Raw genomic sequence first — 56,526 nt, 5'->3', positions numbered from 1 at the left:
GTGGTTGGCGGCGGCGTTGCCCGACCGCAGCTTGATCCACAGCGGCTCCCCGTCGCAGGTCGAGCACACCATCGGATGAAACCCGAAGCCGCCCTTGTAATGGGGAGCGGCGCCTTGCTTGTTCTCCGAGTGGACCTCCACCAGCGTCGAGTCGATGTCGACCACCAGCGGGCCGCTGCGATCCGCGTTGGCCCACAACCGCTCGCGCACCTGCGCTGCTGCGTCCAGCAACGCCGCAGCGCCGCCTGCTCCCAGCCCGACCAGCGTGCGATACAGCGTCGAGTCCGACGCCACGTCGCCGAACAGCTCCGGCTGCGCTCTCAGATGCTCGATGTCGCTGCACGCCTCACCGCCCCCAGCCGTCATCAACAGCCCATGGACCAGCACCACGCCGCGGTCATGCACCGGGACGCGTTCACCCTTTGGGGGCACCACGGCCGACAGCGCCTCGGTCAGCCCGACACCGTCCGCGAAACCGCCCAAAGCGAACAAACCCGCGCCCCACGCCAACCGGTCCCCGCCGCCTGCCAGACACGCATTCGCGACACTGACAGCTTTCACCTCGCAGATGCCCCCCTGAACTCGCTGATGCGGTTGTACAACACACGCATCATCGCAGGCCAGAGGGGCATCTCCGCGAACCCGAACAACCTCAGCCCACAGACTCGTGAACAATCAGGGCTAGTGGTGCGTCGGCAATTTGCGCAGGGCCTGCCGAAGCCTGTTTCCGCAGGTCAGCGGGCCGCGACCTGCCCGCAAGAAAACCGCGACACACCACTAGGGGGAGGCATCCAGTTCGCTGCAGGAGTACCCCAACTTGCCTCAGCCGCGATTCTCTGCCTCACACTGTCGACAATCTCGCTCCAGTTATTCTTGAGCGGTACTGCACCGCGTTCATGTGCGAATAGCAGGACATCCTCTACGAAGATGCGACCGGAGGGAATGTGCATTCCTCCTTGGCCTCTTCCGGAACCCGCAAGTCGCGGGTGGATGTGGGGATACCAGATGTTTGAAGTTTCGTCAGGGTGCCAATGAAACTCCGCAACCCTCTCACCGTCGAGACTTACAGAATGGATGTAGCCGAGAGTGGCAACGCGCCAGTCATTGACGCCTTGCGTACCTCGGTTCTCGATGCGGTAGCCGATCGCGCACTCGATCTCAATCATGCGCCGGTCGCTATTGAGCGTGAGCCTGCCCTTCCTGTCGGGCTGGTGTGTGGTGCCCGTGACGCGACTATGGGCAAAGCAAGCTATCGAGTCTTGCACCGACTGCCGGAACGCTTGAAATGCTCTAGTCGATGTTCGATGAGTCATAGGGTCTCAAGAACGCTACTTGCATGACCCCTGAATCATCATTGTCGAGATATTCTCCGCGCTCCCATCGACGCTCGAACTCTTCGCCGTCGATGGACAGCAGACGGCGAGCGGCTTCATCGAAGATCTGCCACTGCTGCTGATCGTCAATAAGCTCGTAAGTCACGCCGCTCATCGCCTTGCTCCTTCTCTGGTCTGAAGTATAGCCATCTTTGGTCGTTCTGCCGAGAGCGACCGGAGCAGCGGCACGTCGCATGCAGAGCCAACGGTCGCACGGACCGGCACCTCGCTACGGCAATCGCTTGCTCGTCGAGGGAAGCTTGAGCGAGGATCCGAGCGTGACCGAGCGCGGCAAAACCAAGCTGGTCGGCCTGCTCGCCGCTGGCGACCCCCGCGGCGAGGTCCGCGACGCATGGCACGCCAAGGAGACCCTGCGCGGCATCTACCGCATCGGCGACCGCGAACTCGCGCTCGAAGCGCTCGACGAGCTCTCACGCGAAACGTACTCCCCGGAGCTGAACAAGCTCGGCCGCACCCTGCGCACATGGCGGACCCAGATCGCCAACTGGCATCGGTCCCGCGTGACCAACGGCTCCACCGAGGCCGCCAGCGCTCATAATGGTTGGGCCTTGTCGGCGGGATGGGTCTGACCCTGCTGCCAACTGGCTCGGTGCCTTCAGGTTGATCTGTCGGCCCGTTCTTGTCGGCCGGGGGCGCACCGACCGGTCGGGCGGACGTGGCTTGACAGGAGCCTTGAAGCCAGCACCGTGAGTGTTCTGTCCGCCGTCGCGGCCGGTGGTGCCCCATTGTCGGATGACCACAAGGAGGCATCGTCATCATGTCACAGGACCGAGCCGAGGTCTTCGGCGGGGTCGACACTCACAAGCACACACATGTGGCCGTCGCGCTCGACGCTACGGGCACGCTGTTGGGAAGTGCAGCGTTCGCCGCCGACGCAGCCGGCTGCGGTGATCTGCTGGGGTGGCTGAGAACGCACGGCAGCATCACGCGCGTCGGCGTCGAGGGCACCGGCTCCTATGGAGCGGGCCTCGCTCGGCGATTCGCTGCTGAAGGCATCGACGTTGCCGAGGTCAACCGCCCGAACCGCCACACACGCCGACGGCGAGGCAAGACCGACACCGTCGACGCGGAGTCCGCGGCGCGAGCCGTGCTCAGTGGCGAAGCCACCGCACTCCCCAAGTCCGGCGACGGCTGCGCCGAGGCGATCAGAGTCCTGTCATTGACGCGGCGTTCAGCAGTCAAGGCCCGCACCGTCGCCGCGAATCAGCTCAGAGCGATCCTCCTCACCGCACCCGAGGACCTCAAAGACCGGTTCGGGACGCTCAGCGCCGCCGCCGCCGCTGAGGCCTGCTCCCGCCTGCGGCCCGACCGCAGCTGCGACACCGTCACCGCGTCGGTCAAGACTGCGCTGCGCGCGCTGGCGCGCCGCCACCAGGCGCTCACCGACGAGATCGCGCAGCTCGACGTCGAGCTGCGCACACTGTGCGAACAAGCCAACCCAGCGCTGCTCGGCGCCGTGGGAGTCGGCGTCGAGACCGCGTCGGCGCTGCTGGTCGCCGCCGGCGACAACCCCCAGCGGACGCGCAGCGAGGCATCGTTCGCCGCGCTGTGCGGCGCGAGCCCTGTCGAAGCGTCCTCAGGACCCCAGACCCGTCACCGACTCAACCGCGGAGGCAACCGCAACGCCAACAACGCCCTGTGGCGCATCGCGTTCACAAGAACGCGCGTCGATCAACGCACCATCGACTACGCCAAACGGCGCCAAGCCGAGGGCAAGACCCGACGAGAGACCATCCGCTGCCTCAAACGCCACATCGCACGAGAGGTCTACCGGCTGCTCACCGACCCACCCATCGTCCCCAACCGGCACGATCTGCGCCAACAGCGCACCCGAGCCGGCCTCACCATCAAGGCCACAGCCCGAGCCCTCAACACCTGGCCCACACGCATCTCTGAACTCGAAAACGGCCACCGACACGACCGCGACCTCGCCGAACGATACCAACAACACCTCACCCAACTCCCGACTTGACACACACAGGAGCATCAACCCCGCCAAGCTCATCAAACGAGTCTCGCTCGGGAACCGCCAACCTCGACCACCACAGAACCCGAGTCCTGCTCTACGCCGCCAAACCCGACTGGACCCTGCTCGACGACCTCACCCCACGCTAAAACGCGAAGAGCCACTAATCTGACGCTGCTGGCACGTCAGGTGTTGCAATTTGCTACAGTAATTGTCGGAGGTCGCACTATGCCTACCAGGCCTACCAGCAACCCGGTCCGTGTCGATGAAAGAGTCCACGCACGAGCTGAGGCGATGGCGCCGACGATGAGCCGCAGCACGGCTCAACAGATCAGCCATTGGGCCCGCATCGGCGCTGAGTGCGAGATGTCGGCCGATGTGTCTCATCGTGACATCACCCGAGTGCTTGGCTGCGACGGACACTACGACGACCTCAACAGCCACGAGCAGGCCATCGTCCGCGCCGAATGGGCCGAGTGCACCGAGCAGCGCAGACAGGCGCTCAACCTCACTGTCGTGTTCGCAGCAGAAGGCCGGCCGTACATCGACCTCGACAACGAAGGCAACGTCGTCCGCGTCGATCCCTGACCCCCGCTGGCCGGCCCGATGAGGCCAACGGCATGAGGAGTCTGCGATGCCCACGCCAACGCTGCGCGTCATCGCTGGCCCAAACGGCGCTGGCAAGAGCACCTTCCAGCAACTCATCCTCGCACCGTCCACCTTGGAGTTCGTCAACGCGGACCTCATCGCTGCGCGGGAATGGCCCGGAGAGGAAGCCAAGCACGCCTATGAGGCAGCGGCTCTGGCGGCAGCACGCCGGGACGAGCTGCTGGCTGCGCGGACCTCGTTCGTGACCGAGACCGTGTTCTCGCATGAGTCGAAACTCGAACTCGTGAGCACGGCTTCCCATCTCGGCTACGTCGTATCCCTGTACGTCATCATCATTCCTGAAGATCAAGCCGTTGCCCGAGTTGCGGTCCGCGCCGAACTCGGCGGTCACGACGTACCTGAGGGCAAGGTGCGCTCCCGCCATCAACGGCTGTGGAGCCATGTCGTTGAGGCCATCAATATCGCGGACAACGTGCGCGTCTATGACAATTCGCACGCAGAGACTCCGTTCGTGTCCGTCGCGACATTCCACGCAGGCATGCCTGTCGGCCGACCCGAATGGCCACCATGGGCACCAATCGAGTTGGTGAGGCTCTGAGCGGGCCAAATCGTCGGGCAGCAGCACGACTTCCAGCGGCGCAGGACGAGCCGCCAAGCCCAGCAACCCCACCCCACAAAAACGCGAAGACTCAAAAAAGCGATCAGTCCAATTCTCATGAAGCATCAGGGCTTGTGCTCCCGCTGAAGCCGAGATTCGCCGAGGCGATCCTGTCCGGCACCAAGACGGTCATCGAAGTGCGACGAGTCATGCCGCGGATCACCGTTCCCACGCTGGCGCTGCTGTACGCGTCGGGCCATGAGCGAGCGCTCGTCGGCACATGCGTGGTCCGCAGCGTCGCCCGATATCCAGCCGACGAACTGTGGCGCCTGCACGGCGCCGACACTGCCCTGTCGAGGCCCGACTTCGACGCCTATCTCGAAGGCCGAGACCGAGGCGTGGCGCTGCTGCTGGAACGCCCCGAGCCGCTGGCCGCCCCGATACCGCTGCACACGCTTCGACAGGCTCACGGCTGTCGACCGCCCCAGAGCTTCGCCTACGTCTGCCACGCCCAGCGCAAGCGCGTTCTGGCGGCGTAGTACGCCACGAGGGAGCTACTCGGCCAGAAGCTCAGCACTGCTTGTCGGTGGCAGCATCTCGGCCCGTGCGTGGAGAATCCGTTCTTCGTGTGGCCTGCCGGGGTGCGAGAATGGCGAGGCAGTATCTCGATCTCGCCGCTGTCACGACGACATTTGTAGTATAGGACCGCTGCTCATGACAATGAAAAGTGTCGAAATTAAATGAAGACTGCCACTGAAGCCTCTTCAGCTACGTTGCTCACCGCCGAGGACCTGCTGCGCCTCGACGCTCAGGGCGTGCGTGGCGAGTTGGTCAGGGGTGTGTTCTGCGAGATGACGCCAGCCGGAGATACGCACAGCAAGATCGCTTTCCGGCTCGGGCTGCAGGTCGGCAAGTTCGTCGAAGAGCACCGGCTTGGCACAGCATTCGCAGCCGACTACGGCATCCAGCTCGAACGCGACCCCGACACGGTGCGTGCTCCGGACTTTGCATTCACGTCGTACCAGCGGCGCCCGCCCGGCAGCGCCACTGAGAAGTACGGCCAGTGGGTGCCTGAACTGGTGGCGGAGGTGGTGTCACCGTCGGATCGCCGTCCGGATGTCGACGCCAAGGCTCGGATGTGGGTCAGCTACGGGGTGCAGCTGGTGTGGGTTGTATTCCCGAGGACCCGCACGGTGGAGGTGTATCGCGCCGCCGCGGAGGCCGTGGAGACGCTGACCGAGGCCGGCAGCCTCGACGGCGGTGACGTGCTGCCGGGGTTCGCCTACCCGCTCAGCAGGCTGTTCGCCGACTAAGCCGGACCGCAGCGCTCCAGCGCCCGATACGAAGGGACTGAACCGTCGATGGATTGTCGCGCTGAGCCGTTTGCTGCTCGTCGGGCAACAATGCGGCAGGCCACGATGTCTGCGGCCTTTCCTGTTGCGATTGCCGGAGGCACTCGACGCTCGCTGGAGAACACCAGCTCAGCATTGTGAAAGGCCGCGGCGCCGATGTGATCGGCCACGAACCAATTCAGGCCGTGCAATTCAGGCCGTGCTCGTTGGCGTAGGAAGCAGCGACGCTGTTGTAGAGCCGAGGATCCAGTACCTGGAGCATGTCGGGCGCCGGGGCATGCAGTCTCACTCGCTCATGCAGTCTCACTCGCTGTTGCCTGGTCAGCGGTGCAAGGAGCTTCTGGATCTGGCCACCATGCTCGGCTGTCGGCGACTGCGCTGAGGATTGCACGGACAGCGCTGCTCAGCCGGATTCGCCGAGAGCCCAGCGGATGGTACGACGCAGCAGCTCGTAGTACTGGGGCTTCGTCCACGAGCAGCGCTCGATGGTGGGGTAGTACGCCAGTACCGGCGCCATGTCCCAATGTCCCCGGCAGTGGCCAAGCGTGTTGTAGAGCACCGCGCCCTGCCCCAGCGGCCGCACGTACTGGATGAGGTGCGTGTCGTCGCCGTCGGTCCAGTCGGACTCGGCGAAACCGCGTGCGTTGCCCTGCCAGCGCGTCTGCAGCAGCGTCTGCAGTGCGTCGCGGTCGTGGTACTCCATCAGGTACAGCTCGTCGTCGGTGTCGAAGGGCTCGATGTCGGCCACCAGCCAGTGCGCTGGGTCGGCAATCTCGACCGGGTAAGGCTGTATCGGCGGGTGTGCGATGAACTGGCTGCCCAGCGTCTGCGCCCAGGTCGGGAACACCCGCGGCGATTCCACGCCGTGGGGCTTGCCGAGGTCGAGCGCAGCGTTCGTGCCGTGCAGCGCCACCCAGCGCCCGCCGCCGCGCACCCACTCGGTGATGGTCTCTTGCGCCTTGGCCGAAGGCCGCACATCGCAGGTGTAGCTGACCAGGAAAGCACCCTCGCAGATGGCATCCGCGGCCTCGTAGTCGGGCCAGACGGTAACCCGTACGTGAGGGTGCTCGGCGAGCAGCCCGAGCAGCTCACCTCGCGCAAAGTCGATGTCGTGGTACTTGCCGCCGGCCACGAGGTGCGCGTCGACGCGTGCAGGCGGATCGCTGCCCGCACCGTCACGCTGGTCGCCGTCGGGGTTCAATAGTTGACTCGCTTGGTGAAGCCGCCGTCGACGGTGAGGTTCGCGCCGTTGATGTGCTTCGCGGCATCCGAGGCCAGGAACACCACTGCGTTGGCGACATCCTGCGCCGTGCCCAGTTCGCCGCGCGGGTGCGACTTCTGCGTGGCGGTGAAGAAGTCGGCCATGTGGTCCTTGATCATGTTCCAGTCGCCGCCCTCGATGAAGATCGGGCCGGGCTGCACAACATTGCAGCGGATGCCCTGGGCGCCGAGCACCTGCGCCTGGCCCAAGGTCCAATTGGTGACGGCTGCCTTGAAGGCGGAATAGCTGCTCGACCCGGTGGCGAAGTGCTCGGCCACCGCCGTCGTGCCGATGCTGATGAGCGAACCGCCGCCGTCAGCCAGGGCCTCCTGCGCTGTGGCGACGCCGCCTACGAGCGCCTGGAGGTCGACGTTGAAGTTGTTGATCCAGCCCTCGAGCTTGCGCTGCGGCTTGGCCGACGTGTTGTGCACGTAGATGTCGATCCCGCCGAGTTCTTCCGCAGAGCTGTTCACCCACGCGGTGAGGCTGTCGAGATCTCCCGCGTCGACGGCGCTGCCGCAGACCGTCCCGCTGGAGGAGAGCTCCCCCAGCGCCGCGGCAACACCGTCGGCATCGCGCGCGCAGATCGCGACCGATGCGCCTTCGGCCAGCAGCGTTTCCACTACCGCCCTGCCGATGCCCTTGGTGGAGCCGGTCACCAGCGCCCTCTTGCCGTTCAACCCGAGATCCATGTCTGTCTCCTTGCTGTCTTGACAGTCTTGATCGTCTTGCTGTGTGAAGGAAGCGCCGATAGGTGCACCGTCTCGCTGCCGAACCTATTGCTTCCCGCTCTTGTTCGCTGCGCTCACGGGCCGCTCGGGCCACGGCTTCGCCTGCCGGCTCAGCCTCTGGCTCAGCGAGGCACATCCTTCCACGGGATGCCGCGGTCCACGCGTGGTTCTGAGGGCAAGCCCAGCACCCGCTCGCCGATGATGTTGCGCTGCACCTCGTCGGAACCGCCGGCGATGCGGTAGCCGGGCGCTCCCAACACGTGCTCGCCCCAGGCGTAGGCGCCCCACTCGCCCGTGTCGGCCACCAGCCGAGGTCCCAGGATCTGCGAGATCACGTCCGACATGAGCCGCATCCCTTCGGTCCACTTCAGCTTGCCGAGCGAGCCTTCGGGTCCGGGCGTGCCGCCCCTGGCCAAGTCGGCAGCTCGGCGGTTCAAGTGGCCTTCGGACTGCAGGTGCAGGTACAGGCGCATCATCGCGTCGCGTACCACTGGATGGTCGGTGACGCCCAGGACCTCGGCTGTCGAGCGCAGCTGGCGCCATGATCCGCCCGGCCGCCGCCCGCCGCCGCTGCCCCCGCTGGCGGAGTGGTCGCGCTCGAAGCCGAGCGTGGTGAGCGCCACCTTCCAGCCCTCGCCCTCGTCGCCCATCCGCAGCTCGTCGCCGAGCCGGACGTCGTCGAAGAACACCTCGTTGAACGACGTTCCGCCGCTCATCTGCTTGATGGGGCGCACCGTCACCCCGGCCAGGTCGAACGGCAGCATGAACGCCGTCATGCCCTTGTGCTTGGGCTGGTCGGGATCGGACCTGGCGATGAGCAGCCCGAAGTCGGCGAACTGCGCGCCCGAGCTCCACACCTTCTGCCCGTTGACGATCCACTCGTCACCGTCGCGCACGGCACGGCAGCCGAGCGATGCCAGGTCCGAGCCGGCGCCAGGCTCGGAGAAGAGCTGGCAGCAGTAGAGATCGGTCCGCAGCAGGTCGCCGATGAAGCGTTCCTTCTGTTCGGGTGTCCCGAAGGCGCGCACGGTGGGCGCCATCAGCCCCACCGTCACGCTGAACAGTTCGTGGCTGTCGGGCACCTCGAACTCACGCTCGAGTCGGCTGTACGCCCGTGCGTGCGCGGCGCTCAGTCCGAGCCCGCCCTGGGCGACGGGCCATCTCACGGCGTGGTAGCCCTGCGTGGCTTTGAGCTGGTTCCAGCTGCGCAGCCGCTCGAGCAGGTCGGACTCCTCGTCATGGCTCATGTCGTGGAACACCGACACGCTGAAGGGGCCCTCGCCCCAGGCGATCCGGTCGGCGTTGCCGTTCGCGGCGGTTGCTGCGGGCTTCGGGTCGGCGTGCAGGCGGAGCCAGTCGGCGGCCTGCGCCGTGAACTCCTCAACAGCGGGCTGGGTCATGCGGTCTGCTTCGGTGGTGGCGTCCGAGCCGTTCGAACGGGTCCGCTCTGTCTGGCAATGCTTCCAGGCAATGCTGTCAGGCAGCCCGGTCAGGCAGACAGGTCAGACAAGCCGGCCGGATCAGCCCATGCCGTTGGCGAGCACGGCGCGGCCGTTGGCGGTGGCCCCCAGCCGGATGCCCACCACGGCTTGGTATTCATCCGACTCGTATGCCGCCCGGGCGGCCTCCATGGTGGGGTACTCGATGACGACCGTCTGCGCCCCGGCGTCGCCTTCCTTGGTGACCGAGGCCGGGTCGAGCACGAGCAGCTTGCCGCCCCCCGCCATGATCGGCGCCGCTCCACGCTGGTACTCCTTGTACTTGTCCGGGTCGACAACGTCGTAGTTCGCAATCAGGTATGCAGGCATCCGCCCGGTCTAGCAGGCCGTGCGGGGTGTTGCCGCTGCTGGCTACCGTGAACCCATGAGCGAAGCGTCCCCCCCATCACCGAACGGCTACGAGCGGATCACCTACGAGATGCCGGCCGACGGTGTGGCTCGCATCATGCTGAACCGTCCCGAGGCGGCCAACGCGCAGGACAAGCTGATGCTGTACGAGCTGACCGACGCCTTCGGCGTCGCCGCTGCCGACGACGACGTGAAGGTCATCATTCTCGGGGCGAACGGCAAGCACTTCTCGTCCGGGCATGACCTGCGCGACCGGTCGTCGTTCGAGAGCTTCGACACCGTCGGACCGGTGGCGGGCTTCTCCAAGCCCGGGGCTGAGGGCTGGATGTCGACCGAGCAGGAGATCTACATGGGCTTCTGCGCCCGGTGGCGTGACATCCCCAAGCCCACGATCGTGCAGGTGCAGGGCAAGGTGATCGCCGGCGGGCTGATGCTGGTGTGGCCGTGCGATCTCGTCGTGGCCAGCGAGGACGCCACCTTCTCCGATCCCGTCGTGGCGTTCGGCGTGAACGGCGTCGAGTACTTCGCGCATGCATTCGAACTGGGCGCCCGCCGAGCCAAGGAGCTGTTGTTCACCGGCGAGTCCATGTCGGCTGCGGAGGCACGCGAGGTCGGCATGGTGAACCGCGTGGTGCCCCGCGACGAGCTGTCGCAGGCCACGCTCGACCTTGCGGTGCGCATTGCGTCGCGGCCCTCCATGGGGTTGAAGCTGGCCAAGATGTCGGTGAACCAGTCGGTCGATGCGATGGGCTTCCCGCAGGCGTTGCAGCAGGCATTCGGCCTGCAGCACGTCGGTCACGCGCACAATCAGTGGGTGCACGGGATGCTGGTGGATCCCACCGGCGCCGACGTCATCCGGGCCGACGCCAGCGCCGGCCGCTAGGAGGCTGAGCCGGCAGGCGAAGCCGTGGCTCGAGCGGCCCGTGAGCGAAGCGAACAAGAGCGGGAAACAATCGGTGCGACAACGAGAAGGCTCGTCGCGGGGCCTCAGACGTCGCTGTTGCCGCCCGAGACCCGCCCGGGCGGCATCACCACCTCGACGTTGCCGGAACGCCACATCGGGATGACCGTGCGCTCGCAGATGCGCCAGCCCTCCGCGGTGCGGATGTAGCGATCCTCGTACCGGCCGCCGATCTCGAACACGTCGCCGCCGTCGGGCATCTTGCGCATGTGCTGAGCCCGCAAGTAGCAGCGGCCCTTTGCCGTGTCGCCCTCGATCACGATCTGGTGGTTGCCCACGAAATGCTGGCTGTCGTCGAGCGGCGTGAGCGCCCCCGAGACGCGGGCGATGATCTCGTCGACGCCGTGCTGGCCGCCCAGCCCGAGGTCGGTCACTGCATCGGCGGTGAAGACCCGGCGCAGCACTTCCCAGTCGCGGGTGTCCAGCGCCCAGCAGTAGTCGACGGTGAGCTGGACGATGGCCGCCCGGTCGGCGCTCCCGAGATCCGCGGGCGGGAACGGATCGCTCACTGCAGGTCCGTCGCCGGGGCGTACGGCGCGGGGCAGCGTGCCGCTCATACGAGTGTCCATCCTCCGTCGACTGCAAGATTCTGGCCGGTGATGTAGCTGGACGCGGCGCTCGACAGGAAGAGCACGGCGTTGGCGATCTCTGCCACCTCGGCCGACCGTCCGAGCGGGATGTTGGACGACCGCTGGGTCATCAGCGGTCCCATGAGGCCGCTGGTCGAAGGGTCCTGCGGCCACAGCGGCGGCAGCTCGCCTGAGCGCATCTTGGCCAGCGTCGGCACCGGAACGTGTCCTGGGCTGACGGCGTTCACCCGGATGCCGTGCGGCGCCAGGTCGACAGCGAGGCTGCGGGCGAACTGGATCGCCGCAGCCTTCGCCGAGTCGTAGCCGGTGCCCAGGCACGGCAGCAGGCCGTCCACAGACGCAATGACGACAATGGTGCCCGGCCGCTGGCCTTCGACCATCGAGGCGGCCGCAGGCTTGGAGCAGTGAAACAGCCCTGCGAGGTTGACATCGATCGAGCGCTGCCAGCTCTCGGTGGGCTGGTCCAAGATGCTGCCCGCCTCGCGATAGGTGCCGGCGTTGTTCACCAGCAGGTCCAGCCCGTCGATGGCGCGCACCGTCTCGTCGGCTTGGGCAGGGTCGGTGACGTCGAGCCGCACCGCTTCTCCGCCGGTCTCGGACGCGACTCGCTCTGCGCCGGCCTCGTCGATGTCCCCGATGGTCACCGACGCCCCGGCGGCGCTCAGCGTGCGGGCGATGCCTTCGCCGATGCCGGTCGCCCCGCCGGTCACCAGCGCGACTCTGCTGTCCAGGCTCAGCAGCGAGCCGATGGATGCGTCCACGCCCACAGAGTAGGACTGGTGTGAGAGCGCTCGCCTGTCGGCTGGCGCCTACAATCCCCGGAGCCGAACGGGCGGGGGCTGATGGGCGAACTCACTGGATTGGTCGCATGCGTGACCGGCGGGACGCGCGGCATCGGGCGTGCAACGGCCGAGGCCTTCGTGCGCGAGGGTGCGAGCGTGGTCGTCAACGGCCGCAGCCCGGAAAAGGGCGCGCAAGCGGTGGCGGAGATGGACTCGGCGATGGACGCCGGCGACCGAGTCCACTTCATCGCCGGCGATGTGAAGCAGCGAGCCGACTGCGAGGCCGTCGTCGACGGCACCGTCGAACGGTTCGGCAAGATCGACATCCTGTTCGCCAACGCGGGCGGCGCCAGCGGGCATGCCCCCGTGGCGGACCTCACCGACGAGGCCATGGCCGACTCGCTCGAGTGGAACTTCTGGCACACCTTCTGGACGACGAGGGCGGCGCTGGCGCACATGATCCCCCAGGGCAGCGGCCGCATCATCGCGATGTCGTCAGTCGAGGGCAAGGTCGGCAAGCCCGGCATCTCCATCTACGTGGCCGCGAAGCACGCCATCAACGGATTGGTGAAGTCGTGCGCCCAAGAGGTGGGGCCGCTCGGCATCACCGTCAACGCTGTGTGCCCCGGCGCCATCGAGACTGACATCATGGCCGCCGAGGGGCCGCCGGCCGCTGAGGCCATGGGTCTCACCTACGAGCAGCTGCTCGATCAGTTCGCGCAGGAATCGGCGATCAAGCGGCTCAACGAGGTAGAGGACGTCGCCGAGGTGTGCGTGCTGCTGGCCTCCGAAGCAGGGGGCGGGATCAGCGGCTCGCTGATCTCCATCGACGGCGGCACGGCGCCGTACTAGGGGGCTAACCCATGGCAGCAGACGGTTCAACCAACGGGTCAGACAAGCTGGCGGGACGTGTGGCCTGCATCACCGGCGGCACTCGCAGCATCGGGCGCGGCATGGCCGAGGCGTTCCTGGCCAACGGTGCTCAGGTGGTCGTCAACGGGCGCGACACCGCCAAGGGTCAGCGCGCCATCGACGAGATGTGCAGCGCTCTGGGCGTCACCGAGGCCGATGTCGCCTTCTTCGCCGGGGATGCCGCTCTCCAGGACACCGTCGAGGGGCTGGTCGACTTCACGATCGAGAGATTCGGGCAACTCGACATCTGCTGCCTGAACAGCGGGGGAGTGCAGCAGACCGCACCGGTGTTCCAGATGAGCGACGAGGAGTGGAACCTCGAAGTCGACTGGAACTTGAATCACGTGTTCTGGGGGATGCGCCGCGCCCTGCAGCACATGGTGCCGCGCCAGTCCGGCCGCGTGATCGTCACGTCGTCGGTGGAAGGCAAGCTGGGCAAGCCCGGCATCCCGGGATACGCCGCTACCAAGCACGCGGTCAACGGCCTGGTGAAAGCTGCTGCGGCGGAGGTGGGCACGCTGGGCATCACGGTCAACGCGATCCTGCCGGGGCTGATCGAGACCGACATCGTGCGCGCCACCGGTCCGGCCAGCGCGGAGGCGATGGGCCTCGGCAGCTACGAGGCACTGCTGGACGCGTTCGCACAGGAATCGGCCATCAAGCGCCTCAACACTGTCTCCGAAGTCGCGGCGGTGGCGGTGCATCTTGCCTCCGACGCAGCCCGCAACATGACCGGCTGCATGTTCCCGGTAGACGGCGGCACGCTGCCGTATTGACGGGCGCGGCTGGTGCCGCGGCTACAGCACCGCCGATGCCTCAATGTCGACGACATGGTTCAGAATGCGCGTCGCGTACGCCTCGGCCCACTTGGCGCCTCGCTCGTTGCCGGTGTCGAAGGTGCCGATGAGCGCCATGGCGCCTGACAGGTAGTACAGCGCCGCTTCCCGGTAGGCCCGCAGCGCATCGTCGAACGCGTAGACGACCCCGCGCTCGGCCACCCCGGAGTGCCAGCGCCGCAGCAGCGCCTCCCAATGCTCCACAGCGCTGGCGTGGGGCACGCTGGTGCCGACGAGGTAGGCGACATCGGCGACGCCGCGCCCGGCCAGCGCCAGCTGGAAGTCGATGAACGCCACCTCTCCGCTGCCGTCCTTCGCGAAGAAGATGTTGTCGAGACGGGTGTCGGTGTGGATCAGCGTCGTCGGGCCGGCGGCCGTGCGCTCGAGGATCTCCTCGAAGCGGGGGTCGAGGGCCAACGCCACATCGACCGATTGCGGCGGCACGCGATCCGCCCAGTCCGATTGCAGGCCACCAAGCCCCGCCCGGTAGAGGCCGGGTACCACGGCGGCGTACTGCGGCGCGTTCGGCTTCGGCAGCCAGGTCATGTCGTCGAGGTCGGGGCTTTCCCACCAGTGGGCATGGAAGGCGGCCAGCGCATCGACGACCTGCTCAGCCTGGGGGATCGTGGCGCCGATGATCTGGTCGCCCACCTCCCAGTCGGTGCTCATGTCTTCGAGCAGCAGGACGAAGTGACCGTCGTCGCCGCGCGCCACCAGCCGGCATGCCGGAGCGTGCATCGGCGAGCGGTCCAGCACATGTTCGAACATGTTCATCTCGCGCTCGTAGATGCCCAGCATCTGGGCGACATGGAGGTTTGCCGGCTCGGTGCACGGCATCTTGACCACCAGCGAGGTGGCGGTACCGTCGTCGAGCGTCAGCGACAGGCGTGCGATCTCACCGAAGATCCCGGTGCCGTCGCCGATGTCATCGGTGGCGACCGCCACGACGGCTCGGCCTGCGGTGACGGCGCTGCCGTCGCCTCCCACGGCGTCATTCAGCCACTCGACACTGATGTCAGCGGGCGTTGCCGGCAGTTCCACGGATTCCCTCCCAGATGGGCACCATCTGATGCGCTGCGTACAGGCCGGCCGAAACCGATCAGGCAGCGAAACTAGCGGCCCAGATCGTGGGCGTCCCGTTCAGCGGGGACGGGCCTGGCTCAGCACCGAACGCATGCCCGCTACAGCCAGTTGTGCCGCTGTCGCTACGGGACCCTCCCACAGCTGCTGCGAGCACACTTCGAGGCCGATCGGTGCGATCGAGCCGAGACGGTCGAGGATGCGGATCATCTCTTCCAGCGCGAACTCCCCGCGGCCCGGCGGCACACGATTCGTCAAGCAGTCCTCGAGATAGTCGGGATGCTGGGGCGAAATCGTCCCGTCGTTGAACTGCGTCGCGAAGATCTTCGTCCCGTCGAGCCGGCGCAGGTCGTCAAGATCGTTGGTGGAGCGGGTGAGGTGCCAGGCATCGAAGCAGAAGCCGCCGTTGGCCCGGTCGGCCTCGCCGACGATCGAGTCGGCGACGGCGGCGCTCTCGATGTTGGTGAGCGAGGGCACCCATTCCAGGCCGACCAGCAGGCTGTGCTCGGCGGCCCGGTCGCACAACGAGGCGAAGCCCGCTGCGGCCTGGGCGACTGAGCCGGTGTAGTTGCCGATGGCCTGCAGGTACCGGCAGCCGAACCGGTCCGCCATCTCATACGCGAGCGCTTCCTGCGCCGTGCATGCCTCGCTAGCGCGGTCCGGGCTCGCCCAGCCCCGCACAACCTCGATGTTGGCGATCACCAGTCCGGTCTCGGCGAGTGCCTGCTCGATTCGCGCTGTCTCGCGCGCATCGGTCCGGAGTCGTTCCCAAGCCCCCAGGTACAGCCCGACCGCAGCGAAGCCGGCTTCGGCTGCGGCCCGGATCCGTGCCGGGACATCGTCGAACCGGGGGCGGCTGAAGTGATCCCAGACGAGATCGTCGGGGCCGAGGTCATGCGCGCTGCGGTTCACCTCTCAAGTCTCGCGTCCAGACCGCCTACTGTCCCCCTCATGGGCGATGAGTCGTTGGAAGCCGGTACATCGGCGGCACCGGGGACCGCGCGCGGTCCCGGCCCGACGCTGCGGGAGCAGATACTGGCTGATCCCATCCGGCCGCCGGACCCGCTGCTGGTGGAGTCGCCGGTGTTTCTCGGCGACGAGGACCTGTCCTTCGAGCCGTACCTCAGTGTCGCCTACGCCGAGCAGGAAGTTCGCCACGTCTGGGGCAAGACATGGCAGTGGGCGTGCCACGTCGACCACATTCGGGAGCCGGGCGACTATTGCGTCTACGACGTCGGGCCCTACTCGGCGCTGGTCGTGCGTGTGCCCAGCGGCCAGATCAAGGCCTACGTCAACTCCTGCATGCACCGGGGCACCCAGCTGCGGCCCGCGGGGTCGTGCGGGTTCGCACAGCAGATCACGTGCCCATTCCACGGCTGGACGTGGTCGCTGGACGGCGAGCTGACCGAAGTGCCGTCGAGCTGGGACTTCCCCCATGTGGATGCCCAGAGCCACGGCCTGGTGGAGATGCCGGTCGGGGAGTGGGGCGGCTTCGTGTTCGTGAACTTCGACCGCGGCGCAGGACCGCTGTCGGAGTACTTGGGCGTGCTGCCCGAGCACTTCGCCGAGGTGTGCGGCGAATGGAGCCTCGAGAACCGCTACGTCGAGACGCACCTGCGCAAGCGCCTGCCGTGCAACTGGAAGGCCGCCGCGGAGGCATTCATCGAGGCCTATCACGTGCGCGAAACCCACGCCACCGGCCAGCCCGGCGACGAGGTGACCACCCAGTACGACGTCTTCGAGCCGAACGTCTCCCGTTTCATTCACACCATCGGCATGGACGGCCCCGAACGGCCGGTGCCCAGGACTGAGCAGCAGATGCTGGCGCACCTGACGCGCAACATCCGCCACGGCATGGAACCGCTGGAGCTCCCCGATGGCCAGCGGGCACGTGACTTCTACGCCGATCTCACCAAGTCCCAGCTAGGAGCGAGGTACGGCCACGACTTCTCCGCCCTGAGCCAGTCGGTGACGCTGGACAGCATCGAGTACTTCCTGTTCCCCAACGCGTTCTTCTTCCCCGGCCTGTCGTTGCCGATGGTGTACCGGTTCCGGCCGGACCCCGACGATGTCGACTTCAGCTATTTCGAGCTGCTGATGATGCGGCCTCGCCCCGCCGACGGCGATGCACCGCCGCCGCCGGAGGTCATCGAGCTGGATGTCGCCGACAGCTACACGAGGGCAGCCGGTCTGGGCGGGCTCGGCCGGGTGTACGACCAGGACACGGCCAATATGGCTGCGCAGACGCGGGGCTTCAAGGCGAGCGCCCGGGGCACACAGACGCTCGGCAACTACCAGGAGTCACGTGTGCGCCACCTGCAACGCCGAGTGCGCGAGTGCATCGCCGCCGGTGGGGCGGCGGTGTGACGGTCGTCGGCAGGGCGGCGGTGCGATGGTCGCCGGTGGGGCGGCGGTGTGACGGTCGTCGGCAGGGCGGCGGTGCGATGGTCGCCGGTGGGGCGGCGGTGTGATGGTCGCCGGTGGGGCGGCGGTGTGATCGTCGCTCAGCCCCACAGCGGGTCTGGATCGTTGCCCCGCCCGCTCGGCACCCAGCGGTCGCCCATCGTGGCCTCGACCGACTCCACCTTGCTCCAGTCGACCCGCAGATGACGCTGAACGATCTTCCAGCGCCCGTCGCGTTCGGCGAAGCGGTCGATGTAGCGACCGTTGAAGGTGTGCAGACGGCCGACGTCTGCGGTTGCTTCCCAGTGGTAGGCGAGCACGTAGCTCTCGACGGTGGCGCCGCGTTCCTCATCGGAGTCTGAGCTGTCGAGTTCGATGGTCGTGTTGGCGATCCGGTGCTGGGTCGCGGCGAATTTCCGCTTGAGCGTGCCAGGAGCGTGCTCAGCGAACTGCTCGATGCTCATGGGCTCGGCGCCGTAGTCGTGCAGCATCGCGCCCGGATGGAACGCGGCGGAGATGATTTCCGGCCGCAGCCGGTCGATGCCGCGGCAGTACGACAGCAGCGCATCGTGGATCTGCCGCCGCGCCGCAGCCTCTGGGCTGCCGGCATCGGTCGTGGGCGTCATGCCCGTGAACCCCCGTCCACGACGAGCAGGTGCCCGTTCACGAAGCAGGCCAGCTCGCTCGCGAGAAAGAGCGCGGCGCGGGCGATGTGATCCGGATCTCCGGCGGTCCGCAGCGGATTTGCGGCGATCACCGCGTCGATGTCGAGTCCGCTGGCGAGCAGTTCGGCGGTCTCAGCTCGAACGCCCGGTGTGTCGATGACACCTGGCGCGATCGCGTTCACCCGGATGCCCCGGGGACCGAGTTCGTTCGCGAATGCCCGTGTCAGTGCGACGACGGCTGCCTTGGAGGCGCTGTAGGCAGAAATCTTCGCACCGCCGCCGATCGCCGCAATGGAGGCCATGTTGATGATGCAACCGCCGTCGGGCATTCGCTTGGCGGCCTCCCTGGCGGTGCTGAACTGAGCCCGGACGTTGACGTCGAGCATCCGGGCGACGAACTCGTCGGTCGCTTCGAGCATCGAGCCCGTCGTGGGGTAGATGCCGGCGTTGTTCACCAGGATGTCGATAGTGCCGTCGGGCCCGCCGCCAGCCGCTCCCGCCACGTCCAATGCGGCGGAGACGTCATCGGGGTCGGTGATGTCGCAGTGTGCGAATGCTGCACCAAGCTCCGCAGCGGTGGAGGCGGCATCGGGATCGAGGTCGGCGATGGTCACGGTGGCACCGGCTTCGACGAATCGCGCAGCGACAGCCTGTCCGATTCCCTTTCCCCCGCCGGTGACGAGCGCCTGCTGGCCGCTCAGATCGATCAGTGCTTCAAGGGGCCGGGCGCCCAAGCCGTTCTCGTTCACGGCATGAATCTAGATGTGCCGATGTCACCGATGCCACGGAGGTCGATGCTCACCTGACAGCATCGCCACGCACGCGGCTGCACCGAGCGACGCGGTACGCGAGCCTTGGCAAGGCACCGAACAGCCATGACCTGCGGGCGGCAAGAGGGGTACGAGGCGATGTCAGATCACATCGAAATTGAGGGTCAGCCCGGCACCGTCACCCAGGGTGTCGATGTCGTGGTGCTGGGCAGCGGGGCAGCGGGGCTGGTGGCGGCCATCGCTGCTGCTGACAGCGGTGCATCGGTCGCGCTGGTCGAGAAGTCGGATCTCATCGGCGGCACCACCGCGATGAGCGGCGGCATCATCTGGATGCCGGTGAACCACCTGCAGGCCCCCGCCGGCATTGAGGACAGCCGGGAGCAGGCACTGGCCTACCTCGAAGCGCTGTCGCTGGGGAAGATCGACTCCGACATGGCGGCGACACTCGTCGACACCGGGCCGGAGGCACTGCGCTATCTGGCCGAGCGGACGCCGTGCAGCTTCCACCTGATTCGGGGCTACCCCGACTACCACCCTGAGCATCCCGGCGGGCTGCCCGGCGGCGGTCGCTCGCTCGACAACGGGCTGTTCAGTTACAACGAGCTCGGAGACTGGGCAGCGCGTGTCCGCAACGACCGAGGCGCTCACCCGATCATGCTCACCGAGACGCCGTTGGGCGGGGCTTCGCAGATGCCGCCGACTGATGTGCTCGTCGCGCGAGCGAAGCGCAGCGAGTTCGGCATGGGGCTCGCACTCACCGGTGCGCTGTTGCGAGGCCTCCTCGACCGAGGTGTCGAGCCGATGCTGGGAGCACCGGCCGCACGGCTGATCACTGTGGATCCGGCCGGCGATCCGACCGGGCGCCGCGCCGACGGTGCCGCCGCGGCGCCGGGCGAGCACGGGGCAGGCGACGGTGACGCCAAGGTGAGTGTCCGCGGCGTGGAGCTGGCCGATGGGCGCATGATCAGTGCCGGCGCGGTGATCATCGCGACCGGCGGTTTCGAATGGAATCCCGAGCTCACCGCGGCCTTCCTGCGAGGTCCCATGACGGCGCCCGCCGGTGCTCCGACCAACACGGGCGACGGGCTCACGATGGCAATGGAGGCCGGCGCCCGCCTCGGCAACATGTCGAGCGCGTGGTGGGTGCCGGTCGTGCGGGTTCCCGGCGAAGAGAGCTTCGGGCATCCACGGGTGCGGCTGATCTTGCTGGAGCGAACCCGACCGGGATCGATCATGGTGAACTCCGCCGGCACCAGGTTCACCAACGAGGCCGGCAACTACAACGCCATGGGCGGGGCGTTCCACACGTTCGATCCGTCCGGCTTCACCTACCCGAATCTGCCCTGCTGGCTCGTGTTCGATCACCGTCACAAGCTGAGCTATGACGTCGCCGGCGCGCCGCCGGGGCCGGACGCACCGGACTGGATGAACCGTGCTGAGACCCTCGACGAGCTCGCCGCGGCGATCGGGGTTCCGGCGCCGGCGTTGGGGGCGACCGTGGCCCGCTTCAACGCCGACGCAGCACAGGGGCGCGACACCGAGTTCGGTCGCGGCGACAGCGCCTATGACACGTTCAACGGCGATCAGCGCATCGCAGGTGTCGGCGCGACGCTCGGGCCGCTGGAGACCGCCCCCTACTACGCCACCGAGATCGAGCTGGGCACGCTGGGCACCAATGGCGGCCCCAAGACCGACACGCGGTGCCGGGTGCTGGCCAATGCCGGCGGGGTGATCGGCGGGCTGTATGCCGCGGGCAACGCCATGGCCGCACCGACCGGGATGCTGTACGGCGGCGCCGGGGGGACCCTCGGCCCTGCCATCACCACGGGCTTCATCGCCGGCCGCGATGCTGCTCGCACCGTGACCGCGGGGCGGTAGAGCGAGGCTCGCCCGCGCCGCTCATCCCTCGATGTAGCCGCTCATCCCTCGATGTAATCGCCCAGCAGGGGCTGCATGCGCAGGTGCTCGGGGATGCGCTCGGCGCCGATGACCCGATCGAGCTGCTCGTGCAGGTGCCAGATGCGGCGTTCTTGGTAGTTGATGGGAATGCCCCCCAAGGCCGGTGACTCCATCGACTCCTGCATCGGGGCCATGTTCATCATGTCCTCGTCCATGATCTGGTCGAAGCCCGTGCGGCGTTCCTGCCAGTGCGGCGGCAGTTCGCCCTCGCCCCAGGCGTGAGTGCCGTCGACCGTGGGCGCGTAGTAGATCCAGTCGAGCCGGGTGGTCCGCTTGTCCATCGGCCAGAACAGCAGCAGGGGGAATCCGATGCGCCCGAACGGGATGATGATGTTCGGGAACAGGCTGAGGGCCGTGCTGGTGCAGTCGACCATGGCAGGGACGCGCTCGGCCGTGGCGAACGGGCCCTGGTCCAGAAACTTCCAGTCGTCCCACGCCTCCATCCCCATCCGCTCGCAGTTCTGCTTCGAGTAGGGGGTGATCATGCGGCTGTGGCCGTTCGGGTACAGGCCCATCGCAGCACCGCGGTTGTCGAGCACAGACACGCCGTTGCGGGAGTGGATGTGTCGGAAGTGGTACACCTCCAAGAACGCCTCGGCGGTGACCTTCCAGTTGCAGGGGACGATCACGCTCTTGCGGTACACCTCGCGCAGCAGCTCGCAGTCGAACGGCTCGAAGATCTCTGCGATCGGCCCGATCCAGTCCGCCAGCGGCGGTGCGCTGAGGTCGCGGTTCACGAAGATGAAGCCGCCGAAGACCTCGCAGCTCGCCTGCGGCAGGCATCGAGCCGACCAGTCCAGGTCGACGAAGTCGCGCTCGTCGGGCAGCGAGACCAGCGTGCCGCCGTCGATCTCGTAGGTCCATGAGTGGTACTGGCAGCGCAGCCTGCGTGAGCTGCCGCGGTCATCGCGTACCACCGGTGCACCCCGGTGCTGACACGTGTTGTAGAAGCAGCGGATCTGGCCGTCGGTGCCGCGCACGATCAGCAGCGGCACACCGAGGTCCTTGAACACGAAGTAGTCGCCCGGCGCTGCGACATCTTCCGCACGCCCGGCGATCACCCACGTGCGCGGCCACATGTGCTCGTTCTCGAGCGCCGCGAAGTCGTCGGTGATGTGCCGCTCGACAGGTATGTCGTGGAACGCGGGAAAGCCTTCCGGAGGGCCGGTGCGATCGAACTCATACGACATGTCCGAGCGGATGCGGTCGATCAGCGCGCTATCCATCTGCGTCTGCCCTCAGGGGTTGCGGCGAGGTCGAGGCTCACTCATCGAGCTCGTCGCCGCCCAGATAGCTCGCCAGCAGCAGTTCCTGGTGCTGTTTCAGCTCGGCGGCCGTGCCTTCCATCACGATGCGGCCGCGGTTCATGACGTAGGCCCGGTCGACGACTTCGAGGGCCATGTGAATGTGCTGTTCCACGATCAGCACGCCGGCGCCGGTGGACTCGGCGACGTCACGGACGATCGGCAGCAGGCGCTCGACGATCACCGGTGCGAGGCCCAGGCTCATCTCGTCCACCAGCAGCAGCCGGGGGCGCCCCGCAAGCGCCCGCGCCATGGCCAGCATCTGCTGCTCACCGCCCGACAGCAGCCCGGCTCTGCGGTCGAGCAGGTCTCGCAGCGCCGGCAGCAGTTCCAGCGCGTGCTCGAGATCTTCGGTTTCGTTGTCGGAGGTGCGCAGGCCCAGCTGCAGGTTCTCCTCGGTGGTGAGATCGAAGAAGAGCGAGCGATCCTCTGCGACATGCGCAAGGCCGAGCCGGGCGTTGCGATGCGGGTACTTGGTGTCGACGGCGATGCCGTCGATCCAGACGTGGCCGGCAATCGGCTTGATCAGCCCCGAGATCGTCAGCAGCGTGGTGGTCTTGCCGGCGCCGTTGGGCCCCAGCAGCGCGACAACCTCGCCTGGCCGCACCGACATGTCGAGATCGCGAACGACGGCGATGCCGCTGTACCCCGTATGCAGCCCCGCGATGGTGATGCCGTCAGTCTCCGCGCCAGCACCGCTGTCATCGCCTGGCGCACCGGCGCTGCCGCGCAACAGCCGGCGCCTCACTGCGCCTCCCTCGCGTCCTTGGCGCCCGCCTCTTGCAGGTCGGTGGCCGACTCGCCGAGGTACGCCCGCACCACTTCAGGATGGACTCTGATCTCGTCGGGTGTGCCGGCGGCGATGATCTTGCCGAAGTCGAGCACGTAGATGTAGTCGCAGACGTTCAGCACTAGGCCCATGTCGTGGTCGATCAGGAAGACCGTGATGCCGTGGGTCAGGAATGAGCGCAATTGGCTGCCCAGCAGCTGGCTCTCTGATGTGTCGAGTCCGGCTGCCGGCTCGTCGAGCAGCACCAGTTTGGGCTGCGATGTCAGTGCCCTGGCCACCCCGACGAGCTTCCGCTGCCCGTGCGACAGGTCGCCGGGGTTCGCGGCGCGATGCTCGGTGAGCCCGAGCACCTCCAGCGCCCAGTCCACCTGCGGCTCCACCCCGGTCTTGCGCGAGGGCTTGACGAGATCGCCGAGGAAGCTGTGCCAGCGGGGCCGCTCGCCCGCAACGAGCAGGTTGTCCTCGACGCTCAGATCGTCGAACAGCTCCAAGGACTGGAATGTGCGGGACAGCCCCGCTTGGGCTCGCTCGTGCGGCTTCATGGCCAGCAGGTCCGCTCCGTCGAGCGTTGCGGTGCCCGCGGAGGTCGGGACGAAGCCCGTGATCGCGTCGATGAACGTCGTTTTGCCGGCGCCGTTCGGCCCGATGAGGCCGACGAAGCTGCCGGGCTCGATGCTGATGCTGACTGCATCGTTGGCATGCAGGCCGCCGAAGGTGACGGTCAGGTCGCAGGTCTCGAGCAGGCTCACGAGGCGTTGCCTCCTGCGTCACCTGACACGCCGGCGCCAGCGGCATGCGCGGGTTCTGCCGGGGCCGTCTGCTCGGTAGTGACGGGGCCCCACGCGGGCGAGTCGGGCGGCGGCACGTAGAACAGCCCGCCGGTGCCGGTGGCGTACCTGATGATGGTCTGGATGAGCGCCCGCACATTCAGCCCGATCCACACCGCCAGCACCAGCATCCAGCCGTTGAAGTGCGCTTGGCGGGTCCAGACCAGCCATCCCAGCACCAGGCTGATGGCGATGGTGGGTGCGAGCCGGACCAACAGGCGCTGCCAGTGGCGCCAGCGGGCGTAGCGAATGAAGTTGCGCACGACAGCCATCGCCTGCAGGTTCAGCATCGCGATGCCCTCGCCGTTGGTGATGATCGCGTTCAGGATCAGCCCGAGGGCGCCGACGGCGGTGATGTAGTCCTTGGTGACATCGGGGAAATGGTGGCTGATGAAGTAGGCGAGGATGCCGCCGGCCGAGATCAGCGAGCCGTACACCGAGCCTGACGCCATCGAGATGCCGCCTAGGTAGGCGAAGGCCAGCACGGCGATGCCGACGAAGACGTTGTAGTTCTCGAACGAGATCGACGACAGCTTGTAGGCCGTCAGCACGCCGCCGACGCCGGCCAGCCCGGCAGCGATGCCGAAGCCCAGCAGCTTGTTGCGAGCCACGTCGATGCCGGCTGCTGCAGCGGCGCGCTCGTTCGAGCGGATGGCGAGGAAACGCCTGCCGGTGCCGCCCCGGCGCAGGTTCGTCACCGCCACCGCGCAGAGCACGATGAGGATGATGGCGAACACCGCGAACTGCCAGCGGTCGGGATTGAACGTCTCGGGGTCTTGAACGCCGACATCTGCGCCGAAGACGCTCGGCCGGGGCACCGGATTGTTCGACTTCGCACCCTCGCCGGACAGGAATTCGTTCTTCAGCACGAATTCCCTGATCGCGACGACGGCGGTGATGGTGACCACCGCGAGCTGCACGCCGCGGATGCGCAACGCCGGCAGCGCGATGAGCAGCCCCGCAGCGACCGCGATGAGCACGCCCAAGACCATGCCGATCTCGTGCGGCAGCCCCGGCCCGTCGACGGTCACGAATTGGAACTCGGTCTCTTTGGTGCCGTCCGAGACGAGCCGCACCATCATGTAGGCGGCAACGCCGCCCAGCGCCGTCTGAGCCAAGCTGATCTGGCCGAGGTAGCCGGTCAGCACCACCAGCGACAGCATCACCGGTATCGCCACCAGCGAGGCGGTGAAGGCCACTTCCCACGGCCCGCTGAACAGCCAGACGCCTCCCAGGGCCAGCAGCAGCGGGAGTCCGGCGGTCACGAGCGGGTTGCGCGTCTTAGGTGCCCGCGGCTGGCCCTTGACGCCGACGGTGCCGCGCTCGGGCAGCTTGTCGCCTCGCAGGAACAGGAACAGCACCACGACGGCGAGCGGGATGATCTGCCGCACGGCCTCGGCGCGCAGCAGCTCCGGCCACCAGTCCCGATTGGCGATGTTCACAAACCCGGACTGGACCATCCCCAGACCGATGCCGCCCAGCGTGGCCAGCCAGACCGATTTCAGGTTGCCGAGCAGCGCCGCCACCAGCGCCGGGATGACGAACAGCGAGTAGTTGGACGGGGTGAGCGTCGCGATGCCCACGAACAGCAGCCCCGCCGCACCAGCCATGAGCGAGGCCAGCAGCCAGTTCAGCAGCGCCAGCCGCTGGGGCGAGTAGCCCAGCAGCGTGGCGCCCTTCTCGTTCTCGTCAGCGGCTCTGGTCGCGAGACCGAAATGCGTGCAGCGGTAGATCAGCGCCACGCCGCCGCCCATGATCAGCGCCGCCACGAGCACCCAGACCCGATCGACGCCGATGCTGGCGCCCAAGCCGAGAAAATTGTCGAGCGAGCCGGTGGGCAGGAATCCCTGCTGGGTGCGCAGCGTGCTGCCGAAGTGGATCTGCGCGATGGACTGGAACCACAGCATCGCTCCGACCGACCCGATGACCTTCGCCAGCGCCGGCGAATTGCGCAGCGGCCGGAACACGAGGTAGTGCAGCATCACGCCGAGCAGCAGGGCCATCGCCATGCCGAAGAAGATCGGCACGGCCTGATCCCAGAAGAAGCCGGCCTCGGAGAACCCGGTGTCGCGGATGTTGATGCGCACCGGCAGGTTCAGCCAGTGCGTGGGCAGCGGGTCAAACCACGGCAGGTAGACGTCGCCGGTCTGGCGGAGCTCCGACCAAGTGTAGGCGGCGTACATCGCGACCGCGCCGTGCGCGAAGTTGATGACGCCCGAGCCCTTGAAGGCAGCCACGATCCCCGAGCCGAGCATGGCGTAGAGGCCGCCCGCGCCGATGCCGATGACGATGGCAACCAGCAGATCGCTCATGACGCATCACTCATGTGAGTCGCCCCCTGTCCACTCGCACCCCTTGGGTTGCACGCGGGCAGAGCCTGCCCGTCGCCACGGGCGGCGCAGGGCGGGCTCTGCCCGGCGTGCTGCGGCGCTGCTAGCCGCGCGGCACCTCGGAGGCAACCGCAGACAGCAGGTCACGGACGTTGATCCACGTGCTCGGGTCGGCCGGGTCGTGGCCCAGGAACTCGTTGGCCACGAACTCCTCGCCATCCCAGGTGAAGCTCGTGAAGTGGAAGGCGCAGATCGCGCCCCAGTCGGACACCTTGTTGGCGCAGTCGAGCGGCGTGCCCGCCACGCGGTGCTGATTGTCGAGCGAGCCCATGAAGTCCTTCAGCGCCTGATGATCGCTCGGGTCGCCGCCGGCGGCGACGAAGTCGCCGACGACCTGGTACGCCATCACCGCGGTGTTGAAGCCGAGCCGCATGAAGGTCGACAGCGGCGACTCAGGATCGCCTGCCATCAGGACCGCTTCGCGCTGATTCACTTCCCACTGCCAGAACGGGTGGAACTGCGCCAGCAGCGATGCATTGTCCGGCGACGGCGGACCGTCGAAGCCGAAATGCTTGCCGGTGGCGGAGGCTGCGCTGGTGACGGCGTCGTCCACGCATGAGCCCGACGGCCACACCTGGTGGGTGTTGCCGGCAGCGTCGAGCGCATCGTTGTACTCGGCGCAGTCGGACGCCTGGATGCCGAAGTGCACGGCACCGTTGCTGCCCTCGAGGAAGTTCAGCACCTCCTGCACGTTGGCGTCGTTGTCCGAAGGATCGCCCGGCGCCTCGGGGAAGCCGCGGTATTCGATGCCCGCCGTCTGCTCGAAGTACTTGTAGAAGCGCTCCTGCGTGTCAGCCCAGCATTCTTGGCCCGGTGCATTGTCGGAGTAGATGATCGCGATGCGGTCGTGGCCCGCTTCGACCATGGCTTGCGCCCCGCCCGGGAACGCCGAGACGCATGCGCCGCCCATGGCGAGCGATCCGTCCGCGACGAAGTCAGCGACGAAGATCGGCAGCGTGTCGATGACGGGGAACTGGCCGCCCCACACGGGCCAGAAAATCGGGCTGAAGAAGTCGATGCCCTTCACGATGATGTCCGGATTGGCAGCGACCGACTCTGCGGCGCAGGCTTGCGCCTCAGCCGGGTCGAGCGTGTGAGGACATGACTCGAGCGTCAGCGGCCTGCCTGGCACGCCGTTGGCGAGATCGGCGCCGACGCCGCCGAGCGAGGTGTTGATGAAGTTGATGCCGATCTCGAGGCCCTCGCGAATCTCGGGGAACGAGCCGCCGGGCGACCCCTCCAAGTTCACCAGGAACAGGGTGATCGGATCGCCCTCGGCTGCTAGCGGGTTGGCCTCGCCCAGGTGGACCGCCTGCTCCCATTCCTCGGCGCCGTTGCCGAAGACGGAGTTGTCGGCGAGCATGCCCGACATGTCGTCGTCGGCCATGTCGTCGTCAGCCATGTCAGCGCTGTCGTCGGCCATGTCGTCGTCAGCCATGTCAGCGCTGTCGTCGGCCATGTCGTCATCGGCCATGTCGGCGCTGTCGTCCGCAGCCGCCTCGGTCGTAGCGACCTCCTCGGCCTCTCCATCGTCGCTGCCGCACGCCGCAGCAACGAGCGTGAACGCGAACAACAGCGCAAGCAGCCTTGCGAGTCTTGAAGTTCTCACGTGATCCCCTCCCGGAATTTGTGAAGGCACATTAGGCGAAATGGGGCGGCCACATTGGCTCGTCGGCCGTCCAGGAGACGGGCTCGCCCCATTGCTCGCTGAACACCGACAGATGCGCCGGCTTGCGCTGGGCCACGGCCCACTTGCCGAGCGGTGTGCCCAGCGGGACCATGCCGTGCATCTGCCAGACGCCGTCATCGGGCACGCCCAGCAGGCGCTCCACCCGCTCCTGCTGCAGCTTGAGCAACGTCGTGATGGCCGTGCCCAGGCCTTCGGCGCGCGCCGCCAGGCAGAGGTTCCACAGGCACGGAAACGTCGTGGTCTCCCCGCCGGGCTTGCCGAACACGAACACCAGGACTGGCGCTTGGTGCAAATTGTCGGCGAACCACTGGGCAGAGCTGTCAATGCGGACCGCCGCCTGCACGGCCGGATCGTCCCGGTCGCCTGAGGCCACCTGCTGCTGGACGTGTGCGTAACGCGTCGAGTTCAGCTCGTCGAGGCACTCGCGGTAGATGCGCTGAATCTCCGCCTTGGTGGCAGGCTCGGCGACCGTCATGAATCGGAAGCGCTGCTCGTTCCCGCCACTGGGGCCGCGCACTGCTGCGTCGAACAGCTTGGGCAGCAGCGCAGGGTCGAGCGGCTCCGATGACAGCCGGCGCATCGCCCGAGTCGTGTAGATGGCTTCGTAGACGTCCATCCGGGCAACGTAGCCGGGTGTCACGCGGTCAGGCGGGCTGCGTGAGACTGCCAGTCCGGCGGCGGTGTAGCTTGACGCCGCTGCCGAACGGAGTCGCGCCATGCCAGAGCCATCATCGAGGCAATCATCGGAGGCCCACCCCGAGGAGAACTACGAGGACGTCACGATGTACGACCTCGACGCCGACACCGAGGAGCAGCTGCTGCTCGCACACAACGAGTGCACATTCATCTGGGCCAACAAGGAGGGCTGGCCGGTCGGCGTGATCATGTCGTACGTCTGGAGCGACGGAAAGTTCTGGCTGACGGCTTCGAGCCAGCGGGCTCGCATCAGCGCCGTGCGGCGAGATCCGCGGGTGTGCATCGTCGTCACCAGCACCGGCTCGCCGATGCCGCGCAACAAGGCGATCACGTGGAAGGGCACCTGCACGGTTCACGACGATCGCGAGACCAAGGACTGGTACTACCCGGCGCTGGCCGCGGCGCTGAGGCCCGACAGCGAAGCAGCCCAGGCCGCTTTCGTCGAGTTCCTGGACTCGCCCCGCCGCGTCATCCTCGAGGTCTCCCCGACCCAGCGGATCGGCTACGACGGCGCCAAGATGTCGAAGGCCACTGCCGAGTGGATGGCAGCGCGGGCCTCCCGCTGAGGAACGAAAGGCACGCCATGAAGGTCGGCATCACGCTCCCGACGCTCTACCCGATGGAGGGAACGACGCAGATGCTCCCCCTCTATGAGCAGATGGGTGCGGACAGCTACTGGGCGCCCGACCACATCTTGGGCGTCTTCCACCCCGAGCTGTGGGCCGACATCCCGCTGTCGGCGCTCGGCGCCGACCCCGATGCGTTCTACGACCCCTTCGCCTACGGGGTGAAGGTGGGCACCATGACCGACAAGCCGTACGGCATCTCGGTCACCGATTCGACCCGCCGGCGAGCAGCCGACCTGGCCCGCACCGCATTGACCCTGCACGATCTGATTCCGGGTGGCTTCATCCTGGGCATCGGCTCGGGAGAGGCGGAGAGCCTCACACCGTTCGGCTACCCGTTCGATCGCCCCGTGGCTGCGCTCGAGGAATGCCTGATCGAACTGCGAAGCCTGCTCGACACCGGGTCGATGCCCAACGGGCCTGGTCGAATGGGCCTGCCGCTGGAGATGCCGGGCAAGGGCAGCCCGCCCGTGTGGGTTGCCGGCCACGGCCCCCGGATGCTGCGGCTCACCGGCCAGTACGGCGATGGCTGGATTCCGGCGTGGTGGATGTCGGCCGAGGAGTACGGGCAGAAGTACCAGACCATCTGCGAGCACGCCGCAGCGGCAGGCAGGCCCGCACCCACCGCCGGCATGCTGCCGTTCTGCCTGTTCGCGGAGAGCGCCGAACGGGCTGCGGAGATGTTCGACGCCGAGCCGCTCGGCAAGCTGTTCGGCCTGTTCGCCATGGGTTCCATCTGGGAGGCGAACGGGATGTCTCACCCGCTCGGCAACGACTCCCAAGGGTTCATCGATGTCATCATCCACGACCTCGACGCCGACGACCTGCGCGATCTGGCGCCCACGATCCCCTTCGAGATGGTGCAGCAGGTGCTGTTCGTGGGCAACGCGCAGGAGATCGGTTCGCAGCTCGAAGGCTTCGCGCGCAACGGGCTGGAGTACGCCGTGCTCGCGAACCTCACCGGCGTCGTCGGCGGGATGGACGAGATCATGGCGAGGGCCATGGAGTTCCCTCAGCTCATGGCGGTACTGCGAGAGCTCTGAGCCGCTAGCGCTGACTGTGTTTGATGCTTCCAGCTACCGCTGACTGTGCTTGATGGTTCCAGCTAGCGCTGACTGTGCTTGACGCTTCCAGCTACCGCTGGCTGTGTTTGATGGTTCCAGCTACCGCTGGAACGCCACCTCGGCACCGGCGAAGAGGTCGGCGAAGTCGTCGTCGGTCTCTGCGGCCACGAGGCGATCCACCCAGCCGTGAAAACGCTGGCCGCCGGCCTCGTTGCGGCCGAACAGGAATTCCGTCTTGGCACCGGTCTTGACGGCCCGCTGGATCCGGTTGCCGGTGTAGTAGTCCTCGTCGCGCACGACGTGCAGCAGGAACGCCTGCTGGGCCTCGATCAGCTCGTCGAGCTGCTCGTTGGGCTCGAATGCGGCCAAGAAGTGCTGGATGGTGCGGGATGTGTCGGGATTGTCGCCGGGGAACAGCGTCGAGATCATGTACATGCGGCCGCCGCCGGGAACGCCGTCGGCGCTCACCTTGAAGCCCGCGACCGAGGTGTGCGGGAAGATCGTCCATACGCCTGCGGTCAGCACATCGCTGGGCCAGTCGTCTTCTTCGAGTTCGTCGAGCACCAGGATCCGGTGGTCGGGCGAGGTCACCCGCTGGTGAGGCCCCCACGCGTCGTAGATGGCCTTGTTGGAGTAGTCGGGTCCGAACGTCTCCCGATGCAGGATCGGCAGGTGGTAGAAGTCGAGATAGCCGTCGTAGGCCACCTTCCAGTTGGGGCCGTCGACGCTCTGGCTGCCCACGTAGGCACAGTTCGCGAAGTCATGATGCTCCAGCATCTCGCCGTAGCCGCAGAGGTAGGCGTCGATGTCGAAGGGCATCCCCGGCGTGAGGGCGCCGAAGATGATGCCGGCCCGCTCCGCCACGGGAAGCGGTGTGAGGCCGTTGCAGTCGGGGTCGAGATCGCCGAATTCGTCGCGGTCGAGGATGCCGACCAGCCGACCCTCGTTGTCGTAGCTCCAGGCGTGGTAGGGGCAGGTGAACCTGCGGGCCGAGCCGGTTCCTTCCCGCACGACGATCGAGCCGCGGTGGCTGCACATGTTCACGAACGAGCGCATCTGGCCGTCAGCGCCGCGTGACAGCAAGATGGGCACGCCTGCCACCTCCAGCGCCTTGTAGCTGCGGGGCTCTCCCAGCTCGCACGTGAAGCCCAGCACCAGGGGAGTGCGCTTGAAGACACGCTCCATCTCCAGTTGCCAGCGATCCGGGTCGTAGTAGTTCGTGGCCGGGACCCGCCCGATCTCGCCCGCCAGCGGCACGGTGCCCGCGCGAGCGTGCTTGAGGGTCCTGCGGGTGAGCTCGACCAATGTCTCGTGGCTCATCTGAACATCCAAGCGCATGCGTCGGCCGGTGAGGTTTCTGGTTGCCGCACGGTTTTCTCCTCGCTCTTGTTCGCTTCGCTCACGGGCCGCTCGGGCCACGGCTTCGCCCTGCGGGCTCAGCCTCTTGCCCCTCGCGGGCGGCCTCGGCCACCCGGTGGTTGGCGACCTGCGGGCCGGCGATCCAGTTGCACATCTGCGGGTCGCACTCGCGCAGCTCGCCGCTGATCCACTCGCCTTCGCTGGTGAACACCCCCTGGCGGTCGCCGTCGGTCACCACGATGTCGCCGATCTCGTCGTCGTGCTGGCGCTCGTACAGCGCACCGCTGAACGGGTGATGCAGGCCGCTCGGCATGTCAGCAGCCTCCTGCAGCCGTGGCGGCCGCCTCAGCACCGCTCGCCGAGATCGCGACTGCCTGCTCGCGGCCTCGCTCCACCCATTCGCTCAGCTTGTGGTGCAGCCAGCGGACCTTGCTCTCTTGGTAGTTGCCCAGGGTGATGCCTGGCTTGCGGGTGGTCTCGAGTCCGATCTGCAGCTTGGCCATATTGAAGAGGTCCTGGTTGAACACCTTGCCCAGCATGCCCAGCTCCGCAGCGTCGGTGAAGGTCTCGAACTCTTCCAGCCAGTGAATCTCGCACGGCGGCGGCTTCTCGCCCTGGTAGGGCGCCAAGAAGATGCACTCCATGATCGCGGAGCGGTGATCGTCGCCGTTCGGCCTGAAGCGGTACACGATGCGGTTGAAGGCGCCCCACGGGTGGAAGTTGGGAAAGACCGTGTAGTCGATGCTGTCCATCATCTCCGCGTCGGACATGGCGTCGACCCACTCGTCGCCGGCCACCGTTCGCCACCGCTTGCGGCTGGCCTCTGCGGCGATCGCACGCATGTTGGCCTGGTCGTCGAGCTGCATCGGCAGCTCTTGATCGTGGCGCACGTCGAGCATCGCCCGCATCATCTCGGTAGCGGTGGGCTCCCAGTCCAGCAGTGGGCTGGGTGTGCCGCCTGGCGTGATCACCCGGGCGAAGTTCTCCCAGATGTCCACCTGGGAGTTGGTGTCGCCGAGGTACGGCATGATCTGGGGGTGCGTGGCGTTCACGTGGTACGCCTCGCAGAACGCCTCTTGGGCGATCTTCCAGTTCGCCCCGATCACCTTCGCCACGTGCGCCTGCTTGTAGCGCCGCTCGAGGTCCCACACCTCGAACTGGTCCACGATCTCGCCCAGGAAGTCTTCGAGTGACTCGCTGTTGTCGGGATCGGGGTTGATGAACACGAACCCGGCCCACTCGCCGACCTGAGCCTCGGGCAGCGTGAAGTTCTCGCGGTCCACGTGGGGGAAGTCCCAGTCTCCGGGAATGTCTTGCAGTTCGCCGCCCAAGGTCCAGGCGAAGCCGTGGAAGGCGCACCTGATCTCGCTGCAGCGGCCGTTGTAGTCCTTGAGCCGCCGGCCCCGGTGCAGGCAGGCGTTGACGTAGGCCTTGATGCCGTCTTCGGTGCGCATGACGATGTAGGAGTCACGGACGATCTCGTAGATGCAGTAGTCGCCCACCTCGGGAATCTCGTCGGTGCGGCAGGCGTACTGCCAGACCTTCTGCCAGATGTGCTCGACTTCGGCCTCGTGCCACGCACGGCTGGTGTAGCGGCTGGCGGCGACGTCCTCGCTGCCCAGATAGCGCGGGTGGTCGAGCCGCAACACCTCGGGCACCTCGTGCGTGTCGGCGTCGAGCAGCTGCTGGTAGCTGATGCCCGGTGACCGTGCTTGCCCCCCTGTGGTCGGCTGATCGGTGCTCGATTGACTTGGGGCGACGGACATCAGGCGCTCCTCCCGCAGTGCTCGCCGCTCGCCGAGCGGTCGGTGCTCAGTCTTGCCGGTGTTGCGTCACTGTGCCGCCGCGCTGGGGCGGCGCTCACGGTGTCCGCGGGTCACGGGGGTTGTTGCAGCCGTCGGGGTGTCGTCGTTGTCGGCGTGCGGCGCTGTTTCGCCTGTTCGTGATGGCGTGTTTCCTGCTCGTCTGTCGCTGTTGTGGTGCGGGTTGGCGTTGTGGGTCGTTGACGGTGCTGTGTCGGGGGGTTGGCTTGCCGGCTTGTGGTGTGCCGATGCTGCGTGTGCGTCTGTTGGGGGAGGGGCTGTCGTGTTGTCGCGCGGTGGGCGCGGCGCGAGTTTTTGGTGGGTTGGGTCGGCGGTGCATTAGGCCTGCGGGCGGGGCGTGGGGGGAGCTGCGTGAGGGCGGTCGGCGGCGCGCGGCGCTGTGGTCGGCTCAGACGACGACTCAGGCCCCGACGGCCGCGACAGCCGCATCCGAGGCCTGACCCTGCGGACGGGCCGCTGCACGATCGAGGTCACCACCGGCGCAGCACGCGCCACCGGCGCCTTCACCCTCACCGTCGAGTTCACGACCGCCGCGGCGACGGTCGCCGTCTGCGGCCTCGCCGACACCGCCCGCACCCCCCAGCCCGGGGCCGCGACCGTGACGGTCACCGGACTGGCCTCCAGCTACGACGCGTACGCCGGCAGGGAGCTGGTGGTGGGGGTGCGCTCGACGGTGATGCGTCTGGTGTGCTCGCATTGGGGCTCCAAGAGCGGGCGTGTCCATGACCGGCGAGCCAAGAGGGTCCGTGACTTGGAGGTCTCGGGCCGGCTGACGGTGATGGTGTGGGATCGGCGGCGGATGGTGTGCGACGGGTGCGGGCGGCGGTTCTTGGAGGGCGAACTCCACTGGTGGTTGCGAGTGTTCGGTCATGATGGCCGGTTGTCAACTGAAGCAACCGCCAGTGGAGTTGCCAGTATGGCAGAGAGGCTGTCGTTGGCTGAGCGTGCTCGTATTGAGGGGTTCGCCGGTGCGGGAACGAGAGTTGATGAGATCGCGGAGCTGATCGGCCGTGACCGGTCAACGGTGTACCGGGAGCTGGACCGCGGTCGTGGGCGTGATGGGGTGTGCCGGGCCGAGCCGGCGCACCGAGCAGTCCGTCGGCGTGCCCTGCGGCCCCGCGCCGCCAGGCTCGAAGCGGACCCCGCGCTGGCCGGCGAGGTGGCTGCCAGGCTGGCCTTGTGCTGGTCGCCGCACGCGATCAGCGCCGATCTGGCCCACACGGGTCGGCGGGTGTGCGCGGAGACCATCTACCGGGCTGCCTATGGCGGCTGCTGTTTGGGCGCCGATGCGTGGAGGAGCCTTCCCCGGCAGCGGCGCTGCCGCCGCGGCGACAAGGCCAGCCCGCTGGGCGATTACCGGCCGATCAGCGAACGACCGGCCGCCGCCGGGGACCGCAGCGAGGCAGGCCGCTGGGAGGGCGACCTGATCGTCGGGGCTGCGAACAAGAGCGCCGCAGCGGCCCTGGTGGAGCGCGCCAGCCGCCACGCCCTGGTCGTAGCGCTGCCCGATGGCTGCACCGCCCCCCAAGTCGCCGAAGCAGTCACCGCAGCGCTCGCCCGCCGGCCCCAGCACCTCGTCCGCACCCTCACCTGGGACCAAGGCCGCGAAATGGCCCGCTGGGCCGACATCGAAGCAGCACTGGGCATCGAGGTCTGCTTCTGCGAACCCCACAGCCCTTGGCAGCGCCCGACCAACGAGCACACCAACGGGCTGCTGCGACGCTGGCTGCCCAAAGGCACCCCCCTCGATCTCAGCCCACTGCGGCTGTCAGCCATCGAGGACAGCCTCAACACGATGCCCCGAAAACTCCACAACCGGGCATCAGCCGCCGACATCTACACTCGACGTGCCCGGCCGGGCCGAGTCCAGCAACGACTTCACCGGTCCCCGAACGCCTTCGGTGCGCAGCGTCTCGAGCTGCTGGTCGGGGTCGATGTGGCTGAGGTCCACATTCAGGTTGCCGCTGAGGTGCGCGAGATCTGCCTCGAGCGAGAGCGTCTCGAGGCAGTCGGCGTGCTTGGCTTTCGCCTCAGCTTCGGTACCGCCCACGATGGTGGACAGGCCGGCGATGATCTTCACGTCGTCTGGTTGGCGGCCGGCCGCGACGACCCTGCGCTTGATGTCTTCAGCGATGCGTTCGAGACCCCGCGAGGCCGCCACCACGAAGACGCACTCGGCATGCTTGGCGGCGAAGTCCCGCCCTCGATCCGACGAGCCGGCCTGATAGATCACCGGCGTGCACTGCGGCGACGGCTCGGCCAGGTGCGGTCCCGCAACCGAGTAGTACGGGCCGTCGTGGTCGATCGGCCGAACGCCGGCCGGATCGGCATAGACACCGCGCTCGGTGTCGGCCGGCACCGCGCCGTCAGACCAGCTGCCCTCCCAGAGCTTGTAGCAGACGTCCAAGTAGTCCTCGGCCCGCTCGTAGCGAGTGTCGTGCTTCGGCAGCGCCTCGTAGCCGAGGCTCCGCGCGCCGTTCTGCAGGTACGACGTGACGACACTCCACGCCACTCGCCCGCCGGTGAGGTGATCGAGCGTGGTGATCTGGCGGGAGAACGTGAACGGGTGCGCTTGCAGCACGTTGCTGGTGAAGGCGAACCCGAGGTGCTCAGTGACCGTCGCCATGGCGGGGATCAGCAGCATCGGATCGTTGACGGGCACTTGCATGCCCTCGCGCAGCGAGGTGTCGGCACTGCCCCGGTAGGTGTCGTACAGCCCGATCACGTCGGCCAGGAAGACGGCGTCGAAGCAGCCCGTCTCGCAGATGCGGGCCAGCTCCAGCCACGGGTCCAGCGAGGTGTACTCCCGCTGGCGGGTGTCGTCGCGCACCCTCAGTCCCTGCTGGATGTGGCTGACACAGTTCATGGAGAACGCGTTCAGGATGATGCGCCGCCCGTCCGGCCCGTCTGCACCCGCGTCCGCCGCCGCAGGGTCAGTCTCGCACTGGCGGCTGCGCGCCGACCGACTGCTCAGCGAGCATTGGAACTCGGGGCCGTGAGGTAGTCGGCGACGATCTCGGCGGGATCGCCGGCGGCCCGGATGCGGCCTTCGCCCAGCCAGACCACCCGGTCGCAGAAGCGCCGGATCTCGTTCATGTTGTGGGTGACCAGCACCACCGACCCAGACGCTGAGCGCACGTCGTCGATGCGCTCAGCGGCGAGTCGCCGGAACTCCTCGTCGCCCACTGTCAGTGCCTCGTCGATCAGCAGGATCTCGGGAATGCGCGCGGTGGCGATGGCAAAGCGCAGCCGGGCGCGCATTCCCGAGGAATACGTCCGCATGGGCCGGTCGATGTCGGCCCGCAGACCGGCGAAGTCGATGATCTCGTCCATCCGGCGCTCGACTTCGGCACGGGTGAATCCCAGCGCCAATCCGCCGATCAGAATGTTGCGCCGCCCCGACAGCGCTGGCCGCAGCACCGACGACACCCCCAGCAGCGACGGCCGCGACCGGCCCCGGATGCTGCCCGAACGCAGCGGCAGCAGGCCGGTCATCGCTGCGAGCAGTGTCGACTTGCCCGCGCCATTCGGCCCGATCAGCCCGAGCGTCTCGTGCTCATGCAGATCGAGCGTCACGCCTTGGACTGCGGGAATCATGCGGTACTGACGGCGCATCCGGCCCCGGGCAAAGCCCTGCTTGAGGCCCATCGCTGGCTCCTCGAACACCCGGTAGCTGACGTGGGCGTCCCGCACCTCGACAGTGACGGTGTGGTCGCTCATGCGCCGAGCCTCTGCTCGGACCGGTGGAACACGAAGAAGCCGAGCGCTGGCATCACGATGCACCACGCCACGAGGCCCGCCACCACCCACAAATCCACTGGCTCGCCCAGCAGGCACCAGCGGGCGCAGGTGATCACGTCGTAGATCGGGTTGAGGGCGAAGGCCCGCCGCCATGCCGTGCTCTGCACGAACGCATCGACGCTGAAGATCACGCCCGAGCCGTAGAACAGCAGCCGGAACAGGTGCGGCAGGATCTGGCGCAGGTCGCGCATCGTCGTGCCGATGCGGGCCACCAGCAGCGCGACGCCGAAGTTAAAGGCGAACTGCGCCACCAGCACGGCCGGCAGCACCAGCCAGCGCAGCGTCGGCAGCTCGCCGGTGGCCAGCACCGCCAGCAACGCCAGCACCAACGCGGGCACGAACGCGGCGGTCTGTCCGTTCACGGACGCTGCGGGCAGCAGGATGCGTGGGAACTGGATTGATCTAATGAGGCCCAGGTTCTGGGTGATCGAGCCGGACGCTTCCAGCGTGACCCGCTGGGTGAGATGGAACAGCACGACGCCGACGATGAGGAAGCCCAGGAAGTTCCCGACGCCGCGCCGGGTGTCGATGATGACGCCGAACACCAAGAAGTAGACACCAACGAGAAGGGTCGGATTCACCAAGTGCCAGAGCTGGCCCAGCGTGGTGTCCATGTTCTGGGCCCGCAGGTCCTGGGCTGGCACCACAACGGCGAACTCTCGTCGCCGCCAGGCTTCCCGCAAGTACGCAAGCGTCGACGGCCGGGACGTCAGATCGATGAGCGGCCGTGCCGGTGCCGTGCCGTCTTCGTCGGCTGTGCTCGTCGTGCCGTCTTCGTCGGCTGTGCTCGTCGTGCCGTCTTCGTCGGCTGTGCTCGTCGTGCCGTCTTCGTCGGCCATGCGGGTCATCCTACGAAGGCCGTTCTGGGGCGACGGTGCGGGGCAGGGGCAGTCGACGGGGGCATACTCACGCGGCCGAGAGATGTCCGGTGCCGGATGTCTGACCGCAACGGACCGCCTGTGTTCACACTGCCGCCACACCGTCCCACGCCGCCGCCCGCCGACGTGCGGGGCAATGACTGGCGCTCGCTGGGAGTGGTGCCGCTGGATGTGTTCGAGCCGTTGTTGCCGGTGACGGTCGTGGTGCCCTACTACGAGGCGCCGCAGGCGCTGACGCTGACGCTGGCGGGGCTCGAGCGTCAGACGTACCCCTTGGACCTCTTCGAAGTCATCGTGGTGGACGACGGCTCTGATCCGCCCCTCGATCTGGCCGCGCTCGATCTGGCCGCGACGAGCCCGCTGAGCCTGAGGGTCGTCCATCAGGAAGACCGCGGCTTCGGCTTGGCCCGGGCGCGCAACAATGGCGCGCGTGCCGCTCAAGGCGATGTGCTGGTCTTCTTGGACTGCGACATGGTGCCTGAAGCCGGCTGGCTGGCCGCCCATGCCCGCTGGCACCACGCTGCCAGCGACCTGCTGACACTGGGATTCCGCAACCATGTCGACATGGCCGGCGTCAGCCCTGCCGACGTGCGCGACCGCCCCGACTCGCTCGCAGCCCTCTTCGCCGGGTGCGGGGTCCAGCGCCCGGAGTGGATCGAGCGTCGGATGGAAGCGACCGACGATCTGGCCTCCGACGCCGACGACGTCTTCCGGGCGGTGACCGGCGGCAACTTCGCCGTCTCGAAGGACTTCTTCGAGACGGCCGGCTGCTTTGACGAATCGTTCACGCAGTGGGGCTCAGAGGATGTGGAGTTCGGTTGGCGTGCCTACGCGCTGGGGGCTGTGCTGGTGCCCGAGCGTTCGGCGCTGTGCTGGCACCAGGGCGAAGGCGCAGTGCTGAGCGAGGACGAGACGATCAGCCTCGCCCAGCAGCGCGACAAGCTCTCGCACCTGATCCCCGACCGGCGGTTGCGCACCTCTCTACCCGGCCGCTCGTACACGGTCCCGCAATTCGTGGTCACCGTGGAGCCCGGGCATGCCGACGAACCCGAAGTACTCGACACCGTCGAGCAGGTGCTGGCCAGCGACAACCATGACCTTGTCGTGTGGGTGGACGAGCGACCCGGCGAGGACTTTGAACGGCTGCGCCGCCTGCTCGACCCCGACCCGCGAGTCAGCATGGGAGTCGCGGGCGGTGCAGCCCTCGCGCATCCAGCAGCCGCGTTTGTCGTGCGGGTACCCGCAGGTGCCCAGGTCCGCCCAAGGATGGTTGACCGCTTGCAGAACCAGCTCGGCGCCGCGGCATCTGGCGAGTCGGATCTTGCGTCAGGCCATCGAGTGCAGATCACCCGCAACTGGGTCGCTCACCGAGCCCGTCGGTCAAGCCGGCCGGTGGCCGAATTCGGCAGTGTGATCGAGCTGGACGTCGACAGCTTGCTGGTTACCCAGGAGGCCAAGCCGCAGGGTTGGCTCGCCGGCAAGCTGCACAGCCCGGCGAAATGGCTCTTGCGGTTGTGGGCCCGGATGCGCCGACACTTGGGAACGCTCGGAGCCGGGTTTCGCCGCATCCGTCACCCGAAGGATTTTGCCTCCTTCGTCGCGACCGTGGCCCGTGCTGTCGGCTGGCGGATGCGGAATCTCCGCTGGCTCGCACGCGGCATCCGCTGGCGGGTTCGCCGCCTCCGATTCGCCCTGCGCCGCATCCGCAGGCAGTGGCCCCGGCGTGCACGCAAGGCGATCAGGATCTGGCTCGGGTTGCAGGCTCGCAGCCAGCGCTACGTACAGCGCCTGGCCCGCTACCCGCTCGGTGCCAGCTTCGCTGCGGCCGGCCGTACTTCTTCGTCGGTGCTTGCTGCGTCGACCCGTGTGGCACCTCACATCGGCGACGGCGGCGACCATCACGTCGACGTGTTGCTGGCTGATTCGGATCGTGTGGCTGAGGCGGCGCTGTGCAAGAGCACTCTGGAACGCCCCCCGGTGGTCGCGGTGCTCGACAAACTGCCGCCGCAGCTCGGCGTTCAGGCGTTCAACCCTGAAGCTGTCAATCCGATCGGCTGGTCGGCTGCGTGCGAACTCGGCAGCACAAGCCTTCGCTCGATCCTGTCGCTCGGACGAGGCTCGGTGTTCAGCCTGCAGATCGGAGGCGAGCTGCTGGCCGGTCTTCGCTCCCACCACCACTTGGTGGACCGCGCCGCCGACCACCGGCTCGCTGCCGAGCGGGCCGGAGTTCTCGCCGCCCTCGCAGCAGCAGGCGTGCTGGTGCACATCGACGAACCCGATGCTGAGTTGGCGGCATGCCTGGGTTCGGAGCTCGTTGGGTTGATGAGCTCGGCTGAGGTGACCGAGGCCGATCCGCATCGCCGTGAGCAGCTCAGCATCGAGATGCGGCGCTGCGCTCTGCGCGACCACTCGTTGAGGAGCCGCGCCCGTCAGGTGCTGCGGGCCGCCGATCTCGTCGCGCCGATGCCTGAAGTCTCGATCCTGGCCCCCACTCGCCGCCCTGATCGCCTTTCCGATGTGGTGAGCATCGTCGCTGCGCAGACATATCCGCGCATCGAACTGGTGCTGGCACTGCACGGGGGCGGCTTCGGCGACGATGCGGAAATCGGGTCGTTGCTGGCAGCTTTGCCGGGACCCGCCCAAGTTGTGCGGGTCGACGGCACACAGAACCTCGGAGGCGTCCTGCGAGCAGCGGCCGATGTGGCCGGAGGCCAGCTCATCACCAAGATGGACGACGACGACTACTACGGCGCCGCCCACGTGCAGGATCTGGTGCTGGCCCATGAGTACTCACGGGCGGAACTCGTCGGGAAGTCAGCTGAGTACGTGTACTTGGAGCGTCTCGACAAGACCGTGCGCGACCAGAACCGCCAGAAGTTCTCTGAGAGCTACATCCCGTTCGTGGGCGTCTCGGGCGGCGTGCTGATGATCTCCCGGCACGACCTCGAGGCCGCCGGAGGCTGGCGCCGTGTGCCGAGGCGGGTCGACATCGCCTTGGCCCACGACGTCACGCTGGCCGGCGGGCGCATCTACTGGACCCACGGCGCCGGCTACCTGCGGGTGCGTCACGGCGACGAGCACACCTGGAATGTGGAGGACAGCCACTTCTTGGGCCGGGCCAGCGAGGTGCGCGACGGCTGCGACCTGCGCTTCGCGGGCGTCGAAGCGGCCTGAGGCGGCACTTCCTGTACTGCACTGCTTGTACGGCTGGGTATCAGCGTGCAGTACTGCCGAGGCTGGATGCGTCAGCAGCAGAACCAGTACTGCAGCCTGTCCTCCGAAGATGTCCGCGACATGCCCGAAGAGCTGGCCGCACTGTGCGGGTTCAGCCTGTACCGGGAGATCATGGGCCACATCGACGGCCCCGCCCCTGGCCGGTTCATCGGCGCCGAGGGCTTGGCCGAGACCGCGTGTGCGGCCCGGCTCAAGGCCATCGACGACGAGGGCGGACAAGTCGGCGGCATCGGCGCTGCCGATCCGGCTGCCTAACGCAAATCTGCGCAATCATGCCGATGTGTCCGGCATTTCTGCGCAAGTGACGCGCCGAGAGGCAAATCTGCGCAAATATGCCGTAGCTGCGGGTGCTGTGGCACCGGGCAGCGGTGCAGGTCACCGCAGCGGGAGGGAACAGCGACATGGAGCTACGCGACCGGGTAGCGATCATCACGGGCGGGGGCGGGGGCATTGGCTCCGCAACAGCACGACACTGGATGGCGGAGGGCGCTCGCCACATCGTCGTGGCTGACTACAACGCCGAGACTGCCCAAGCGGTTGCGGACGATCTGGGCTGCGAAGGCGTGGGTCTCGACGTCACTGACGAGGCGGCCGTCACTGACCTTGTCGAACGCACGCTGGAGGCGCATGGCCCCATCGATGTGTTCTTCTCCAACGCCGGCGCCGGCGCCGAAGGCGGCGTGGATGCTTCGAACGACGCATGGCAATCCCAGTGGGAGCTGCACGTGATGAGCCATGTGTACGCGGCCCGGGCGGTGCTGCCCTCGATGCTCGCTCGCGGCGAGGGCTACTTGGTGCATACCGCCAGCGCCGCCGGATTGCTGGCGGCCATGGGCTCAGCGCCCTACTCGGTCACCAAGGCCGCCTGCATCAAGCTGGCCGAGATGGAGTCGATTTTGCACGGCGACGACGGCATCCGGGTGTCGGTGCTGTGCCCCCAAGGCGTCAACACGGCCATGGCGCCGCAGCGGCTGGCCGACGGCGGCACCGACGGCATCGTCGAGCCCGAGTTCGTGGCACAGGTCATCACCGAGGCGATGGCCGAAGAGCGCTTTCTGATCCTGTCGCACCCAGAAGCGCAAACCTACGTCGAGCGCAAAGCGTCGGATCCCGACCGCTGGTTGCGTGGCATGCGCCGGCTGCGTCAGCGCTCCCTCGACCTCGAGGAAGGCGCCTGACCCGACGGGATCCCAAGCGGCGCGATGCGCCAAGCCGTAGCTTTGCCGCCATGGCTGATTCTGATGTCAAGGCTCTGACGGGCGGGATGGACCTGCCCGACTTCGAGACCACCGCGTTCACGGCGCCGCCGCCGCTGGCTGAGGCCAAGGTCGCGATAGTCACCTCGGCGTCGCTGCACCACCCAGACCAGGACGACTTCGCGCCGATGGACACCGGCTACCGGGTGCTCGACGGCAGCCGGCGCGACTACCTGTGCGGTCACTGGAGCCCCAACTTCGATGCCACCGGGATCGCACTCGACCTCAACACGGTGTTCCCGATCGACCGGCTGGACGAGCTGGCCGCTGACGGCACCATCGGGCAGGTCTCCGACATCCACCTGTCCTACGCCGGCAACCAGTTCGACCTGTCTGCGGTGCGCATGGACTCCGGGCCGGCGGGTGCGCAGTTCCTGCGTGCCCGCGAGGTGGACGTGGTGCTGTTCACACCCGTCTGACCGCTGTGCACGCGTACCGTGAGTACGCTCGCCCACGTCTTCGAGGCCGAGGGAATCGCGACCGTTGCGCTGGGTTCCATCGGCGCCCACATCCAAGGCACCGCCCCGCCGCGAGGGCTGTGGTGCGAGTTCCCGCTGGGACGGCCGCTGGGCAAGCCCAACGACGCAGATTTCCAGCATCGGGTGCTGGCGCACGCCTTCGGCCTGCTCGACAGCGACCGTCCGGTGGTGGAGAAATTCGCGGAGACGATCGACGATGACGGCGCTGCAATGTCGTGCGAGTTGCCGCCGCGCCACGATCCCAGCCTGCATCCGGCGGTGGACGAGGCGAACGGTCTGCGGCAGGCCTATGACCGCGCTGTGGCCAAGCTGGGCAACCGCACTGGCGCCGGGCGCGTCGTGGCCCCCGAGGACATCGGCGCCGCGGTGCAGTCGTTCGTCAACGTCGCGGAGGGCACGCCGTGGAAGGAAGCCGGTATCCCGGGCATCCCGGCACGGGTTGCTCAGGACATCCGCGGCTACTACGAGACGGCGGCACTCGCGCTCGCCGAGCACGCTCCTGCTGCGTGGGCGGGCGCTCGCTGGTTCTTCACCTCCACCGAGGCTGGACGCACCATCATGGCGGCGCGCAAGGCCATGGCAGACGCCGGCGAGAAGCAGCCCATCTGGTTCTACATCGCGCCCGGCGACATGTAGTGACGCCTCAGCAGCCCGTCGCTGCGGCATCCGATCCTCGAGAGAACCCGGCCTGTGAATCCGCTGCTCGCCCAGCCGGCTCGCGGCTGGAGCATTGCCGTAGCGCAGCCGTTCCACGGCTGGCGCGTGGCGTGGGCCGGGTTCGGGGTGCTGTTCATCGTCTACGGCCTGCAGTTCAGCTACGGCACTTTCGAGGGTGCGATCAGCGCCGATACGGGCTGGTCCCCGACATGGTTGCAGCTCGCCTACGCCCTGTACATCCTGGCGTACAGCGCAGTGAGCGTCTGGAGCGGGCAGCTCACTGATCGCGTGGGACCCCGCCGGGTCATCGCCACCGGAGCAGTGCTGCTGGCCGCGGGCTATCTCGTGCTGTCGGCGGCTCCCCATCTGGCCGTGGTGTTCATCGGCTTGGCGGTGATCGCACCGCTGGGGATGTCGTCGTCGTGGGTGCCGGCAAACGCCACCGTGGTGCGCTGGTTCACCCAGCGACGAGGCCTGGCGACCGGCATCGTCGGCGCCGGCGGCAGCGCCGGCGGCATCGTCGCGCCGCCCATTGCTGCGTGGCTCGTCTCGCAGTTCGGCTGGCGCACAGCGGTCGCCGTCATGGCGGTGGTGGGCGGCGTGTTCATGGCCGCAACCGCGCTGCTGTTCGTGCGCGATCCCGAATCGGTCGGTCAGCGGCCCGACGGGCGCCCAGACGACCCGGCTCCCGATTGGCCCGGCAGTCCTATCGACACCGAAGATCCGGCTAGCGCGTGGACTGCCGCTCAGGCGTGGCGCACGCCGGTGTTCTGGCTCATCTTCGGGATGTTCGCCCTGACCTTCGTGGTGGTGTTCGTGCCGTTCGCGCACGGCGTCCAATACGCACGCAGCCTCGGGTTCTCGCTGGGCTGGTCGGCCGGAGTGATCAGCTCGATCGGCGTCGGCGGGCTTGTCGGAAGGATCGTGACCGGTCCGCTGTCGGACCGCATCGACCGCCGCCGGGCAGTGATGCTGGCGCTGGCAGTCGAGACACTCTCGTTTGCCGGCATCGCGAGCGCGGACGGGCTGCCGTTGCTGTACGCCTCGGCTGTTGCGTTCGGGCTGTCCTACGGCGGGAGCGTGGCTGTCTTTCCGGCGCTCGTGGCCGACTACTTCGGACGCACCCACGCCGGGGCCATCGTGGGACGCTTCTTCGCCACGGCGGGATCGTTCGCCGCCGTCGGCCCCTATGCCGCCCAGCTGCTGCTGGACGCCACGGGCGGCTACGGCTGGACGTTCTCGTTTGCCGCGGTCGCCAATGCCTGCGCCCTGGGACTGGCGTTCACGCTGCCAAGACCGGGCTTGCTGGCCGAGCGCACGACGGCGCGGCAAGCGGGCTGAGCCGGGAACACCCCAATTCTGAGCACGCTCGTCTCACCGGCGGCCCGCGGGGCTGACGGGTAGCCTCCCGTGCGGGCCGCATCGCCGCCGAGGGGGACTCCATGGCACTGGCAGACTTCAAGCTCGAAGATCGTTTCGACCGGGTCGAGGGCGATGTCGCCATGTCGGGCGTGCAGGCGCTGCTGCGCGTGCTGCTCGACCAACTCCGCGCCGATCGCCGCGATGGCCTCAACAACGCCGCCATGGTCTCCGGTTACCGCGGCTCACCATTGGGTGGCATCGACTCGCTCATGCTCGGCAACGCCGAAGAGCTCAAGGCGAACAACATCGTCTTCGAGCCCGGCCTCAACGAGGACCTCGGCGCCACCATCGTGTGGGGCAGCCAGCTTTCGAACCGGAACTTCCAAGGTCGCTACGACGGCGTGCTGGGCATGTGGTACGGCAAGGCCCCCGGGGTCGACCGGTCCGGCGATGCCATCAAGCACGCGAATGTCTGCGGTGTCGACCCCAAGGGCGGCGTGCTGCTGGTCGCCGGCGATGATCCCGCCTCGAAATCCTCCACACTGGCCTCGGAGTCCGAGCCGGTGCTGATCCACTACCAGACGCCGATCCTGTACCCAGGCTCGGTGCAGGAAGTCATCGACTACGGCCGCTGGGGCTACGAGCTCTCCCGTTACAGCGGTTTCTGGGCAGCGCTGAAGATCGTCACGAACGTGGCCGACGGCTACGCCACTACCCAGGTGGGCCCAGGCCGGGTCTCGGCCACCCGGCCTGCGTTCGAGTGGGAAGGCAAGCCGTGGGCACACACCCAGCAGGACGCCCTGTTCGGCCCGAACGCGGTCCGCATGGAGCTGGAGATCCACGAGGGTCGGCTCGTGGCCACCGACAGATTCGTGGCCGCCAACAAGCTCAACGTCCAGACCCTCCCCACCCGCGACGCACGGATCGGACTTGTCGCAGCTGGCAAGACTTACTACGACCTGCGCGAAGCACTCGACCGGATGGGTCTCGACGACATCGAGCTCGAGCGGCGCGGCGTGCGCATCTGGAAGCCCGCCGTGGTGTGGCCGCTCGAACCCACCAGCCTGCGCGAGTTTGCAGACGGCCTCGACACCATCGTGGCCGTCGAGGAAAAGCGCTCGATCATCGAGGCGCTCATCAAGGAGAACCTCTACGGCCTGTCCAACACGCCGGTCGTGCTCGGCAAGCGCGACGCGCAGGGCGGCTTCTGGTTCCCCGGCCACGGCGAGATGGACGCCGATCTCATCGCTCGCAAGATCCGGCCGTTCCTCGTCGACCGGCTCGGTCCCGAGGGCATCGGCCCGGCGGTTCCCGAGCGGGTCACGATCCCGCTCGCCGTCACGACGTCCAAGGGAGCGAAGGCCTCAGGCCGTACCCCCGGCTTCTGCTCGGGCTGCCCGCACAATCGCTCCACCTGGGTGCCGGAGGGCTCCGAGGCGGGCGGGGGCATCGGTTGTCACGGCATGGCCGCCATGACGCCCACCCGCAACGTCCGCGGCACTACTCAGATGGGCGGCGAGGGCTGCCAGTGGGTGGGGGCTGCGCCGTTCGTCACCATGGAGCATCGCTTTCAGAACATCGGCGACGGCACGTATCACCACTCGGGCTCGCTGGCCCTGCGCCAGGCAGTGGCTGCTGGCACCAACGTCACATACAAGATCCTCTACAACGGCGCGGTTGCCATGACCGGCGGTCAGGATGTGGACGGCGGCATGGCCGTGCCGGAGCTGACCCGCTCGGTGCACGCCGAGGGCGTTGCCAAGGTGATGGTGGTCACCGACGACCCGAAGAAGTATCCCGCCGACGCAGAGTTCGCTCCCGACACCGAGGTCTGGCATCGCGACCGCATGGATGAGGCACAGCGGCTGCTGCGGGACATCGGGGGCTGCACCGTGCTGATCTACGACCAAGCGTGCGCCGCCGAGCTTCGCCGCGACCGCAAGCGCGGCAAGGTGGCCGAGCCCACGATGCGGGTCTTCATCAACGAAGCGGTCTGCGAAGGCTGCGGCGACTGCGGCGAGAAGTCGAGCTGCTTGAGCGTCCAGCCCATCGAGACCGAGTTCGGTCGCAAGACCCAGATCCATCAGTCCTCGTGCAACAAGGATTTCACCTGCCTCGACGGCGATTGCCCGGCGTTCATCGAAGTCGTGCCCGCCGGCAAGGTGCCCACCAAGGCCACCGTGGCCGTCGAGCACATCGGCGATGACCTGCCCGAGCCCGACCGGATCGACGAGGGCAACATCCTGATGATGGGCATCGGCGGCACCGGCGTGGTGACCGTCAACCAGATGCTGGCCACAGCAGCGCTGCTCGATGGCAAGGTGGCGAACGGCCTCGACCAGACCGGTCTCGCTCAGAAGGGCGGTCCGGTGCTGTCGAACCTCAAGGTCCGGCGCTTCGACGCCGAGAGCAACGGCAGCGCAGACTTGGGCGATGAGGCGAACAAGGTCGGCGTCGGCGAGGCCGATGCCTACATCGTGTTCGACCTGCTCACCGGTACCAACCCGATGAACCTCGACAAGGCGCTGGCGGGCCGCTCGGTGGCGGTCGTGTCGTCGTCGAAGGTGCCAACCACCGCCATGGTGCGCGACACCGGGGCCGAGTTCCCCGAGTGGACGGCCTTCCAGCGGGTGCTCGACGAGGCGACCACGCCTGAGCGCAACGTCTACTTCGACGCGGGCACGCTGTCGGACAGCCTGTTCCGCTCGCACATGCCGGCCAACGTGCTGGTGGTGGGCGCGGCGTACCAGGCCGGCGTCGTCCCGATCAGCGCCGCCGCCATCGAGCGGGCCATCGAGCTGAACGGCGTTGCGGTCGAGATGAACACCCAAGCGTTCCGTGTGGGCCGCAAGCTGGTGCTCGATCCCGACTTCATCTCGGGGCTCAATATCGAGCGGGTCGGCAAGGTCAAGCGTGAGACCGGACCGTCCGGCCGTGAGCAGGACCTCATCGACACGGTGCCGGAGAAGTCCGAGGAGTTGGCACGGCTGCTGCGTGTCCGGGTGCCCGACTTGGTCGGCTACCAGAACCACGCCTACGCCAAGGCGTATGCCGAGTTCGTGGCCAAGGTGCGCGAGGTCGAGGCCGGGGCCAGCGCCGAAACGGCGCTCAGCGAGGCCGTGGCTCGCTACCTCTACAAGCTGATGGCGTACAAGGACGAGTACGAGGTGGCTCGCCTGCATCGCAACAAGGCTTTCAAGGAGGCCGTGCGCGAGCAGTTCGGCGACAAGACCGAAGTCACCTACAAGCTGCATCCACCGTTCATGCGCCGCATGGGTGTCGACCGCAAGATCGGCCTGGGACGCTCCGGCGACGCGGCGTTCGCGCTGCTGGCCCGCATGAAGGGCCTGCGGGGCGGTGCGCTCGACCTGTTCGGCCGCACCGCCCATCGGAAGATGGAGCGTGAGCTGATCGACGAGTACCGCGGGATGATCGAACGGGCGCTCGACACGCTCAGCGGCGGCGACGAAACGGCGTACGCCCGGGCGGTCGAAATTGCCCAGCTTCCCGACATCATCCGCGGCTACGAGGACATCAAGGAAGCCAACGTCGAGCGATTCCGGGTCCGCGCCGCCGAACTCGGCGCCTGAGCCTCGCCCTTTCGTGGGCTGGTTCGACGACCTGGCATCGCTGGAAGCGTGGTCCAAGTCGCACTCCACGCACCTGGCCATCTTCCACTCGTTCCTCTCCACCGTGCACCTGCTGGGGCGCCCGCCCAAGCTGCGGCTGTGGCATGAGGTCTCGGTGCTGCCCGAAGGCGGCGTGGAGTTGGTGCGCTCGGAGCTGTCTCCGCTGGCCGACTTGCTCACCTGACACGGCAAGGACCGGGCCCCTCACGCCCTGTTCCGTTCTGGCGGGAGCCGCGGGGGTCCGGAGGTGGGGCCTGCTCGGCCTTCCTAGGCTGTGACGCCGTGAGTGATGGCGGTCCGATGTCGAAGCCCTTGGCGGGCCTTGACATCGCGTCCTCGGTGCTGGAACTCGTCGGCGGCACACCGTTGGTGCGACTCGGCCGGGTGGCACCGCATATCAAGACCCCAGTGGTGGCGAAGCTCGAGACCGCCAACCCTGGAGGCTCGGTGAAGGATCGAGCCGCGATCGCCATGATCGACGCCGCCGAAGCCGACGGATTGCTGCAGCCCGGTGATGTCATCGTCGAGCCCACCTCGGGCAACACCGGCGTCGGCTTGGCGGTCGTCGCAGCCCAGCGGGGGTACCGCTGCATCTTCGTCTGCACCGACAAGGTCGCCCCCGAGAAGGTGGCGCTCCTGCGGGCCTACGGCGCCGAAGTGGTCGTGTGCCCTGCCAAGGTCGCTCCCGACGACTCGCGCTCGTACTACTCCACCGCAGCGCGCCTCAAGACTGAGACACCCCGGGCCTTCTCGCCTGATCAGTACTCGAACCAGAAAAACCCGCGGGCGCACTACGAGACCACGGGACCCGAGATCTGGACGCAGACCGGCGGAAAGGTGACGCACTTCGTGGCCGGCGCCGGCACCGGCGGGACAGTCAGCGGTGTCGGGAGGTTTCTGAAGGAGCAGAACCCGGCCATCGAGGTCATCGTGGCCGATCCGCCCGAATCGGTCTACGGGGGCGGCGACGGCAGCCCGTATCTCGTGGAGGGCATCGGCGAGGACTTCTGGCCGACCACATACCACGCCAAGTTTGTCGATCGGGTCATCCCGGTGACCGATGCCGACTCGTTCGCGATGGCCCGCCGGGTGACGCGGCGAGAGGGCCTGCTGACCGGCGGATCGGGCGGGACGGCCGTGACCGGCGCGTTCCGCATCGCGGCCGAGCTCGATGCAGCGGGTCGGGCAGGCGAGTCACTCGTGGTCACGCTGATCCCCGACTCGGGCCGCCTCTACCTCAGCCGCGTCTTCGACGATGACTGGCTGGATTCGCGTGGCCTGCCCACGGACGACGACGTGGATCTCAGCCCGCCCGACGCTGGGAGGACCGGCTGATGCTGGGCGGCGACCCGCAGGTCTCGGGCTTCGAGGATCCCGACGAGTACGGCTTCGAGACTCGCGCTATCCGGGCAGGCCAGCCGCACGATCCCTACACGGGTGCGGTGGTCACGCCGATCTCGCTGGCCACCACCTTTGCCCAGGAAGCGGTCGGCCAGCCTCGCCACGGCTACGAGTACGGCCGCACCGGCAATCCCACACGTCACGCCTACCAAGTCTGTGTGGCGTCGCTGGAGGGCGCCCGCCACGGGTTTGCCTTCGCGAGCGGCTTGGCGGCATCCGATGCGCTGCTGCGGGTGCTGCGCCCTGGCGACAGCCTGCTCCTCGGCGACGATGCCTACGGCGGCACGTTCCGGCTCATCGACAAGGTGTTCGGCAACTCGGGCGTGGCGATGAGCGCAGTCGATCTCACCTCCCCGGACAAGATCCGCGACGCGTGGACGCCCAGCACTGCCATGGTGTGGCTGGAGACGCCCACCAACCCGCTGCTGACCGTGTTCGACATTGAGGCCATCTGTGCCATCACCCACGATCTGGGCGGCATCGTGGTGGTCGACAACACGTTCGCCACGCCGTATCTGCAGCAGCCGATCGCCCTCGGTGCGGATGCCGTGGTGCACTCGGCCACCAAGTACCTGGGCGGTCACAGTGATGTGGTCGGCGGCTTCGTGGCAACCGACGACGACGAGCTGGCGGCGCACCTGGTGTTCACGCAGAACGCCGTCGGTGCCGTGCCCAGCCCGTTCGACTGCTACCTGACGCTGCGGGGAGTCAAGACCCTCGGTGTGCGCATGGATCGTCACGGCGCGAGCGCGCAGGCTGTCGTCGAGTTCCTCGACGCACACCCTGCGGTGCGCTCGGTGCTGTACCCGGGACTGCCCGATCACCTCGGGCACGACATCGCCTGCCGCCAGATGAGCGGCTTCGGCGGCATGGTGTCGTTCCGCCTCCATGGCGGGCGTGCTGCCGCCGAACGCGTGGTCGAATCCACGGAGGTGTTCACCTTGGCCGAGTCGCTGGGGGCGGTCGAATCGCTGATCGAGCATCCCGGGGCCATGACCCATGCATCGGCCGCCGGTTCAGCGCTGGAAGTCCCCGACGACCTCGTGCGCCTGTCCGTCGGGCTGGAGACTGTCGACGACCTGCTGGACGACCTCGGCGCTGCGCTCGACGCCGCGTAGTTTTTGGCGGGCCAGCGCCGTGCCGGCGAAGATGCGCGGAGTCGGGCAAGCCTGTGCAGGATTGCCGTTGGCTGCGATGTGTGTGCAGCGGTGCCGCGGTCTGGGGCTGGCGGCTTGCCGATCGGGACCCCGAAGAGGCCGATGCGAGTCGGGCCGACCTGCGACATGCAATGATGTGCAGGTCAGCCCGTCAAGCGCCCATGACGATGCCCTACGGGGTCAGGGAGGGAAGTGATGGAAGGCGACGCAGCAGGCAATATCGCCTGGATTTTGACGGCGGCAGCGCTTGTGCTGTTCATGGTGCCGGGCTTGGCGCTGTTCTACGGCGGCATGGTGCGGGCCAAGAACGCGCTGAACATGCTCAACATGAACATGTGGTGCCTCGGCATCGTGCCGGTGATCTGGGTGCTCGTCGGCTACAGCCTCGCGGCGGGCGAGAGCGGCCTGCCGATCATCGGCGACTTCTCGCTGATGGGCATGGCCGGCATTCACGACGCCGAGACGCTGGCGACGTTCGCGTTCCTGATGACGTTCGCTGCCATCACCCCTGCGCTCATCTCGGGCGCCGTTGCGGACCGCATGAAGTTCTCGGCCTGGATGGTGTTCGTGCCGGTGTGGTCGCTGTTGGTGTACGCGCCGGTCGTGTACTGGGTGTACGGCGCCGATGGCTGGATCGAAGGCCTGCCAGCGCTCGACTTCGCCGGCGGCACTGCGATCCACGTGAATGCGGGCGCGGCTGCCATGGCCTTGGCGGTCGTCGTCGGCCGACGCTCCGGCTGGCCCGACAACCGGCCGGTTCCCCACAACGTTCCGTTCGTCATGCTGGGTGCGGGCATCCTGTGGTTCGGCTGGTTCGGCTTCAACGCAGGCTCGGCTCTCGCTGCCGACGGCGCCGCGGCGCAGGCCTTTGTCAACACGTTCATTGCTGCTGCTGCGGGCATGGTGGGCTGGGGGTTCGTCGAGTACGCACGGCACCAGCGGGTGTCCACGATCGGGATTGCTTCGGGCATCGTGGCGGCGCTGGTGGCCATCACGCCGGCGGCGGGATACGTGGGTTCGATGCACTCGCTGGCCTTTGGAGCGATCGCCGGGGTGGTCTGCTTCTTCGCCATCGAAGCCAAGTTCCGGGTCGGTTTCGACGACAGCCTCGACGTCGTCGGCATCCACTGGGTCGGCGGTGCCGTCGGCGGCGTCCTGCTCGGATTCTTCGCCGATGCCTCGGCGGTCCCGGGCGGCGACTTCATCGACGGCGTGTTCTTCGGCGGCGGAGTGCTGCTGTGGAATCAGATCCTGTCGATTGCCGTGGTCACCGCCTACTCGTTCGCGGCCACGTGGATCATCGCCATGGCCATCAAGTGGACCATGGGCATCCGTGTCTCGGCCGAAGTCGAGATGGCCGGCATCGACGTCAGCGACCACGGCGAGGCGGCGTACCAGATCGAGTAGCCGCATGACCCGGACCGACGACTTGGCTGCCTCGGCCGGATCGGTGATGTGCTTTGTGCCTTGGTCGACGATGCGACATCCGTCCGCTTCTTCACTGGGCTCGCGAGGCGCGGCGAGTAGCTGGCTCGAAGCGGCCGCGCTGGCCTAGAGGGCGAGGTACAGACGGCGACGGTGGAGGACGCCGACGATCAGCGTCACGATGACCAGCAGCACAGCGGTGTACGCGAGGTGCACAGCGGGTTCGCCGAACGGCAGGACGTCTTGGAGCAGGCGTTCCTGGATGGAGCGGTCGCCGAGGCGGACGCGGCGTGCGGTCTGCAGCAGGAAGCGCTCTGCCAGGAACACGATGAGGGCATTGCGGCCGAGGGCGATGAACGGCCAGGCTGCGCGCGGCGGGCCGCTGTTGCTGCTCGCGCGCTGCGTGGCATCGACCAGCAGGTAGACGATGCAGAAGACCGCCAGTGCCGTGCCGGCAGCGAGCAGGACGAACGCCGGGGTCAGCAGGCGCTTGTTGGCGGGCAGCCACTGGGCGGCGACGAGTCCGCCGGCGAAGCACAGTGCCGCGAGGGCGGCGACGCGGGCGACGGTCTGGGTGTGGCTCGCCCGGCCGTGACGCTGCAGCAGGACGCCGGCTGCGAACCCGTACAGAACGAGCGCCGACGAGGCGATCGAGGTCACGATGCCTTCGGGATCCCAGCCGGCTTGCCCTGCGCGGTAGACATGGCTGTCCCCCAGCAGGGCAGTGTCGATGCCGAGGTAGGGGCTGCAGCGCCCGGCCGGGTCACAGGAGGCGACGTCGAGGCCCACGCCGTACAGCAGTGTGATGGCGGTGGCCAGCGCCACGATCCACCAGGTCTTCTGACCGCCGCCCAGTGCCCTGCCTGCGAGCGCGGCCGCCGCGGCGACCGCTCCGGCGATGCCGATCATCTGCAGGACGCCGGTGAAGCGGAGCTCACCCAGGTCGAACCAGCTGTCGCCGTAGGCGTTGTAGACGAGTCCGGCAACGATCAGGAGCACGAGGCGGCGGATGAGCCGGACATAGGTGGTGCTGGCGGGACGTCCTGACTCGGCAGTCCGTGGGCGCAGCAGGAACGACAGGCTGAGTCCGCTGGTGACCAGAAACGTGGGAAACAGCCAATCCGAGGCGGTCAGGCCGTCCCATTCGGCGTGGCGTAGCCAAGCGTAGCCAGCGGCGCTCGTGGCCGGCGTGAACAGCATGAGCGCCAGAACCGCGCCCCGAAAGGTGTCTACCGACGCAAAGCGGGTGTGACGGGCCGCGTCGATGCTGCTCACCGGTGCGACGCTACTTCTGGCCGGATCAGAGGAGATGGGACCCGGCCTTTTGGTCATGGCCGGCCGGGCCGGATGGGGTGAGACCCGGCTCCTTGCTCGTGACTGGGCTCATGGCCGGCCGAATCGGACCCGGAAGGTCTGGCGGCGGTGGAACAGCTCGCCCTGGCCGTCGTAATCGCCCGGCCAGTAGCCGGGATCGTCGCTCCACAGCCAGCCGTAGTGGACGACGTGCGCGCCGACGCGGGTGTCACCCAAGGTGGCGAAGGCATGGTCGAACTGGTGCGGGGACACCCGGGCGACCGGCGATGCGTCGGGGTCGGAGGCGCAGGTCGCGGCCGATTGGCGACCCATGCCGAAGCCGGTGATCCACAGGGCTTCGTACACAGCCTGGTGGTCGCCGTGCTCGTAGATGAAGCAATCCGGATGGCTGAGATTCCAGTAGCTGGCGCCGATCAGATGGTGGTTCGGCAGCGATGCGTCGATGCCGAGAGCGGCCCGGTTGTCGCGCACCGTCGTGATGGCCCACTCGACTTCTTCGATGGTGAGGTCGCCGTCGCCGAGATTGAACCAGACCACCGCGCCGGTGGGGGCTGTCCAGACTTGGGCCGTGCGGTCCTCGATGCAGTCGGCTGCGTCGGATGTGCCTGTGGCGTCGTGGCGGCAGATCGTGTGCCCGTGCGCTTCGAAAGGGCCTTGCGTGTCGGCGTTGGCGTAGGCGGCAGGCAGGCCGCTGTCGACGGTGGCCATGTCTGTCATGAAGTCGAAGAAGGCACGCTGGCGGGCTTGCTCGCACGACGGCGTCCAGCGGCCAGCCGGCTCGGGTGTGGGCGGCGCTTCGCCCGTTCCGGCGTCGTAGCCCGGCGAGCCGCAGAAGGCGGTCTGCTCGCCTCTGGTCAGCACGATGAACACTTTGTATGCGTCGGGCGTGTTCTCGATGAGCGACCAAGCTTGGATTTCGTCGTCGGGATGGGGGACGACGATGTAGGCGACCTTGTCGGGCGCATCGGGCGCGTCGGGCGGTTCGGACAAGTCGGGCGACTCTGTCCCAGTGCAGCCGAGCAGGAGCAACGCCATGAGCCATGTCGGCAACTGCTTCATCGGGGATTTCACGCCAGCCTGCTCACAGTGACATACAACGTAGGCACGAAGCGGGCAGATGATCGAAGCGCGGAGAGATGACAATCCTGTCCGACGAGTGCCCGTTGCCCGGATTCCCTTGCGAAGGCTCCACAACCTCCCGAGCTTGCGCAAACCCAGGACGAATCAGTGAGAGATCAGTCTTGGAAAGCGCAATCGTCGTATTGCGAGCGCGTGCGGGCTGCTGCCCGACCCGGCGGCCCAGGCGTTAGCTTGCCGCCGTGACTGCAGCAGAAGCATCGGCGTCCGGCGAAGAGAACTGCGACGACCCAATTCCTGATGCGACAGCTGTGGTGGCCTCCGACACCGAGGTACGCCAGTTCGAGCAGCAGCGCTGGATGCGCCCGCCTGGTGCCACCGAGGTGCTGCTGGTACGCCATGGCGCCTCCCAGGCGTTCATTCCGGGCGCGCCGTTTCCGATGCTGGACGGCCAGGGCGACCCTGCGCTGGCCCCCAAGGGCCATGCTCAGGCTGCGGCCATGGCTCACCGGTTGGCCCACGAGCCGATCGACGCGCTGTTCGTGTCGTCGCTGCAGCGGACCCAGCAGACGTTTGCGCCGCTGGCCGAGCGATTGGGCATGACCCCCACCGTTGAGCCGGACCTGCGCGAAGTCGCCTTGGGCGAATGGGATGGCGGCCTCATCCGCCAGCACGCCGCAGACAACCACCCGCTCTATGAGCGGCTGCACACCGAGCGACGCTGGGACGTCATTCCTGGCGCCGAGTCGAACGAGCAGCTCGTCGGGCGCTGCATGGGCGCGCTGGACCGCATCGCCGACGCCCATCCCGACCAGATCGTGGCGGCATGCGTGCATGGGGGGGTGATCGGCGCAGTGCTGGCACACATCACCGGATCGACGCCCTTCTCGTTCGGAGGCTCGGACAACTGCTCGGTGACCCAGGTGGTGCGCTGCGACGGCGACTGGGTGCTGCGCCGGTTCAACGACTGCTCGCACCTCGACGACCACCTGCATCACGCCTGAGAATCGACCAACTGTCCCGAAACCGCCAGATTCACCGGATCCCTGCGCGTCCGGGGTTGCCAGCAGAAGCCATGGGGTTCGAAGATGAACCGCCTCTTCGTGCCGATTGCGGCGCTCGCGTTCGTTGCCGCTGCCTGCAGCGACACCGAATCGGATTCGCCCCGGTCACCACCGTCGCCGATGCCGTCACCACGACGACTGCGCAGGCGGCCGCACCTGCCACGACAGCATCTGCCGTTGCCGCCATCAAGGCGCCGGCCACCACGCATGCGCCGGCATCGACAATGACCGAGGCGCCTCGGGCCGAACCGGCCGCAGGCGACTTGGTCTCGGACGGACCGGTCGACGCCGGCGATCTGGACGGATGGCGCATCACGTATCTCTCGACTGGTGTCGGGGGCGACCCGGTCGAGGTGAGTGGGCTGGTCTTCGCTCCGCCCTGATGTTCCACGGCAACGACCGTCCTGCCGTCACAGACCACGAATCCGCTGGAGGCGTCAAGCTCGCCCCACCTCTCGCTGCGCCCCGTTTCGACGAAGCCCGCCGCCCGAAGCCGCCCCGACCGCA

53 protein-coding genes and 1 pseudogene (1 of these 54 cut by a window edge) are annotated in these 56,526 nt (G+C 67.6%); 27 read left to right on the top strand and 27 right to left on the bottom strand.

The window, feature by feature from the left end:
- Positions 1-561, bottom strand: partial view of an IS1380 family transposase gene (locus ACOGXQ_RS05965; protein ID WP_419946515.1) — the 5' portion only. The gene continues 792 nt to the left of window position 1, outside the view; 561 of the gene's 1,353 nt are visible here — the first part of the coding sequence; it begins with the start codon at positions 559-561; its stop codon lies off the left edge, out of view.
- A gap of 729 nt (positions 562-1,290) precedes the next feature.
- Positions 1,291-1,488: a hypothetical protein gene (locus ACOGXQ_RS05960; RefSeq protein ID WP_419946514.1), complete on the bottom strand. Its 198-nt coding sequence runs from the start codon at positions 1,486-1,488 to the stop codon at positions 1,291-1,293.
- A gap of 163 nt (positions 1,489-1,651) precedes the next feature.
- Here ACOGXQ_RS05960 and ACOGXQ_RS05955 point away from each other — a divergent pair, with 163 nt between their 5' ends.
- The 6 genes from ACOGXQ_RS05955 to ACOGXQ_RS05930 all read left to right on the top strand — a co-directional run bounded on the left by ACOGXQ_RS05955 (position 1,652) and on the right by ACOGXQ_RS05930 (position 5,880).
- Entirely contained in the window at positions 1,652-1,963 is a 312-nt protein-coding gene (locus tag ACOGXQ_RS05955; protein ID WP_419946513.1) for a transposase, read from the top strand.
- Positions 1,964-2,151: 188 nt separating this feature from the next.
- Entirely contained in the window at positions 2,152-3,366 is a 1,215-nt protein-coding gene (locus ACOGXQ_RS05950; protein WP_419946512.1) for an IS110 family transposase, read from the top strand.
- A 288-nt stretch (positions 3,367-3,654) separates the two neighbouring features.
- On the top strand, positions 3,655-3,948 hold the full coding sequence (locus ACOGXQ_RS05945) for a TA system antitoxin ParD family protein (RefSeq protein WP_419946511.1): 294 nt from the start codon (positions 3,655-3,657) through the stop codon (positions 3,946-3,948).
- A gap of 46 nt (positions 3,949-3,994) precedes the next feature.
- Positions 3,995-4,567 carry an AAA family ATPase gene (locus ACOGXQ_RS05940; RefSeq protein WP_419946510.1) on the top strand — a complete coding sequence of 191 codons (573 nt, stop codon included), beginning with the start codon at positions 3,995-3,997 and terminating at the stop codon, positions 4,565-4,567.
- 134 nt (positions 4,568-4,701) lie between these two features.
- A complete protein-coding gene (locus tag ACOGXQ_RS05935) occupies positions 4,702-5,106 on the top strand; it encodes a hypothetical protein (protein ID WP_419946509.1) in 405 nt (134 codons plus the stop codon).
- A gap of 201 nt (positions 5,107-5,307) precedes the next feature.
- The gene (locus tag ACOGXQ_RS05930) at positions 5,308-5,880 is read left to right on the top strand and encodes a Uma2 family endonuclease (protein WP_419946508.1); all 573 of its coding nucleotides are present in this window, start codon (positions 5,308-5,310) and stop codon (positions 5,878-5,880) included.
- Positions 5,881-6,322: 442 nt separating this feature from the next.
- On the opposite strand, the gene ACOGXQ_RS05925 is transcribed toward ACOGXQ_RS05930, so the two are convergent.
- The 4 genes from ACOGXQ_RS05925 to ACOGXQ_RS05910 form a co-directional block, all read right to left on the bottom strand.
- The gene (locus ACOGXQ_RS05925) at positions 6,323-7,120 is read right to left on the bottom strand and encodes a ThuA domain-containing protein (protein WP_419946507.1); all 798 of its coding nucleotides are present in this window, start codon (positions 7,118-7,120) and stop codon (positions 6,323-6,325) included.
- Complete coding sequence (locus ACOGXQ_RS05920) at positions 7,117-7,872, bottom strand: SDR family NAD(P)-dependent oxidoreductase (RefSeq protein WP_419946506.1); 756 nt, start codon at positions 7,870-7,872, stop codon at positions 7,117-7,119. Before ACOGXQ_RS05920 ends, ACOGXQ_RS05925 begins: the two co-directional genes overlap by 4 nt.
- 161 nt (positions 7,873-8,033) lie before the next feature.
- Entirely contained in the window at positions 8,034-9,311 is a 1,278-nt protein-coding gene (locus tag ACOGXQ_RS05915; RefSeq protein ID WP_419946505.1) for an acyl-CoA dehydrogenase family protein, read from the bottom strand.
- Between the two features lie 120 nt (positions 9,312-9,431).
- Complete coding sequence (locus tag ACOGXQ_RS05910) at positions 9,432-9,719, bottom strand: DUF1330 domain-containing protein (RefSeq protein WP_419946504.1); 288 nt, start codon at positions 9,717-9,719, stop codon at positions 9,432-9,434.
- Between the two features lie 55 nt (positions 9,720-9,774).
- Here ACOGXQ_RS05910 and ACOGXQ_RS05905 point away from each other — a divergent pair, with 55 nt between their 5' ends.
- On the top strand, positions 9,775-10,641 hold the full coding sequence (locus ACOGXQ_RS05905) for an enoyl-CoA hydratase (protein WP_419946503.1): 867 nt from the start codon (positions 9,775-9,777) through the stop codon (positions 10,639-10,641).
- Between the two features lie 104 nt (positions 10,642-10,745).
- Here ACOGXQ_RS05905 and ACOGXQ_RS05900 read toward each other — a convergent pair whose 3' ends face one another.
- Both ACOGXQ_RS05900 and ACOGXQ_RS05895 read right to left on the bottom strand, forming a co-directional pair.
- Positions 10,746-11,276: a nuclear transport factor 2 family protein gene (locus tag ACOGXQ_RS05900; RefSeq protein WP_419946502.1), complete on the bottom strand. Its 531-nt coding sequence runs from the start codon at positions 11,274-11,276 to the stop codon at positions 10,746-10,748.
- A complete protein-coding gene (locus ACOGXQ_RS05895) occupies positions 11,273-12,070 on the bottom strand; it encodes an SDR family NAD(P)-dependent oxidoreductase (RefSeq protein WP_419946501.1) in 798 nt (265 codons plus the stop codon). Before ACOGXQ_RS05895 ends, ACOGXQ_RS05900 begins: the two co-directional genes overlap by 4 nt.
- Before the next feature lie 81 nt (positions 12,071-12,151).
- Here ACOGXQ_RS05895 and ACOGXQ_RS05890 point away from each other — a divergent pair, with 81 nt between their 5' ends.
- Both ACOGXQ_RS05890 and ACOGXQ_RS05885 read left to right on the top strand, forming a co-directional pair.
- The gene (locus ACOGXQ_RS05890) at positions 12,152-12,943 is read left to right on the top strand and encodes an SDR family NAD(P)-dependent oxidoreductase (RefSeq protein ID WP_419946500.1); all 792 of its coding nucleotides are present in this window, start codon (positions 12,152-12,154) and stop codon (positions 12,941-12,943) included.
- An 11-nt stretch (positions 12,944-12,954) separates the two neighbouring features.
- The gene (locus ACOGXQ_RS05885; protein WP_419946499.1) at positions 12,955-13,779 is read left to right on the top strand and encodes an SDR family NAD(P)-dependent oxidoreductase; all 825 of its coding nucleotides are present in this window, start codon (positions 12,955-12,957) and stop codon (positions 13,777-13,779) included.
- Positions 13,780-13,800: 21 nt separating this feature from the next.
- Here ACOGXQ_RS05885 and ACOGXQ_RS05880 read toward each other — a convergent pair whose 3' ends face one another.
- Both ACOGXQ_RS05880 and ACOGXQ_RS05875 read right to left on the bottom strand, forming a co-directional pair.
- A complete protein-coding gene (locus ACOGXQ_RS05880; RefSeq protein ID WP_419946498.1) occupies positions 13,801-14,880 on the bottom strand; it encodes a phosphotransferase in 1,080 nt (359 codons plus the stop codon).
- Positions 14,881-14,979: 99 nt separating this feature from the next.
- Positions 14,980-15,831 (bottom strand): sugar phosphate isomerase/epimerase family protein, encoded by an 852-nt coding sequence (locus ACOGXQ_RS05875; protein WP_419946497.1) that lies wholly within the window; start codon positions 15,829-15,831, stop codon positions 14,980-14,982.
- 39 nt (positions 15,832-15,870) lie between these two features.
- Between ACOGXQ_RS05875 and ACOGXQ_RS05870 the strand changes: the two genes are divergently transcribed.
- Positions 15,871-17,286 carry an aromatic ring-hydroxylating oxygenase subunit alpha gene (locus ACOGXQ_RS05870; RefSeq protein ID WP_419946496.1) on the top strand — a complete coding sequence of 472 codons (1,416 nt, stop codon included), beginning with the start codon at positions 15,871-15,873 and terminating at the stop codon, positions 17,284-17,286.
- Positions 17,287-17,423: 137 nt separating this feature from the next.
- On the opposite strand, the gene ACOGXQ_RS05865 is transcribed toward ACOGXQ_RS05870, so the two are convergent.
- Entirely contained in the window at positions 17,424-17,948 is a 525-nt protein-coding gene (locus tag ACOGXQ_RS05865) for a nuclear transport factor 2 family protein (protein ID WP_419946495.1), read from the bottom strand.
- Entirely contained in the window at positions 17,945-18,736 is a 792-nt protein-coding gene (locus ACOGXQ_RS05860; RefSeq protein WP_419946494.1) for an SDR family NAD(P)-dependent oxidoreductase, read from the bottom strand. Before ACOGXQ_RS05860 ends, ACOGXQ_RS05865 begins: the two co-directional genes overlap by 4 nt.
- A gap of 159 nt (positions 18,737-18,895) precedes the next feature.
- Here ACOGXQ_RS05860 and ACOGXQ_RS05855 point away from each other — a divergent pair, with 159 nt between their 5' ends.
- Positions 18,896-20,635 carry an FAD-dependent oxidoreductase gene (locus ACOGXQ_RS05855; protein ID WP_419946493.1) on the top strand — a complete coding sequence of 580 codons (1,740 nt, stop codon included), beginning with the start codon at positions 18,896-18,898 and terminating at the stop codon, positions 20,633-20,635.
- Positions 20,636-20,676: 41 nt separating this feature from the next.
- Here the strand turns inward: ACOGXQ_RS05855 and ACOGXQ_RS05850 are convergent, their stop codons facing one another.
- From ACOGXQ_RS05850 to ACOGXQ_RS05825, 6 genes are all read right to left on the bottom strand, one after another.
- Entirely contained in the window at positions 20,677-21,942 is a 1,266-nt protein-coding gene (locus ACOGXQ_RS05850; RefSeq protein WP_419946492.1) for an aromatic ring-hydroxylating oxygenase subunit alpha, read from the bottom strand.
- A 37-nt stretch (positions 21,943-21,979) separates the two neighbouring features.
- The gene (locus ACOGXQ_RS05845; protein WP_419946491.1) at positions 21,980-22,768 is read right to left on the bottom strand and encodes an ABC transporter ATP-binding protein; all 789 of its coding nucleotides are present in this window, start codon (positions 22,766-22,768) and stop codon (positions 21,980-21,982) included.
- Positions 22,765-23,559 (bottom strand): ABC transporter ATP-binding protein, encoded by a 795-nt coding sequence (locus ACOGXQ_RS05840; RefSeq protein ID WP_419946490.1) that lies wholly within the window; start codon positions 23,557-23,559, stop codon positions 22,765-22,767. Before ACOGXQ_RS05840 ends, ACOGXQ_RS05845 begins: the two co-directional genes overlap by 4 nt.
- Positions 23,556-25,949, bottom strand: coding sequence for an ABC transporter permease (locus ACOGXQ_RS05835; RefSeq protein WP_419946489.1), 2,394 nt, complete (start codon positions 25,947-25,949; stop codon positions 23,556-23,558). Before ACOGXQ_RS05835 ends, ACOGXQ_RS05840 begins: the two co-directional genes overlap by 4 nt.
- 121 nt (positions 25,950-26,070) lie before the next feature.
- The gene (locus ACOGXQ_RS05830; protein ID WP_419946488.1) at positions 26,071-27,636 is read right to left on the bottom strand and encodes a hypothetical protein; all 1,566 of its coding nucleotides are present in this window, start codon (positions 27,634-27,636) and stop codon (positions 26,071-26,073) included.
- A 31-nt stretch (positions 27,637-27,667) separates the two neighbouring features.
- Positions 27,668-28,435, bottom strand: a complete 768-nt coding sequence (locus ACOGXQ_RS05825; protein WP_419946487.1) for a nitroreductase family protein — start codon at positions 28,433-28,435, stop codon at positions 27,668-27,670.
- Here ACOGXQ_RS05825 and ACOGXQ_RS05820 point away from each other — a divergent pair.
- Both ACOGXQ_RS05820 and ACOGXQ_RS05815 read left to right on the top strand, forming a co-directional pair.
- Complete coding sequence (locus ACOGXQ_RS05820; protein WP_419946486.1) at positions 28,434-28,979, top strand: pyridoxamine 5'-phosphate oxidase family protein; 546 nt, start codon at positions 28,434-28,436, stop codon at positions 28,977-28,979. The two genes, ACOGXQ_RS05825 and ACOGXQ_RS05820, sit on opposite strands and share 2 nt — an antisense overlap.
- 17 nt (positions 28,980-28,996) lie before the next feature.
- Complete coding sequence (locus tag ACOGXQ_RS05815; protein WP_419946485.1) at positions 28,997-30,082, top strand: LLM class flavin-dependent oxidoreductase; 1,086 nt, start codon at positions 28,997-28,999, stop codon at positions 30,080-30,082.
- Positions 30,083-30,202: 120 nt separating this feature from the next.
- Here ACOGXQ_RS05815 and ACOGXQ_RS05810 read toward each other — a convergent pair whose 3' ends face one another.
- From ACOGXQ_RS05810 to ACOGXQ_RS05795, 4 genes are all read right to left on the bottom strand, one after another.
- A complete protein-coding gene (locus ACOGXQ_RS05810; RefSeq protein ID WP_419946484.1) occupies positions 30,203-31,423 on the bottom strand; it encodes an aromatic ring-hydroxylating oxygenase subunit alpha in 1,221 nt (406 codons plus the stop codon).
- 79 nt (positions 31,424-31,502) lie between these two features.
- Positions 31,503-31,775 carry a hypothetical protein gene (locus tag ACOGXQ_RS05805; protein ID WP_419946483.1) on the bottom strand — a complete coding sequence of 91 codons (273 nt, stop codon included), beginning with the start codon at positions 31,773-31,775 and terminating at the stop codon, positions 31,503-31,505.
- 1 nt (position 31,776) lies between these two features.
- Entirely contained in the window at positions 31,777-33,228 is a 1,452-nt protein-coding gene (locus tag ACOGXQ_RS05800) for an aromatic ring-hydroxylating oxygenase subunit alpha (protein ID WP_419946482.1), read from the bottom strand.
- Between the two features lie 375 nt (positions 33,229-33,603).
- Entirely contained in the window at positions 33,604-33,894 is a 291-nt protein-coding gene (locus ACOGXQ_RS05795) for a hypothetical protein (RefSeq protein ID WP_419946481.1), read from the bottom strand.
- Positions 33,895-33,961: 67 nt separating this feature from the next.
- Between ACOGXQ_RS05795 and ACOGXQ_RS05790 the strand changes: the two are divergent.
- Positions 33,962-35,032 (top strand): annotated as a pseudogene (locus ACOGXQ_RS05790) (IS30 family transposase); the annotation flags it as partial.
- A 75-nt stretch (positions 35,033-35,107) separates the two neighbouring features.
- Here ACOGXQ_RS05790 and ACOGXQ_RS05785 read toward each other — a convergent pair.
- The 3 genes from ACOGXQ_RS05785 to ACOGXQ_RS05775 all read right to left on the bottom strand — a co-directional run bounded on the left by ACOGXQ_RS05785 (position 35,108) and on the right by ACOGXQ_RS05775 (position 37,925).
- The gene (locus ACOGXQ_RS05785) at positions 35,108-36,151 is read right to left on the bottom strand and encodes an NtaA/DmoA family FMN-dependent monooxygenase (protein ID WP_419946480.1); all 1,044 of its coding nucleotides are present in this window, start codon (positions 36,149-36,151) and stop codon (positions 35,108-35,110) included.
- A 104-nt stretch (positions 36,152-36,255) separates the two neighbouring features.
- A complete protein-coding gene (locus ACOGXQ_RS05780) occupies positions 36,256-37,005 on the bottom strand; it encodes an ABC transporter ATP-binding protein (protein WP_419946479.1) in 750 nt (249 codons plus the stop codon).
- Complete coding sequence (locus tag ACOGXQ_RS05775; RefSeq protein WP_419946478.1) at positions 37,002-37,925, bottom strand: ABC transporter permease; 924 nt, start codon at positions 37,923-37,925, stop codon at positions 37,002-37,004. The genes ACOGXQ_RS05780 and ACOGXQ_RS05775 overlap by 4 nt, the downstream gene beginning before the upstream one ends.
- Before the next feature lie 120 nt (positions 37,926-38,045).
- Here ACOGXQ_RS05775 and ACOGXQ_RS05770 point away from each other — a divergent pair, with 120 nt between their 5' ends.
- The 11 genes from ACOGXQ_RS05770 to ACOGXQ_RS05720 all read left to right on the top strand — a co-directional run bounded on the left by ACOGXQ_RS05770 (position 38,046) and on the right by ACOGXQ_RS05720 (position 52,546).
- The gene (locus ACOGXQ_RS05770) at positions 38,046-41,138 is read left to right on the top strand and encodes a glycosyltransferase family 2 protein (protein ID WP_419946477.1); all 3,093 of its coding nucleotides are present in this window, start codon (positions 38,046-38,048) and stop codon (positions 41,136-41,138) included.
- 45 nt (positions 41,139-41,183) lie between these two features.
- Positions 41,184-41,453 carry a hypothetical protein gene (locus tag ACOGXQ_RS05765; protein ID WP_419946476.1) on the top strand — a complete coding sequence of 90 codons (270 nt, stop codon included), beginning with the start codon at positions 41,184-41,186 and terminating at the stop codon, positions 41,451-41,453.
- Between the two features lie 146 nt (positions 41,454-41,599).
- Positions 41,600-42,376 carry an SDR family NAD(P)-dependent oxidoreductase gene (locus ACOGXQ_RS05760; RefSeq protein ID WP_419946475.1) on the top strand — a complete coding sequence of 259 codons (777 nt, stop codon included), beginning with the start codon at positions 41,600-41,602 and terminating at the stop codon, positions 42,374-42,376.
- A 50-nt stretch (positions 42,377-42,426) separates the two neighbouring features.
- Positions 42,427-42,873, top strand: coding sequence for a glycine/sarcosine/betaine reductase selenoprotein B family protein (locus tag ACOGXQ_RS05755; protein WP_419946474.1), 447 nt, complete (start codon positions 42,427-42,429; stop codon positions 42,871-42,873).
- Positions 42,874-42,891: 18 nt separating this feature from the next.
- Positions 42,892-43,569 carry a hypothetical protein gene (locus ACOGXQ_RS05750; RefSeq protein WP_419946473.1) on the top strand — a complete coding sequence of 226 codons (678 nt, stop codon included), beginning with the start codon at positions 42,892-42,894 and terminating at the stop codon, positions 43,567-43,569.
- A gap of 54 nt (positions 43,570-43,623) precedes the next feature.
- Positions 43,624-44,931, top strand: a complete 1,308-nt coding sequence (locus tag ACOGXQ_RS05745) for an MFS transporter (RefSeq protein ID WP_419946472.1) — start codon at positions 43,624-43,626, stop codon at positions 44,929-44,931.
- Between the two features lie 101 nt (positions 44,932-45,032).
- Positions 45,033-48,542, top strand: a complete 3,510-nt coding sequence (locus tag ACOGXQ_RS05740; RefSeq protein WP_419946471.1) for an indolepyruvate ferredoxin oxidoreductase family protein — start codon at positions 45,033-45,035, stop codon at positions 48,540-48,542.
- A gap of 13 nt (positions 48,543-48,555) precedes the next feature.
- Positions 48,556-48,765, top strand: coding sequence for a phenylacetaldoxime dehydratase family protein (locus tag ACOGXQ_RS05735; RefSeq protein WP_419946470.1), 210 nt, complete (start codon positions 48,556-48,558; stop codon positions 48,763-48,765).
- Between the two features lie 98 nt (positions 48,766-48,863).
- Positions 48,864-49,916 carry a PLP-dependent cysteine synthase family protein gene (locus tag ACOGXQ_RS05730; RefSeq protein WP_419946469.1) on the top strand — a complete coding sequence of 351 codons (1,053 nt, stop codon included), beginning with the start codon at positions 48,864-48,866 and terminating at the stop codon, positions 49,914-49,916.
- Positions 49,916-51,100 (top strand): cystathionine gamma-synthase, encoded by a 1,185-nt coding sequence (locus tag ACOGXQ_RS05725; RefSeq protein WP_419946468.1) that lies wholly within the window; start codon positions 49,916-49,918, stop codon positions 51,098-51,100. Before ACOGXQ_RS05730 ends, ACOGXQ_RS05725 begins: the two co-directional genes overlap by 1 nt.
- 234 nt (positions 51,101-51,334) lie before the next feature.
- On the top strand, positions 51,335-52,546 hold the full coding sequence (locus ACOGXQ_RS05720) for an ammonium transporter (protein WP_419946467.1): 1,212 nt from the start codon (positions 51,335-51,337) through the stop codon (positions 52,544-52,546).
- A gap of 144 nt (positions 52,547-52,690) precedes the next feature.
- Here the strand turns inward: ACOGXQ_RS05720 and ACOGXQ_RS05715 are convergent, their stop codons facing one another.
- Positions 52,691-53,839: a hypothetical protein gene (locus tag ACOGXQ_RS05715; protein WP_419946466.1), complete on the bottom strand. Its 1,149-nt coding sequence runs from the start codon at positions 53,837-53,839 to the stop codon at positions 52,691-52,693.
- A 108-nt stretch (positions 53,840-53,947) separates the two neighbouring features.
- On the bottom strand, positions 53,948-54,949 hold the full coding sequence (locus ACOGXQ_RS05710; RefSeq protein ID WP_419946465.1) for a hypothetical protein: 1,002 nt from the start codon (positions 54,947-54,949) through the stop codon (positions 53,948-53,950).
- Between the two features lie 365 nt (positions 54,950-55,314).
- On the opposite strand from ACOGXQ_RS05710, the gene ACOGXQ_RS05705 reads away from it, so the two are divergent.
- Together ACOGXQ_RS05705 and ACOGXQ_RS05700 are read left to right on the top strand one after the other, a co-directional pair.
- A complete protein-coding gene (locus ACOGXQ_RS05705) occupies positions 55,315-55,959 on the top strand; it encodes a histidine phosphatase family protein (RefSeq protein WP_419947345.1) in 645 nt (214 codons plus the stop codon).
- 71 nt (positions 55,960-56,030) lie between these two features.
- Positions 56,031-56,402 (top strand): hypothetical protein, encoded by a 372-nt coding sequence (locus tag ACOGXQ_RS05700; RefSeq protein WP_419946464.1) that lies wholly within the window; start codon positions 56,031-56,033, stop codon positions 56,400-56,402.
- Positions 56,403-56,526: the final 124 nt, after the last annotated feature.

Origin of the sequence: Candidatus Poriferisodalis sp. (genome assembly GCF_965208485.1) — a bacterium.
Taxonomy (GTDB): Bacteria; Actinomycetota; Acidimicrobiia; order Acidimicrobiales; family Poriferisodalaceae; genus Poriferisodalis.
The sequence above is the reverse complement of the archived record's forward strand: the minus strand, read 5'-3'. Positions and strand labels throughout refer to the sequence as shown.

Coding starts and splice junctions, on each gene's coding strand:
- ACOGXQ_RS05960 (WP_419946514.1), bottom strand. CDS start 1,488: ATGAGCGGCGTGACTTACGAGCTTATTGACGATCAGCAGCAGTGGCAG.
- ACOGXQ_RS05950 (WP_419946512.1), top strand. CDS start 2,152: ATGTCACAGGACCGAGCCGAGGTCTTCGGCGGGGTCGACACTCACAAG.
- ACOGXQ_RS05945 (WP_419946511.1), top strand. CDS start 3,655: ATGGCGCCGACGATGAGCCGCAGCACGGCTCAACAGATCAGCCATTGG.
- ACOGXQ_RS05940 (WP_419946510.1), top strand. CDS start 3,995: ATGCCCACGCCAACGCTGCGCGTCATCGCTGGCCCAAACGGCGCTGGC.
- ACOGXQ_RS05930 (WP_419946508.1), top strand. CDS start 5,308: ATGAAGACTGCCACTGAAGCCTCTTCAGCTACGTTGCTCACCGCCGAG.
- ACOGXQ_RS05920 (WP_419946506.1), bottom strand. CDS start 7,872: ATGGATCTCGGGTTGAACGGCAAGAGGGCGCTGGTGACCGGCTCCACC.
- ACOGXQ_RS05915 (WP_419946505.1), bottom strand. CDS start 9,311: ATGACCCAGCCCGCTGTTGAGGAGTTCACGGCGCAGGCCGCCGACTGG.
- ACOGXQ_RS05910 (WP_419946504.1), bottom strand. CDS start 9,719: ATGCCTGCATACCTGATTGCGAACTACGACGTTGTCGACCCGGACAAG.
- ACOGXQ_RS05905 (WP_419946503.1), top strand. CDS start 9,775: ATGAGCGAAGCGTCCCCCCCATCACCGAACGGCTACGAGCGGATCACC.
- ACOGXQ_RS05900 (WP_419946502.1), bottom strand. CDS start 11,276: ATGAGCGGCACGCTGCCCCGCGCCGTACGCCCCGGCGACGGACCTGCA.
- ACOGXQ_RS05890 (WP_419946500.1), top strand. CDS start 12,152: ATGGGCGAACTCACTGGATTGGTCGCATGCGTGACCGGCGGGACGCGC.
- ACOGXQ_RS05885 (WP_419946499.1), top strand. CDS start 12,955: ATGGCAGCAGACGGTTCAACCAACGGGTCAGACAAGCTGGCGGGACGT.
- ACOGXQ_RS05870 (WP_419946496.1), top strand. CDS start 15,871: ATGGGCGATGAGTCGTTGGAAGCCGGTACATCGGCGGCACCGGGGACC.
- ACOGXQ_RS05865 (WP_419946495.1), bottom strand. CDS start 17,948: ATGACGCCCACGACCGATGCCGGCAGCCCAGAGGCTGCGGCGCGGCGG.
- ACOGXQ_RS05855 (WP_419946493.1), top strand. CDS start 18,896: ATGTCAGATCACATCGAAATTGAGGGTCAGCCCGGCACCGTCACCCAG.
- ACOGXQ_RS05850 (WP_419946492.1), bottom strand. CDS start 21,942: ATGGATAGCGCGCTGATCGACCGCATCCGCTCGGACATGTCGTATGAG.
- ACOGXQ_RS05835 (WP_419946489.1), bottom strand. CDS start 25,949: ATGAGCGATCTGCTGGTTGCCATCGTCATCGGCATCGGCGCGGGCGGC.
- ACOGXQ_RS05820 (WP_419946486.1), top strand. CDS start 28,434: ATGCCAGAGCCATCATCGAGGCAATCATCGGAGGCCCACCCCGAGGAG.
- ACOGXQ_RS05825 (WP_419946487.1), bottom strand. CDS start 28,435: ATGGCGCGACTCCGTTCGGCAGCGGCGTCAAGCTACACCGCCGCCGGA.
- ACOGXQ_RS05815 (WP_419946485.1), top strand. CDS start 28,997: ATGAAGGTCGGCATCACGCTCCCGACGCTCTACCCGATGGAGGGAACG.
- ACOGXQ_RS05810 (WP_419946484.1), bottom strand. CDS start 31,423: ATGAGCCACGAGACATTGGTCGAGCTCACCCGCAGGACCCTCAAGCAC.
- ACOGXQ_RS05805 (WP_419946483.1), bottom strand. CDS start 31,775: ATGCCGAGCGGCCTGCATCACCCGTTCAGCGGTGCGCTGTACGAGCGC.
- ACOGXQ_RS05800 (WP_419946482.1), bottom strand. CDS start 33,228: ATGTCCGTCGCCCCAAGTCAATCGAGCACCGATCAGCCGACCACAGGG.
- ACOGXQ_RS05785 (WP_419946480.1), bottom strand. CDS start 36,151: ATGAACTGTGTCAGCCACATCCAGCAGGGACTGAGGGTGCGCGACGAC.
- ACOGXQ_RS05780 (WP_419946479.1), bottom strand. CDS start 37,005: ATGAGCGACCACACCGTCACTGTCGAGGTGCGGGACGCCCACGTCAGC.
- ACOGXQ_RS05775 (WP_419946478.1), bottom strand. CDS start 37,925: ATGGCCGACGAAGACGGCACGACGAGCACAGCCGACGAAGACGGCACG.
- ACOGXQ_RS05760 (WP_419946475.1), top strand. CDS start 41,600: ATGGAGCTACGCGACCGGGTAGCGATCATCACGGGCGGGGGCGGGGGC.
- ACOGXQ_RS05755 (WP_419946474.1), top strand. CDS start 42,427: ATGGCTGATTCTGATGTCAAGGCTCTGACGGGCGGGATGGACCTGCCC.
- ACOGXQ_RS05740 (WP_419946471.1), top strand. CDS start 45,033: ATGGCACTGGCAGACTTCAAGCTCGAAGATCGTTTCGACCGGGTCGAG.
- ACOGXQ_RS05725 (WP_419946468.1), top strand. CDS start 49,916: ATGCTGGGCGGCGACCCGCAGGTCTCGGGCTTCGAGGATCCCGACGAG.
- ACOGXQ_RS05720 (WP_419946467.1), top strand. CDS start 51,335: ATGGAAGGCGACGCAGCAGGCAATATCGCCTGGATTTTGACGGCGGCA.
- ACOGXQ_RS05705 (WP_419947345.1), top strand. CDS start 55,315: ATGCGCCCGCCTGGTGCCACCGAGGTGCTGCTGGTACGCCATGGCGCC.
- ACOGXQ_RS05700 (WP_419946464.1), top strand. CDS start 56,031: ATGGGGTTCGAAGATGAACCGCCTCTTCGTGCCGATTGCGGCGCTCGC.